General features: G+C 75.1%; 8 protein-coding genes (1 of these 8 running past the window's edge). All 8 read right to left on the bottom strand.

Annotation, left to right across the window (positions count from 1 at the left end; translation table 11 throughout):
* On the bottom strand, positions 1-251 hold the beginning of the coding sequence (locus tag ACFV88_RS14320) for an acyl-CoA dehydrogenase family protein (protein ID WP_385490241.1). 874 nt of this gene lie to the left of the window's left edge; only the first 251 of its 1,125 coding nucleotides appear in the window; the start codon lies at positions 249-251; the stop codon falls past the left edge of the window.
* Positions 244-540, bottom strand: a complete 297-nt coding sequence (locus tag ACFV88_RS14315; protein WP_385490238.1) for an acyl carrier protein — start codon at positions 538-540, stop codon at positions 244-246. The genes ACFV88_RS14320 and ACFV88_RS14315 overlap by 8 nt, the downstream gene beginning before the upstream one ends.
* Before the next feature lie 38 nt (positions 541-578).
* Positions 579-1,436 (bottom strand): 3-hydroxyacyl-CoA dehydrogenase family protein, encoded by an 858-nt coding sequence (locus ACFV88_RS14310; RefSeq protein ID WP_385490235.1) that lies wholly within the window; start codon positions 1,434-1,436, stop codon positions 579-581.
* Positions 1,437-1,482: 46 nt separating this feature from the next.
* Positions 1,483-7,704, bottom strand: coding sequence for a type I polyketide synthase (locus ACFV88_RS14305; RefSeq protein ID WP_385490232.1), 6,222 nt, complete (start codon positions 7,702-7,704; stop codon positions 1,483-1,485).
* Positions 7,697-17,842, bottom strand: a complete 10,146-nt coding sequence (locus tag ACFV88_RS14300; protein ID WP_385490230.1) for a type I polyketide synthase — start codon at positions 17,840-17,842, stop codon at positions 7,697-7,699. The genes ACFV88_RS14305 and ACFV88_RS14300 overlap by 8 nt, the downstream gene beginning before the upstream one ends.
* Positions 17,843-17,897: 55 nt before the next feature.
* On the bottom strand, positions 17,898-29,567 hold the full coding sequence (locus ACFV88_RS14295; RefSeq protein ID WP_385490227.1) for an SDR family NAD(P)-dependent oxidoreductase: 11,670 nt from the start codon (positions 29,565-29,567) through the stop codon (positions 17,898-17,900).
* A gap of 49 nt (positions 29,568-29,616) precedes the next feature.
* Positions 29,617-44,433 carry a type I polyketide synthase gene (locus ACFV88_RS14290; protein ID WP_385490224.1) on the bottom strand — a complete coding sequence of 4,939 codons (14,817 nt, stop codon included), beginning with the start codon at positions 44,431-44,433 and terminating at the stop codon, positions 29,617-29,619.
* A gap of 13 nt (positions 44,434-44,446) precedes the next feature.
* The coding region (locus ACFV88_RS14285; protein ID WP_385490221.1) for a type I polyketide synthase at positions 44,447-57,671 on the bottom strand (13,225 nt) is incomplete at its 5' end.

Raw genomic sequence — 57,671 nt, 5'->3', positions numbered from 1 at the left:
ATGCCCTGGGAGGTCATGATGCTGCGCAGCGAGGAGCAGAGGCTGCCGACGTGCGCGGTGAACTCGCCGTCCTGGGCGCTGCTCCAGCCCAGTCCGCCGTCCTCGGCGGGCACGACCGGGCAAAGCCAGCCGCCGGCGCTGAGCTTGCGGAGCGTCTGGCGGGGCAGTTCGCCCGTGCGGTCCCACTCCTCGGCCTGGTCCCCGACGAGGCCGGTGACCACGTCCCGTGCCGCGTCCAGCGCCTCACTCACCGCCGGTCCCCGTTTCCGTGCCGCGCAGTCGGTGCACCAGCGCCACCATGGTGTCGACGGTGCGGAAGTTGTCCAGGCGCAGGTCCGCGCCGCGGATCGAGATGTCGTACGTCTTCTCCAGGTGCAGGACCAGTTGCATGGCGAACAGGGAGGACAACCCGCCCGTGGCGAACAGGTCCACGTCCGGCTCCCAACTCCGCTTGGTCTGCGCCGTCAGGAAGCCGATGACCTCCTTGCGCACCGCGCCGCCGTCCGTGCTCTGGTCGGGTGCGTTGTCGGTGGTGTCCATCGGGGTGTCTCCTCGCATCGGATGGTGGTGGTGCGTGTTCAGTGGGTGTAGGTGTAGAAGCCGCGGCCCGACTTGCGGCCGTGGTGGCCCTGGCGGACCTTCTCCAGGAGCAGGTCACAGGGGCGGCAGCCCTCGTCGCCGGTGCGCTCGAAGAGCACCTGGAGCGAGTCGACGAGGTTGTCGATGCCGATCAGGTCGGCGGTGCGCAGCGGGCCGGTCCGGTGGCCCAGGCAGTTCTCCATGAGTGTGTCGACGGCTTCGACGTCCGCGGTCCCCTCCTGCACGATCCGCGCCGCGTCGTTGATCATCGGGTGCAGCACCCGGCTGGTGACGAAGCCCGGCGCGTCCCTGACGACGATCGGCTCCTGGCCCAGGGCGGCGAGCGTGCCCGCCAGCGACTCCATGGTGGCCTCGGCGGTCCGCACGCCGCGGATCACCTCCACCGTCCTGATCAGGTACGGCGGGTTCATGAAGTGGGTGCCCACCACCTCGCCGGGCCGCTGGGCGACACCCGCGAGTTCGTCGATCGGGATGGACGAGGTGTTGGAGACCAGCGGGGTGCCGGGGCGGGTCAGTGCGGACACCTCGGCGAGGACCTTCGTCTTGACGCCGAGGTCCTCGGTGGTGGCCTCGATGACGAGGGTCGCGTCGGCGGCGCCGGCGAGGGTCGTCGCGGTGGTGAGCGGGCCGGTCGCCGTGTCGGCGGCGAGCCGACCCATCAGCTGCGCCATCCGCAGTTCGCCGGCGATCTGGTCCCGGGCGCGCTCCAGCACCGGTTCGTCGACGTCGACGAGCAGCACGGGCAGGCCGCGGAGCAGGGCCAGCGTGGTGATGCCGACGCCCATGACGCCCGCGCCGAGCACGGCGAGGCGGTGCTCGGCGGTTTCTGTGTCCATGAGGGGACGGGGTCCTTCCGTTGAGGGGTGCTCAGGAGGGGGGTGGTCAGGAGAGGAGGGCGGCGAGCCAGTCGGAGACGGTGGCGGCGGTCGTGTCCGCGTGCTGTTCCATCATCGAGAAGTGGTCGCCGGGGACGTCGAGGACGGTGTGGGCGCCCGGCCAGCTCGACCGCCAGTCGCCGACGGTGGGCGCCGACTCGCCGAGCGGGTTGGAGGCGCGCACCAGCAGGACGGGGGCGGCCACCTCCGGGGGCGTGTAGTCGTCGAGGATGCGGAAGTACTTGCCCATCGCGGTGAGTCGGGTGCCGTCCATCGGTACCGCTTGGTCCTCGCGGTCGAACATGCCGCTCAGCAGCACGTCGTTGAACTGCGTCATGGCCTTGTTGCTCGACAGGTACGTGTCGAGCAGGACCACCGCGGCCGGCTGCACCCCGCGGGCTTCGAGTTCGGCGGCGACGCCGTGGGCGACGGTGCCGCCGGAGGAGGAGCCCAGCAGGACCAGGCGACGGTCCCGGCCGAGGCGTTCGATGATCTCCTCCGCCTGGTAGGCCAGCATCGGCGCCATGGACGACGGGAGCCGTTGGCCGGGCAGGAACCCGGGGGCGGACAGGGTGCTGGAACCGTAGGTGCCCCGGAACCGGTTGACGAACCGGGCGTACTGGTGGCCGCCGCCGAGTGCGACGACGGAGCCGAAGCACACCAACTCGGGCGCCTCGTCGTGGGTGTTGATCCGCAACAGCGACGGGGGTTCCTCGCTGGAGCGCAGCTCAGCGGGAGTGTGGAACTCCGGGCGCAGCGCGGAGGTGTTCTTGAGCAGGTCGATCGCCTCGTCGGACTTGCCGCGGCGGCACAGCTGCCGGAACAGGGTGCTGACGGGGTCGTCGTCGGAGCGGGCCGCGACCGGTGCCGGGGGCGGTCCGGGGGTGCCCGGCTCGGCGGTGGGCGCGGGCGGTGCGGCCGCCGCCGCGGTGGCCCATTCGGTGCGGACCAGTTCGGCGAGCTTGGCGGGCGTGCCGCTGGAGAACACCACGGTCGGCAGCAGGTTCAGGCCGGTGGCCGCGGCGAGCCGGTGGCGAAGTTCCAGCGCGGTCAGCGAGTCGAACCCGACGGAGAGGAAGGCGTCCTCGGCGTCGAGTCCGGCGCTCTCGGCGTCGGCGTGGCCGAGGACCTGTGCGGAGTGGACCCGTACGGCTTCCAGGAGGAGGTCGTACTGCTCGTCGGGGTTCGCGGCGAGCAGCCGGTCCCGCAACTGCGGGTCCGCTGCGGGGCGTTCCGGGCCGGTGCTGCGGACCAGGGCGCGCAGCAGGTGCGGCACCGGGCCGTCGCGGAACGCGCTGACGTCCAGGGCGACGGGCGCCAGCACCGGGTCGGGCACGGTCAGCGCCGCGTCGAACAGGTCGGTGCCCGCCGTCGCCGACAGGGCGCGCACACCGCTGCGGCCCATGCGGTTCAGATCGGCGTCCGACAGGTCGGCGGTGAGGCCGCTGCGCTGCTCCCACAGGCCCCAGGCGAGCGACTTGGCGGGCAGTCCGGCGCGGTGCCGCAGGGTCACGATCGCGTCGGCGGCGACGTTCGCGGCGGTGTAGGCGGCTTGTCCCGGGCCGCCGAACAGGCCGGCCACCGAGGTGTACACCACGAACGCGCGCAGCGGCAGTGCGGCGGTCGCTTCGTGCAGGTGCCAGGTCCCGTCGACCTTGGGCCCGAGGACGCCCGCGAGGCGTTCGGCCGTGAGGTCGGCGAGCAGCCCGTCGTCGATGACTCCGGCGGTGTGCACGACGCCGGTCACCGGGTGTTCGGCCGGGACCGTGGCCAGGGCCAGGTCCAGGGCGGCCCGATCGGTGACGTCGCAGGTCGCGGCGGTGACCAGGGCCCCGGACGCGGCCAGTTCGGCGATCAGTTCGTCCACGCCGGGGGCCGCGGGGCCGCGCCGGCTGAGCAGCAGCAGACGGCGTACGCCGTGCCGGGTGACGAGGTGCCGGGCCAGGATGCCGCCGAGTTCGCCGCCGCCGGTCAGCACCACGGTTCCGGTGCCGTCGAAGGCGTCGGTCGGTGTGTCGCCGGCCGGGGTGCGGCGCAGCCGGGGCACGTGCAGCCGGCCGGCCCGCAGCGCCACTTCGGGCTCGCCGCTGGCCAGCACCGCGGACAGCGAGTCGGCCGTGGTGCGCGGGTCGTCGGTGTCCAGCAGCACGATCCGGCCCGGGTGCTCCTGCTGGGCGGAGCGCACCAGTCCGTGTACGGCCGCGCCGGCCACGTCGAGGGGTTCGTTCGCCAGGTCGACCGCGCCGCGGGTGAGCACCACCAGGGGCGGGCAGCCGGTCGGGGGACGTCGCAGCCAGGTGTTCAGCTGTTCCAGGACGGCGGTGGTGGCCGTGTGCACGGCCTCGGGGCCGGCCGGTCCGTCGGGTGGGCAGGGCAACAGCACCGCGTCGAGGCCGGCGAAGTCGTCGCCGGACGCTTCGGTGGCGGCGCCGGGCGGCACCAGTCGTTCGTCGGGCGGGCCGAGTAGCGACCAGCGCACGATCGGGCCGGCGGCGGCGGTGGCGGTGGTCGACGTGGTCCATTCCACTCGGTGGAGGGCGTCGGTGGCGGGGCTCAGTACGTCGAACGAGGTGGTGCGCATGGCGAGGGTGGCGACGGTGGCGACCGGGCGGCCGTCCTCGTCACTCACGTGCAGCGCGACGTCCTCGGGGCCGGTGGGGCTGAGGGTGACGCGCAGGGTCTGCCCGGCACGGGCCCCGGACCACAGGCGCACCTGTTGCCAGGAGAAGGGCAGGGGTACGCCGGTGGCTCCGGGTTGTTGCTCCGCGTCGCGGCCCACGCCGGCCTGGCGCAGGCTGACGGTGTGGAGGCAGGCGTCCAGCAGCGCCGGGTGCAGTGGGAAGTCGCCGGCGGCTCCGTCCGGCAGCGTCACCTCGGCGAAGACCTCGTCTCCGCGGGACCAGGCGGTGCGCAGGCCGCGGAAGGCGGGGCCGTACTCGACGCCCCGGTCCTGGAGGATGCCGTACAGGGCGCCGATGCGCATCTGTTCGGCGCCGGGCGGCGGCCAGGCGGCGGCGGTCGGCATCGGGGGCAGCGCCCCGGAGGGAGCCAGCAGGCCGCTGCCGTGGTTCGTCCACTCGACGGCGCTCGCGGGCCGTGAGTGGATCTCCACGGTGCGCTTGCCGGCGTGGTCGGGTGCCCCGGCGGTCAGCCGCAGTTGCACGCCGGCGTCGTCGTCGGGCAGCACCAGCGGTGCGGAGAGGGTGAGTTCCTCGATGAGGTCGCAGCCGAGTCGGGCGCCCACGTGGGCCGTCATCTCGACGTAGGCGACGCCGGGCAGCAGGGCGGCCCCGCGCACGGCGTGGTCGGCGAGCCACGGGTGGTCCGCGAGCGAGAGTCGGCCGGTGAAGACGGTGCTGCCGCTGCCGGGCAGTTCCACTGCGGCGCTCAGCAGCGGGTGGCCGGGGTCGGCCTGTCCCATGGAGGCGGGGTCGCCGCCGGCGCGGGTGGCGTCCAGCCAGTACCGCTGGCGTTGGAAGGCGTAGGTGGGCAGGTCGACGCGGCGGGCGCCGGTGCCCTCGAACGCGGGTGCCCAGTCCACCCGCATCCCGGCGACGTGGGCGTGGGCGAGGGAGGTCAGCAACCGCTCGGGACCGGCGTCGTCGCGGCGCAGCGTCTCCACCACGGTGAAGTCGGCCAACTCCGCGTCGGCGGCGGCGTCCTGGAGGTTGAACGTGAGCACCGGGTGCGGGCTGACCTCGACGAAGGTGCGGTGCCCGGCGTCGAAGAGTTGTTGGGTCGCCTCGTGGAAGCGCACGGTGTGCCGCAGGTTGCGGAACCAGTAGTGGGTGTCGAGCGCGGTGGGCTCGGCCCATTCGGCGTCCACGGTGGACATCAGGGGGACGGTGCCGGGCCGTGGGCGCACATGGGCGAGCCCCGTCAACAGGTCCTGGCGCACCCGGTCCACGGCGGCGGAGTGCGGGGCGTAGTCGACGGGGGTGCGGAACACCATCAGGTCGTCGGCGCGGGTGAACTCGTCCATCGCGGTGGCCTCGCCCGCCAGCACGACCACGCGGGGGCCGTTGACCGCGGCGATCGACAGCCGACCGTCGTACGGGGCGATCATCTCCTCGGCCTCCGGGGCGGACAGCAGCACGGTGGCCATGGCGCCGCCCCGGGTCACGGCCGCGAGGGCGCGGCTGCGGTGCACGGCGATCGAGGCCGCGTCCTCCAGGGTGAGGATGCCGGCGACGCAGGCCGCGGCGACCTCGCCCTGGCTGTGTCCGACGACGGCAGCGGGGGTGACCCCGTGGGCCTGCCAGACCGCCGCCAGGGACACCAGGACGGAGAAGAGCACCGGTTGCAGGGTCTCGACGTCGTCGATCGACGGGGCGCCGGGCTCCTGGCGCACCACGGCGATCGGGGACCAGTCGAGGTGGGCGGCGAGGGCGCGCTCGCAGTCGGCCATGCGGGCGGCGAACGCCGGTGAGGTGTCGAGCAGTTCGCGGGCCATGCCGGGCCACTCGGCGCCGAGGCCGGGGAAGACGAACACGGGCTTGGCCGCCTTCGCCGGGGCGGTCCCGGTGATGACGGAGGGTACGGGCTCCTCGCGGGAGAGGGCGGCGAGTCCGTCGAGCAGCGGGGTGCGGCCGGTGCCGACGACGACGGCGCGCTCGGCGAACCGGGACCGTCCGAGGGCCAGGGACAGGCCGATGTCCGCCGGGTGCGTCCCGGGTGAGGCGAGCACCCGGGCGTGCAACCGGGCGGCCTGGGCGCGCAGCGCCGTCGGGGTGCGCGCGGACAGCGTCCAGGCGACCGGGGTGTCCTGCCGGGGTCCGGTCGGCTCCGCGGGCGGCTCCTCGGGGGCCGCTTCCAGGATCAGATGGGCGTTGGTGCCGCTGGCGCCGAAGGAGGAGACCGCGGCCCGGCGGGGGCGGTCCGACGCGGGCCAGGTGGTGGCCTCGGTGAGCAGGGAGACCTGGCCCTGGCTCCAGTCGACCTGGCTCGTCGGGCGGTCGATGTGCAGGGACCGGGGCAGCAGGTCGTGGCGCAGGGCGAGCACCGTCTTGATGACGCCGCCGACGCCGGCCGCCGCCTGGGTGTGCGTGAGGTTGGACTTGAGCGAGCCCATGAGCAGGGGCCGGTCGGCGGGGCGGTCCTTCCCGTACACGTCCAGCACGGCCTGCGCCTCGATGGGGTCGCCGAGTACGGTGCCGGTGCCGTGCGCTTCCAGGGCGTCGATGTCGGCGGGGCGCAGTCCCGCGCTCTTCAGTGCCTTGCGGATGACCTTGCGCTGCGCGGGGCCGTTGGGGGCGGTGAGCCCGTTGCTGGCGCCGTCCTGATTGACCGCGGAGCCCTTGATGACGGCGAGGACCGGGTGTCCGTGGCGGCGGGCGTCGCTGAGTCGTTCCAGCAGCACCACGCCGACGCCCTCGCCGAAGGCGGCTCCGTCGGCGCTCGCGGAGAACGACTTGCAGCGGCCGTCGCCGGCGAGCCCGCCCTGCCGTCGGGAGCCGCCGAACAGGCCGGGCGCGGACATGACGGTGACGCCGCCGGCCAGGGCCAGCGAGGTGTCGCCCTCGCGCAGCGCCTGGCAGGCCAGGTGGATGGCGACCAGGGAGGAGGAGCAGGCGGTGTCCAGGCTGACGGCGGGTCCCTCCAGGCCGAGGGCGTACGAGACGCGGCCGGTCAGCACGCTCGGGATGCTCCCGGTGCCGAGGAAGCCCGCCAGGTCCTCGGGGGTGTGTCCCAGGCGGGTGCTGTACTCGCTGTTGATGATTCCGGCGTAGACGGCCGTATCGCTGCCGCGCAGGCCCGTCGGGTCGATGCCGGCGCGTTCGACGGCCTCCCAGCAGACCTCCAGCAGCAGCCGCTGCTGGGGGTCCATGGCGAGCGCTTCGCGCGGGGAGATGCCGAAGAACGCGGCGTCGAAGTCCAGTGCGTCCTGGAGGAAGCCGCCCATCAGGGCGGGTGCGGCATCGGGGTCGGCGGAGTCGGCGGGGTCGACCGGAGTCGTGGGTTCCGTCGGCAGTTCCCAGCCGCGGTCGTCGGGGACGCGGGTCACCGCGTCGCGTTCGGCGACCAGGAGGTCCCAGAGTTCTTCGGGGGTCTGCACTCCGCCGGGGAACCGGCAGCCCATGGCCACGATCGCCACGGGTTCCTGGGCGCGTTCGGTGAGCCGCTGGTTGTCCTGCCGCAGCTTGGCGTTGTCGAGCAGGGACGCGCGGAGGGCCTCGACGACCTGTTCCGCCGGCGCCGTGCCCGACGCCTTGTCGGTCCGGTCAGCCATGGTCGCCCCCCATCGCCAGGCGCACGAGGTCGTCCACGTTCATCTCCTTGATCGATGCGGTGTCGTCCGGGCCGGACGGGTGGGGTGCGGGGGGTGCGGCGTCCGTCGCCGGCTCCCCGAGGTTCAGCAGGGCGTCCAACAGGCCGGCGGCCCGCAGCCGTTGCGGGGAGATCGTTGCCAGCAGTCGGCGCACCTGGTCGTCGTCGGGCGGTGCCGGCACTCCGAAGGCGCCGGGCACCAGTCGTTCGGCCAGCAGGGCCGCGACGGACTCGGACGTCGGGTGGTCGAACACCAGGGTGGCGGGCAACCTCAGCCCGGTGGCGCCGGCCAGCCGGTTGCGCAGCTCCACCGAGGTCAGCGAGTCGAAGCCGAGGTCCTTGAAGGCCCGTTGGGGGTCCACGGTGCCGACTCCGGAGTGCTGGAGCACCTCCGCTGCGGTGCCGCTGACCAGGTCCTCCAGGAGCTCCAGGCGTCCGTCCGGGTCCAGCGCGGCCAGTCGGCGACGCAGTGCGGCGGCGGCACCGGGGTCGGCCGCCGTGGCGTGGGCGCTGCGGCGCACCACGCCCCGGACGAGGCCGCGCATCAGTGCGGGCACGTCCGCGGCGCCGGTGGGGCGTCCGCGGCCGAGGCCGAGGCGGACCGGCACCAGTACGGGGGCGTCGGTCCGCAGTGCCGCGTCGAACAGTTCGAGACCTTCGGCGTCGGAGAACGCCGCCACGCCCCCGGTCGTCATCCGCCGCAGGGCACCGGCTTCGAGGCCGCCGGTCATTTCGCTGCGCTGTTCCCACAGTCCCCAGGCGAGTGCCTGGGCCGGTAGGCCCTGTGCGCGGCGGGCGGCGGCGAGGGCGTCGAGGTAGGTGTTGCCGGCCGCGTAGTTGGCCTGGCCGGCGTTGCCCACGATCCCCGCTGCGGAGGAGAACAGCACGAACGCGGCGAGCGGCAGCTCACGGGTCAGTTCGTGCAGATGGGCGGCTCCGTCGATCTTGGGCCGGAGCACCGTGTCCAGGCGTTGCCGGTCCAGTGCTTCGAGCACGCCGTCGTCGAGCACGCCCGCCGCGTGCACCACGGCGGTCAGCGGGTGCGCGTCCGGCACCGTGGCCAGCAGGTCCGCCAGTGCCGCGCGGTCACCGATGTCGCAGGCGGCGAACCGGGCGGCGGTCCCCAACTCCGCCAGCAGTTCGGCCGCCCCGGGGGACTGGGCGCCCCGCCGGGAGACCAACAGCAGGCGGCGCAGGCCGTGGTGGTCGGCGAGGTGGCGGGCCACGAGTGAGCCCAGGACGCCGCCGGCGCCGGTGATCAGCACCGTGCCGTCCGGGTTCAGCGGCAGCGTGACCGGTTCGACGGGCGCCGGCACCCGCGCCAGCCGCGCGGCCAACAACTGTCCCTTGCGTACGGCCAGTTGGGGTTCCTCGGCGGCCATGCCGGTGGGCAGCAGCGTCACGAGTTCCGTCGGGTCGGCCGCGTCGACCAGCACGAAGCGGTCCGGGTGTTCCGACTGCGCCGAGCGGATCAGCCCGCGCACCGCGGCGGACGCGAGGTCGTGGACCCCTTCGCCGGGCAACGCCTCCACCGCGCCGTCGGTCACGAACACCAGCCGGGCATCGGCGTACCGGTCGTCGGCGAGCCACTGCTGCACCAGTTCCAGGGCGGCGGCCGTGGCGGCGCGTGCCGCTTCGGGTCCGTCGTCCGGGTGGCGGCACTCGGCGAGCACCACGTCCGGCACCGGGGTCCCCGTGTCGAGCGCGGCGGTGAGGGCGGCCAGGTCCGGGTACGTCTCCGGCAGCCGGTCGGAGGTGCCGAGCCCCACCCAGCGTCCGGTGGGGGGCACCAGGGCGCCGGTGGCGAGCGGCGTCCACTCCACCCGGAACAGCGAGTCGTGCGCGGGGGCCACGGGCGCCCGCAGCGAGTCCGTCGGGACGGGACGGACCACCAGAGCGCCGACGGAGGCGACGGGCCGCCCGTACCCGTCGGCGGCGTCGATGCGCACCTGTCCGCCGGGATCGCGGGTGAGCCGGACGCGCAGTTCGGTGGCGCCGGAGGCGTGCAGGCCGACGGCGGTCCACGAGAACGGCAGCCGGACGGCGTCGGCCTGTTCCGCGGTGTCCTCCTGCGCCACGGGCGCGGCCGGGTCGGCGTCGATCCGCAGGCCGTGCAGGGTCGCGTCGAGCAGCGCGGGGTGGATGCCGAAGGCCGGGGTCGTCGGGTCGTCGCCGGGGAGCCTGACCTCCGTGAAGATCTCGTCGCCGCGCTGCCAGGCAGCGTGGAGGCCCCGGAACGACGGGCCGTAGCCGTAACCGGACGCGGCGAACCGTGCGTAGAGGTCCTCGACGGCGACGGGGGTCGCGCCCGGTGGCGGCCAGGTCTCCAGGGCGGCGGGCGGGGCAACGGCCGCCCGGGCGAGGCTGCCGGTGGCGTGCCGGGTCCACCCGGGGTCGAGGGCGTCCTCGCGGCGGGCGTGCACGTCCACGGTGCGCCCGCCCCGCTCGTCGGGTGCGCCGACGCAGACTTGGATGCGGACCTCTTCGGTGCCGGGCAGCAGCAGCGGCGCCTCCAGGGTCAGTTCCTCCACCAGCGCACAGCCCGCCTCGTCGGCGGCGCGCAGGGCCAGTTCGACGAAGGCGGCACCGGGCAGCAGGACCGTCCCGGACACCGTGTGATCGGCCAGCCAGGGGTGGGTGCGCACCGAGATGCGCCCGCTGAGCAACAGTTCCCCGGTGTCGGCGACCTCGGTCGCCGCGCTCAACAGCGGGTGCTCGGTGGCGTCCAGGCCGGCGGCGGTCACGTCCTGGCCGCCGCCGGGTGCCGGCAGCGCCCAGTGGTGCCGGTGTTGGAACGCGTAGGTGGGCAGTTCGATCCGTCGGGCGCCGGTGCCGGCCAGCAGGCCGGTCCAGTCCACGGGCAGTCCGTTCGCCCAGGCGTCACCGAGGGCGAGCAGCAGGCGTCGTCGGTCGCCCTCGTCACGGCGCAGGGTGCCCAGGGCGGTGCCCTCGTGGCCGGCGTCCTCGACGGTGTCGGCGACGGCGGTGGTCAGCACCGGGTGCGGGCTGATCTCCAGGAAGGTGGTGCGGCCCCGGGCCGCCAGGGCGCGGACGGTCGACTCGAAGGCGACGGTGCGGCGCAGGTTCTCGTACCAGTAGTCGGCGGTCATCGTCGTGGTGTCGATCCGGTCACCGGTGACCGTGGAGTACAGCGGCACCGCGGCGGGTCCGGGCTCGATCGGGGCGAGGGCGGCGAGCAGTTCCGCGCGCACCGGCTCCACCCGGGCCGAGTGCGAGGCGTAGTCCACGTCGATGCGGCGGGCCCGGACGCCGTCGCGGTCGCAGTCGGCCGACAATGCGACGAGGGCGGCGGGTTCCCCGGCGACGACCACGGCGGACGGCCCGTTGACGGCGGCCACGGACAGCCGTTCCCCGTACGGTGCGAGCAGGCTCTCCACCCGGGCGAGCGGCAGGGCGACGGACATCATGCCGCCGGTGCCGGCGAGGGCGGCGAGAGCGCCGGAGCGCAGGGCGACGACGCGGGCGCCGTCCGCGAGCGACAGGCCGCCGGCGACCACGGCCGCGGCGATCTCCCCCTGCGAGTGGCCGATCACGGCGTCGGGGACGACCCCGTGCGCCCGCCAGAGCTCGGCGAGCGACACCATCACGGCGAACAGGACCGGCTGGACGAGGTCGACCCGCTCCAGCGGCTCCCCGGAGCGCAGCACGTCCAGCAGCGACCAGGACACGTGCGGGGCCAGGGCCGCGGCGCACTCCTCCATGCGGGCCGCGAACTCGGGTGACTCGTCGAGCAGTTCGCGGGCCATGCCGGGCCATTGCCCGCCCTGGCCGGGGAAGACGAACACCGTGCGGCCGTCCGGGTCGGCGGCGGGCACCTCGGCGTCGGCGGCCAGCGCCCGCAGTCCGGCCTCCAGGGCGGCGCGGTCGCCGACCAGAACCTTGCGGTACGCGAACGGGGTGCGTCCGGCGAGCGAGTGCGCGATGTCGGCGGTGTCCGCTGCGGCGGGGCCGGCCTGCTCCAACTGGGCTGCGAGACGGCCTGCTTGGGCGGCGAGCGCCGTGGGGGTGCGTGCCGAAAGGACCCACGGCAGCGGGCCGTGATCGTGCCCCGCGCGGGTCGGGGCGGGGTCCGTCGCGGGGGCCTGCTCCAGGATCACGTGGACGTTGGTACCGCTGAGGCCGAAGGAGGAGACGCCCGCGCGGCGCTCCCGCCCGGTCTCGGGCCACGGCACCAGGTCACGGACCAGTTCGACGCTGCCCCGCTCCCAGTCGACCTGGCCCGTGGGCCGGTCCACGTGGAGGGTCGGCGGGACCTGGGCGTGCTGGAGCGCGAGCACGGTCTTCAGCACGCCCGCGACACCGGAAGCGGCCTGGGTGTGACCGAGGTTGGACTTGAGCGAGCCGATCAACAGCGGCCGGTCCGGTGCGCGGCCCTGCCCGTAGGTCGCGAGCAGTGCCTGGGCCTCGATCGGGTCGCCGAGGGTGGTGCCGGTGCCGTGCGCCTCGACCGCGTCGACGTCGACGGGCCCCAGGCCCGCATCGGCCAGCGCCGCCCGGATGACCCGCTGTTGCGCGGGCCCGTTCGGGGCGGAGAGCCCGTTGCTCGCCCCGTCCTGGTTGATCGCCGAGCCGCGCAGCACCGCCAGGACGGGGTGCCCGTGGCGGCGGGCGTCGGACAGGCGCTCGGCGACCAGTACGGCGATGCCCTCGCCCATGCCCATGCCGTCCGCGGCGTCGGCGAACGCCTTGCACCGGCCGTCCGGGGCGAGGCCCCGCTGTCGGGAGAAGCTGACGAGCGCACCGGGCGTGGACATGATGGCGACGCCGCCGACCAGGGCGAGCGTGCAGTCCCCGGCGCGCAGGGCCTGGGCTGCGGTGTGCAGGGCGACCAGCGAGGACGAGCAGGCGGTGTCCACCGTGATGGCGGGCCCCTCCAGGCCGAGGGTGTACGCGACCCGGCCGGAGACGATGCTGGCGGCGCTGCCGGTGAGCAGGTGTCCGTCGCCGTGCCCGGACCGGGCCACGGCATTGCCGTAGTCGCCGTAGTTCACGCCGACGTAGACGCCGGTGCGGGAGCCGCGCAGGGCCGCCGGGTCCAGCCCGGTGCGTTCCAGGGCCTCCCAGGCGGTCTCCAGCAGCAGTCGTTGCTGCGGGTCCATGGCGACTGCCTCGCGCGGTGAGATGCCGAAGAACTCGGCGTCGAACTCCCCCGCGTCGTGCAGGAAGCCGCCGTGGCGGGTGGTGGACGTACCGGGGTGGTCCGGGTCGGGGTGGTACAGCTCGTCGCCCGGCCATCCCCGGTCGGTGGGCAGTTCGCTGACGGTGTCACCGCCGTCGACGAGCAGCTGCCACAGCTTCGCGGGGGTGTCGATCCCCCCGGGCAGGCGGCAGCCCAGGGCGACGATCGCGACGGGGTCCCGGTCGCCCGTCGGGTCGGACGCCGTCGGGGCCGTGGCTGCCGGGTCCTCGGCCGTGGAGCTCTCGACGAGCAGTTCGGACAACAGGTGGCCGGCGAGTGCGTGCGCCGTGGGGTAGTCGAAGACCAGCGAGGACGGCAACCGCAGTCCGGTGGCGGTGGCGAGCCGGTTGCGCAGTTCGACGGCGGTGAGCGAGGCGAAGCCCAGCTCCTGGAACGCCTTCCCGGGGAGCACGTCCCCGGCCGAGTCGTGGCCCAGCACCGCGGCGGCCTCGGCCCGTACGAGGTCGAGGACCGTACGGGTGCGGTCGGCCGCCGACAGCGGGGCCAGGGTCCGGCGCAGTCCGGTGGCTGCCACAGAGGCGTCTTCATCATCGCTGCCGCTGGCGCCGAGGGCGCGGGCCGCGGCCGGGACGGTGCTCAGCAGCGGGCTGGGGCGGGACGAGGCGAAGACGGGGGCGAACCGGTCCCAGTCGACGTCGGCGACCGCGATGACGGTCTCGTCGTCGTCGAGGGCCTGTTGGAGGGCGTCGACCGCGGTGACCGGGTCCATCCGGCGCAGGCCGTGTTCGTCCAGGTTGAACAGGTCGGTGCCGTCGTCGGAGCCGGGTCGGCCGTCCCCGGTGCGCCACACGCCCCAGTCGACGGTGGTGGCGCTGAGGCCGCGCCCCCGGCGGTGCTGGGCCAGTGCGTGCAGGTAGGCGTTGGCGGCGGCGTACGCGCCGTGGTCGCCGCTGCCCCACACCCCGGCGATCGAGGAGACCAGGACGAAGGCGTCCAACTCCCGGTCGAGCAGGGCGTCCAGGTGTTCGGCGCCGGCGGCCTTGGCCGCCGTGACCCCGGCGAACGCGGTCAGCGGGGTGGTCGCCAGCGGAGCCAGGGCGATGTGCGCGGCGGCGTGCACCACCGCGGTGACGGGGGTGCCCCGGCGTTCCAGGTCGGCAAGCAGCTGCGCCACCTCCTCGCGGTCGGCGAGGTTGCAGACGGGCAGGCTCAGTCGGGCGCCGTGTGCGGCCAGGTCCGCGGCCAGCTCGTCCGCGCCGGGCGCTTCGGTGCCGCGGCGGCCGGGCAGGACGAGGTGGTCGGCGCCGCCCCGGGCGAGCCAGCGGGCGAGGATCGGGCCGACGGCGCCGGTGCCGCCGGTGACGAGGACGGTCCCCCGGGGGCGCCAGGGGCGGGCGGGGGTGCGCGGGGGCCGCGGTGCGTGCACCAGTCGGCGTGCGTACAGCCGGCCGGAACGCAGGGCGAGTTGGTCCTCGCCTGCGAGGTCGCCCGGGCCGGCGAGCACCGCGCCCAGCAGGTCGCGGTCCCGGTCGTCGGGGTGCGGCGGCAGGTCGACCAGTCCGCCCCAGCGCTGCGGCTGCTCCAGGGCGGCCACCAGGCCGGTGCCCCAGACCATCGCCTGTCGGGGCGCGGTCAGCGGGTCGTCGTGGCCGGTGGTCACCGCCGCGCTGGTCACGCTCCACACGGGTGCGGTGGAGTCGAGGGCGGTGAGCGCCTGGACGAGGGCGACGGTGAGCGCGGTGCCGGCGGGCAGCACCGGATGGTCGGGGTGGGCGTGTTCGGCGAGGGCCAGCAGCGACAGGACGCCCGTGGGTGCGGGGCCGGTGTCGAGCGCGGCGGCCAGCCGGGCGCTGTCGACGAGTTCGTCACCGATCACGACCGTGCGCACCTCGGCCCCGAGGTCCGTGAGGGCCCGGACGGTCCAGCGGGTGAGCGGGTGGTGCTGGTCGTCGGCGGGCACCGCGAGCAGCCAGCTGCCGGTGAGCGGTCCCGTGACCGGGTCGGTGAGCCGGTGCCAGGCGATGCGGTAGCGCAAGGGGTCGACGGTGTCGGCCGCGCGGCGCCGCCGGCGCCAGGTGCCGAGCGCGGGCAGCACCTCGGCCAGCGGCGAGGCGTCGACGTCGAGCGCATCGGCCAGCGGGGCCGGGTCGCCGCGCTCGACCAGCTCCCAGAAATCGCCGTCGGCGGTGGGCGGTTCGCCGCCGGTCCCGTCGCCTGCGGTGGGCTCCAACCAGTAGCGGCGCTCCTGGAAGGGGTACGTCGGCAGCTCCGCACGGGGCGCCCCGTCGAAGGCGGTCTCCCAGGCGACGGGGACGCCACCGGACCAGAGTGCGGCTGCGGAGGCGACGGCCCGGCGCAGGCCGCCCTCGTCGCGGCGCAGGGTGCCGGTGACCACGGCACCGGTGAGGCCGGCGTCCTCGCACACGTCCTGGACCGCCATGGCGAGGACCGGGTGCGGCGACACCTCCACGAACGCGTGGTGCCCGGTCTGCGCCAGGCTCCGGATCGCGTCGTCGAACCGTACGGTGCCCCGCAGGTTGCGGTACCAGTAGTCGGCGTCCATGCCGCTCGTGTCGAGCCAGTCCCCGGTGAGCGTGGAGAACAGCGGCACCCGGGCCGCGGTGGGCGCCAGTCCGGCGAGGTCCTTCAGGATCTCCTCGCGGATCGACTCGACGTGCGCCGAGTGGGAGGCGTAGTCGACGGGTAGGCGCCGCGCCCGCACGTCCTGTTCGACGCAGCGCGCCAGCAGGTCCGTCAACGCGTCGGGGTCACCGGAGACCACGACCGCGGCCGGACCGTTGACGGCCGCCACCGAGATCCGGCCCGGCCACGCCGCGATCGTCGCCTCGGCCCGGGCGAGCGGCAGGGCCAGGGAGACCATGCCGCCCCGGCCGGCGAGGGCGCCGATGGCCCGGCTGCGCAGCGCCACGACCTGCGCGCCGTCGGCCAGTGTGAGGGCGCCCGCGACGACCGCCGCGGCGATCTCGCCCTGGCTGTGGCCCACGACCGCGTCGGGTTCCACGCCCCAGGAACGCCAGAGCGCGGCGAGGGACACCATCGTCGCGAACAGGGCGGGCTGCACGACGTCCACGCGGTCCAGTGACGGCGCGTCCGGTGCGCCCCGCAGCACCTCGGTCAGCGACCAGTCCACCACCGTGGACAGTGCCTGCTCGCACTCGGCGATCGCGGCGGCGAACACGGGTGATTCGGTGAGCAGGTCCCGGGCCATGCCCTCCCACTGCGCGCCCTGGCCGGGGAAGACCATCACGGTCCGGCCGGTGTCAGGTTCCGCAGTGCCGGTGGTCACCGTCGGGGCGGCGACGCCCCGGCCCAGTGCGTCCAGCCCGGCGAGGAGTTCGTCCCGGTCGGCGGCGATCACCACCGCACGGTGTTCGAACGCGGTCCGGGTCGTGGCCAGCGCGTGGCCGATGCCGGCCAGGTCCGCCGTGGGGTCCGCGGCGAGTCGGGCGGTGAGCCGCAGCGCCTGTGCGCAGCGCGCGTCCTCGGTGCGCCCGGCGAGCACGTACCCGGCGACCGGCGGTCGGGGCGGTCCGGGTGCAGGGTCGACCGGTTCCGCATCGGGTGCCTGTTCGAGGATCAGATGGGCGTTGGTGCCGCTCATGCCGAAGGCGGAGACGCCGGCGAGTCGGGCGCGACCGGTCCGGGGCCACGGCCGGTTCTCCGTCAGCAGTTCCACCGCGCCCGCGGACCAGTCGGCGTGCCCGGTCGGCTCGGTGACATGCAGGGTGCGGGGCAGCACGCCGTGACGCAGGGCCAGCACCGTCTTGATGACCCCAGCCACGCCGGCCGCCGCCTGGGTGTGCCCGATGTTGGACTTCAGCGAACCCAGCAGCAGCGGCCGGTCCGCGGGGCGGTCCCGGCCGTAGGTCGCGAGCAGGGCGTCCGCCTCGATGGGGTCGCCGAGGGTCGTGCCGGTGCCGTGCGCCTCGACGGCGTCCACGTCGGCGGGACCGACCCCCGCATCGGCGAGGGCCGCCCGGATGAGCCGCTGCTGCGAGGGACCGTTCGGGGCGGTCAGGCCGTTGCTGGCGCCGTCCTGGTTGAGGGCGGAGCCGCGGATCACGGCCAGCACGGGGTGTCCGTTGCGGCGGGCGTCGGTCAGCCGCTCCAACAGGAGCATGCCGACCCCTTCGCCCCAGCCAGTGCCGTCGGCGGTCGCCGAGAACGCCTTGCAGCGGCCGTCGAAGGACATCGCTCCCTGGCGGCTGAACTCGGAGAAGACCAGCGGCAGCGCCATCACGGTCACCCCGCCGGCCAGGGCGAGCGTGCACTCCCCGGCGCGCAGCGCCCGGGCGGCCAGGTGCAGCGCGACCAGCGAGGACGAACACGCCGTGTCGACGGTGAGGGCCGGGCCCTCCAGACCGAGCGCGTACGACACCCGGCCGGACAGCACGCTCATCGAGTTGCCGGTGGTGACGAAGCTGCGCACCATGCCCGGAGCGGTGCCGCTGAGCTGGGAGTAGCCCTGGTCGACGGCGGCGGCGTAGACCCCGGTGGCGCTGCCGCGCAGCGCGGCGGGGTCGATGCCGCCCCGTTCGATGGCCTCCCACGCGGTGGTGAGCAGCAGCCGTTGCTGGGGGTCCATCGCCATCGCCTCGTGCGGCGATACGGCGAAGAAGCCCGGGTCGAAGTCGGCCGCCCCGTCGAGGAAGGCGCCCTGGCAGGGCACGTTTCCGGCCGAGAGCTGCGCGACGTCCCACCCCCGGTCGCCGGGGACCGGGGTCACCGCGTCGCGGCCGGCCGCCACCAGGTCCCACAGGTGCTCCGGGGTGCGGACCCCGCCCGGGAAGCGGCAGGCCATCGAGACCACGGCGATCGGTTCCTGCGCGGCGGCCCGGGCCTCGGCCAACTGCCGCTTGGTGCGCTGGAGGTCGATCGTGACGCGGTTGAGGTAATCGCGGAGCTTCTGCTCGCTCACCGTGCTCCCCTGCTGTCGTCTTGGACCGTGCGGGTCCGCGGTGCCGTCCTGGACCTCATGAGATGCCCAGTTCCTTGTCGATGAGGTCGAAGAGTTCGTCGTTGGTGGCGGACTCGACGTGCTGGCCGGGCTCCTCGGCCGCGGTCAGCGACTCGACCTTGGCGAGGGCGCGGCGCAGCCGCTGCGCCACTTCCCCGGGCAGGGCCCGGTCCGTCGTGGTGTCGGCCGTCAGGGCGTCGACCAGCGTCTCCATCCGGCTCAGCTCGGTGAGCAGCGGTGCGGTGGCCGGCGGTGGTTCCTCGGCGACCAGGGTGAGGACGTGGCGGGTCAGCGCCTGGGGGGTCGGGTGGTCGAAGATCAGGGCCGCGGGCAGCCGCACCCCCGTGCCGGCGGAGAGCCGGTTGCGCAGTTCGACGCCGGTGAGCGAGTCGAAGCCGAGGTCCTTGAACGGCAGGGTGGGGTGGATCGCGCCGCTCGACTCGTGGCCGAGCACCGCTGCCACCTCGCCGCGGACCAGCTCCAGCAGTTCCCGTTCGGCCTCGGCGGGCGGCAGGTGCGCGAGCCGTCCGGCGCGGGCCGGTCCCGCCGCGTCGGCGGCGCTGCGGGCGCGGCGCAGTACGGACCGGGGGCGGGTCACCAGGCCGCTGAGCAGTGCGGGCACCGGGGCGTTCGGTGCGCCGGCCCCCGTCCGGAGTTTCGCCGCGAGCACGTACGGCTGTGCGCCCTGCCAGGCCGCGTCGAACAGGGCCAGGCCCTCGGCGGTGCTCAGTGCGCCGACTCCGCCCCGGGCCATCCGGCGGGCGTCGAGGTCGCTGAGCGCGGCGGTCAGTTCGCTGCGCTCCTCCCACAGGCCCCAGCCGATGGCGACGGCGGGCAGGCCCCGGGAGCGTCGCTCGGCGGCCAGGGCGTCGAGTGCGGCGTTGGCAGCCGCGTAGTTGGCCTGGCCCGCGCCGCCGAGCAGGGCCGCTCCGGAGGAGAACAGGACGAAGGCCGCCAGGTCGAGGCCGGCGGTCAGCTCGTGGAGGTGGAGTGCGGCGTCCACCTTGGGGCGCAGCACCCGCTCCACCTGCTCCGCGGTCATCGACTCCACGACCGCGTCGGCCAGGGCACCGGCGGCGTGCACGACGCCCGTCAGGGGGTGCGCGGCGGGGACGGCGGCCAGCAGTGCTTCGACGGCGGACCGGTCGGCCATGTCGCAGGCGACGACGTGGGCTTGCGCGCCCAGGGCGGCGAGCTCCGCGACCAGTTCCGGCGCCCCGGGGGCGTCGGGCCCGCGGCGGCCGGTCAGCAGCAGGTGCCGCACCCCGTGGGCGGCGGCCAGGTGTCGGGCGACGATCCGGCCCAGGGTGCCGGTGCCGCCGGTGACCAGCACGGTGCCGGCGGGGTCGGGCGGCGCGGGCACCGTGAGCACGTTCTTGCCGATGTGCCGGGCCTGGGCGAGGTGTCGGAACGCCTCCGGCGCCCGGCGCACGTCCCAGCAGGTCAGGGGCAGCGGGGTGAGCACGCCCCGTTCGAACAGGTCCAGCACCTCGGTGAGGAGTTCCCCGAGGCGGGCGGGACCGGCCTCCACCAGGTCGAACGCCCGGTACCGGACGCCGGGCCAGCGGTGGGCGACCTCCGTCGCGTCCCGTACGTCGGTCTTGCCCATCTCGATGAACCGGCCGCCGCGGGGCAGCAGGTCGAGCGAGGCGTCCACGAACTCGCGGGCGAGGCAGTCGAGCACCACGTCGACGCCGCGTCCGTCCGTGGCGGCACGGAACCGGTCGGCGAACTCCAGGGTGCGGGTCGAGGCGAGGTGCGCCTCGTCGAAGCCGGCGCGACGCAACAGGTGCTGCTTCGCGGGGCTCGCGGTGGCGTAGACCTCGGCGCCGAGGTGGCGGGCGAGTTGGACCGCCGCCATCCCCACGCCTCCGGTCGCGGCGTGCACCAGCACGGCTTCGCCGCGGCGCAGACCGGCGAGGTCGCCGAGTCCGTAGGCGGCGGTGAGGAACGCGATGGGCACCGCCGCGGCCTGGGCGAACGTCCAGCCGGCGGGGATCTTCGCGAGGGTGGTGCGGTCGGCGACGGCGATCGGGCCGAAGGAACCGCCGAAGACGCCCATCACCCGGTCGCCGGGGGCCAGTCCCCGCACTGCGGGGCCGGTCTCCAGGACGATGCCGGCGCCCTCGCTGCCCACCGTGGGCTGCTCCTGGTCCAGGCCGAGCGAGACCACCACGTCGTGGAAGTTGAGGCCGCTGGCGCGCACCGCGACCCGGACCTCGTGGTCGGCCAGCGGCGCCAGTGCGTCGGGCGCGGGCACCAGGGCCAGCCCGTCCACGGCGGACTCGCCGTCGACGGCGAGCCGCCAGGCCTCCGTGTCCGGGGCGGTGAGCACGTCCCGGTCGGCCGCTGCCAGCCGCGGTACCAACAACGCGCCGGCGCGGGCCGCCCATTGGGTCTCCCCCGTCCGGGTGGACGGCAGGGCCGTGACGAGGGCCCGCACGGAAGCGGGATCCTCGTCGACGTCGGCCAGCACGAACCGCCCGGGGTGTTCGGTCTGCGCGGTGCGCAGCAGGCCCCACACGCCCGCCTGGGCCCAGTCGGCGCCCCGGTCGCCGGGACCGGTGCGCACCGCGCCCCGGGTGACCACCACCAGCGTCGCGTCCGCCGAGCGCTCGTCGGCCAGCCACTCCTGGACCAGGGTCAGGGCGTCCAGGGTGGCCGAGCGGAAGCGCTGCGCGGGCTCGTCCCCGGTGGCGGTGACCGTCGCGAGCACGTACGGGGGGACGTCTGCGGCGGGTGCCTCGGCCCGGGTGGGCCAGACCGGTGCGGTGGGCAGGGCCGGCCGCAGTGCGTCGCCGAGCAGGGCGATGCCTTCCGCGGCCGGTGCGTCGCCGGGCTCGGCCGGCACCCAGTCCAGCCGCAGCAGCCGGTTGCCGGGGGCCGTGGCGGCCAGACCGCCGGGCGGCAGCGGGCGCAGCAGCAGCGAGTCGACGGTGAGCACGGGCCGGCCGGTCAGGTCGCGTGCCTCCAGCGCCAGTTCCTCGGCGCCGGCGGGGGTGATGCGCACCCGCAGGGCGTCGGCGCCGGCCGCGTGGGCGGTGATCCTGGACCAGGAGAAGGGCAGCCGCTGGACCGCGTCGCCGCGGGCCGGGAGGAGCGCCGACGCTTGCAGGGCGCCGTCGAGGAGTGCCGGGTGCAGCAGGTAGTCGCCGGCGTCCCGCTGGTCCGGGAGGACGATCTCGGCGTACAGGTCGTCACCGTGCTGCCAGGCGGCGCGCACCCCGCGAAACGCCGGGCCGTAGTGGTAGCCGGCGGTGGCGAAGCGGTCGTACAGGCCCTCGGTGTCGAGCGGTTCGGCGCCGGGCGGGGGCCAGCTGACGGTGGAGTCGGCCGGTTCCTGCGAGTGGGGTGCGAGGGTGCCGGTGGCGTACTCCGTCCAGTCGGCTCCGTCGCCCTCCGGCCGGCCCCGTACCGCCAGGGGGCGGTGGCCTTCGGGGTCCGCCGGGCCGATCCGTACCTGGAGTTGCACGGTGTCGGTCCCGGTCAGGGTCAGCGGGGAGTGGAGGGTGAGCTCTTCGACCAGTGCGCAACCCACCTCGCTGCCGGCCCGCAGCGCCAGTTCCAGGAACGCCGTGCCGGGCAGCAGGGTCACTCCGGTGACGGCGTGGTCGGCGAGCCAGGGCGTGGTGTGCGTCGACAGCCGCCCGGTGAGCAGCAGCTCCCCCGTACCGGCGAGTTCGACGGTCGCGGCGACCAGCGGGTGTCCGGTGCCGTCCAGCCCGGTGGAGGCCAGGTCGGCCGTCCGCAGGGTCGCGTCGAGCCAGTGGCGGGTGCGCTCGAACGGGTAGGTGGGCAGGTCGACGACGGTGGCTCCGGTGCCGGCGTACACGGCGGTCCAGTCCACCTCGACGCCCCCGGTGTGGGCCTCGCCCAGCGAGGTCAGGAAGCGGGCCGGGCCGCCCTCGCCCCGGCGCAGCGACCCGGTGACGACGACGGCCGCGGCCAGGTCCTCGACCGTCTCGCTGATTCCGGCGGTGAGCACCGGGTGCGGGCTGACCTCGATGAACGTCGTGTGTCCCGAGCCCGCGAGGTGGTGCACGGCGGGGGCGAAGGCGACGGTGCCGCGGAGGTTGCGGAACCAGTAGTCGGCATCGAGTTCGGTGCCGGCCAGCCAGGCCGACTCCAGGGTGGAGTACATCGGCACGTCGCCGGTGCGGGGGGCCAGGCCGGACAGCGCCTCGATCAGTTCCTCGCGGATCGCGTCCACGTGCGGGGAGTGCGAGGCGTAGTCGACGTCGATCCGGCGGGCCCGTACGCCGTCGGCCTCGCACTGGGCGAGCAGTTCCGCTGCCGCCCCGGGGTCCCCGGCGACGACGGTGGCGCGCGGACCGTTCAGGGCGGCGATCGAGAGGGCGCCGTCGAAGCGTTCCACCAGGGTGTCCACCTCGGCGGCGGGCAGGGCGACCGACGCCATCGCGCCCTGCCCGGCGATGGCGCGCAGCAGACGGCTGCGCAGGGCCACCACCTTGGCCCCGTCGTCGAGCGACAGGGCGCCGGCGACGACGGCCGCGGCGATCTCGCCCTGGGAGTGGCCGAGGACGGCGTCCGGTTCCACTCCGTACGCGCGCCAGGTCGCCGCGAGCGACACCATGACGGCGAACAGCGCGGGCTGTACCCGGTCCACCCGTTCCAGGGCGGCCGGGTCTCCCAGGACCTGCGGCAGCGACCAGTCGCCGTGGCGGGCGAGCGCCTGTTCGCAGGCGGCCATCGACGCGGCGAACACCGGGTTGGTGTCGAGCAGGTCCATCGCCATGCCGGCCCACTGGGTGCCCTGGCCCGGGAAGACGAACACGGTGCGGCCGGCGCTCGCCGCGACGCCCTGCACCGCCGTGGCGGCCGGTTTACCGGCGGCCAACGCCTCCAACGCCTCGGCCAGTTGCTCCGGGGAACCGGTCAGGACGGCGCGGTGTGCGTGCCGGGCGCGGGTGGTGGCCAGCGAGAGGCCGATGTCCACCGGCCGCAGCGACGGTCGGGCGGCGAGGTGCGCGGCGAGCCGTTCGGCCTGGGCGCGCAGTGCCTCGGGGGTACGGGCCGACAGCGTCCACACGGTCGGCGACTCGCCCGGTGCTGCGGGGGGTTCGGTGGGGGCGGTGGGTTCGGGTGCCTGTTCCAGGACGACGTGCGCATTGGTGCCGCTCATGCCGAACGAGGAGACACCGGCCCGGCGTGGCCGCGTCGACTCCCAGTCGCGTGCCTCGGTGAGGAGTTGGACCCGGCCGGCGGACCAGTCGACCTGGGGGGTGGGTTCGTCCACGTGCAGCGTGGCCGGCATCACCCCGTGCCGCAGCGCCTCCACCATCTTGATCACACCGCCCACACCGGCCGCGGCCGAGGTGTGACCGACGTTCGACTTCAACGACCCCAACCACAACGGCCGCTCCACCGCACGGCCTTGACCGTACGTCGCCAACAACGCCTGCGCCTCGATCGGATCACCCAACGTCGTCCCGGTGCCGTGCCCCTCCACCACATCGACGTCCGCCGTCGACAACCGCGCATCCGCCAACGCCGCCCGGATCACCCGCTGCTGCGCAGGACCGTTCGGCGCCGTCAGACCGTTCGACGCACCGTCCTGGTTCACCGCCGAACCACGCACCACCGCGAGCACCGGATGACCGTTCGCCACCGCGTCCGACAGGCGCTCCACCAGCAGCACGCCGGCGCCCTCGCCGAAGCCGGTGCCGTCGGCGGCGCCCGCGAAGGACTTGCAGCGGCCGTCGGACGCCAAGCCCCGTTGGCGGCTGAAGACGACGAACAGCTCCGGGCTGTTCATCACGGTCACGCCGCCGGCCAGCGCGAGGTCGCAGTCACCGGAGCGCAGTGCGCGGACGGCGAGGTGCAGGGCGACCAGCGAGGAGGAACAGGCGGTGTCCACCGTCACCGCGGGGCCCTCAAGCCCGTACACGTAGGCGAGTCGGCCGGAGACGACGCTGGCCGAGTTCCCCGATCCGAGGAAGCCCTCGACCTCCTCGGGCACGTTGCCGACCAGACGGACCGCGTAGTCGTGGTGCATGACGCCGGCGAACACGCCGGTGCGGCTGCCGCGCAGGGTGCCCGGGTCGATCCCGGCGCGCTCGAAGACCTCCCAGGAGGTCTCCAGCAGCAGTCGCTGTTGCGGGTCCATGGCGAGCGCCTCGCGCGGGGAGATCCCGAAGAACGCCGCGTCGAAGTCGGCGGCGTCGTGGAGGAAGCCGCCCTCCTTCACGTACGAGGTGCCGGGGGTGCCCGCATCGGGGTCGGGGTCGTAGAGGTCACCGACGTTCCACCCCCGGTCCTCGGGGAACCCGCCGATGGCGTCCACGCCGCCGGCGACCACGTCCCACAGCCGCTCGGGCGAGTCGGCGCCGCCGGGGAAACGGCATCCCATGGCGACGATCGCGATGGGCTCGACGGCGCCGGCCGTGGTGCGCGGCGCGGGGGTGCGCACGGGTGCGGCAGCGGCGTCGCCGGTCAGTTCGGTGTCGAGGAACGCGGTCAGCGCCTCCGGGCTCGGGTGGTCGAACACGAGGGTCGCACTGAGCCGCAGTCCGGTGACGGTGGTGAGCCGGTTGCGCAAGTCCACGGCGGCGAGCGAGTCGAAGCCGAGGTCGCGGAAGGCCCGGGTGAGTTCCACCGCATCGGCGGAGGCGTGACCGAGCACCGCGGCGACCTGGGTGCGGACCAGGAGGGAGAGTTCGCGCCGCCGTTCGGCCGCCGGCAAGGCGGCGAGCCGGTCGCCCGGCGTCCCTGACGGGGCGCCGCCGGGCACCGGCTGCGCGGCGGCCCGCCGCAGCGGCGGACGGACCAGGGCGTGCAACAGGCGCGGAACCGGTTCCGTTTCGGCGCGGAACCGCAGGGTCGGGAGGTCCAACCGCAAGGCGACCGGAGCGGGTTCGCTGCCGAGGAGCGCCGCGTCGAAGAGGGCGAGTCCCTGCTGGTCCGTGAGGGCGGGCATCCCGGAGCGGGCGATCCGCCGGGACTCGTCGGCGTCCAGGTGGCCGGTGAGGGCGCTGCGCTGCTCCCACAGGGTCCAGGCGATCGACAGTCCGGGCAGGCCGTTGGCGCGGCGGTGCCGGGCGAGGGCGTCCAGGAACGCGTTGGCTGCGGCGTAGTTGCCCTGGCCGGGGCCGCCGAAGACGCCTGCGGCGGAGGAGAACAGCACGAACGCGCGCAGGTCGAGACCGGCGGTGAGCTCGTGCAGGTGCAGGGCGCCGTCGACCTTGGGCCGCAGCACGGCGGACAGGCGCTCGGGGGTGAGCGAGGTGAGGACCCCGTCGTCGAGGGCGCCGGCCGCGTGCACCACGGCGGTCAGCGGCCGGTCGGCAGGTATGCCGCTCAGGAGCTCCGCCAGTGCCGGCCGATCGGCGGTGTCGCAGGCGACGACGGTGGTCTGCGCGCCCAGTTGGGCGAGTTCCGCGACCAGTTCGGTCACGCCGGGGGCCTCGGCGCCACTACGGCTGGTGAGCAGCAGGTGGCGGGCGCCGGCCTCGGCGAGGTGCCGGGCCACCCGGGAACCGAGCAGGCCGGTGCCGCCGGTGATCAGCACCGTGCCCTCGGGGTCGGGTGCGGCCGGGGACGGTTCCCCGGTGGCCGTCGGCCGGGCCAGGCGCGGGGCGTGCAGCACGCCCGCGCGGACGGCGAGTTGGTCCTCTCCGGTGGTGGCCAGTGCGGTGACGACGGCGTCCAGGTCACCGATGTCGTCCACGTCGGCCAGGACGAACCGGCCGGGGTGTTCCGACTGGGCCGAGCGCACCAGGCCCCAGACGGCGGCCCGCGGCAGGTCGGTGACGTCGGCGTCCGGGGTGGTGGCGACGGCGCCGCGGGTGAGGACGACCAGTCGGGAGTCGGCGAACCGCTCCTGGTTCAACCACTCCTGGAGCAGGGGCAGGGCGTCGTGCACGGCCCGGTGCGTCGCCTCGGGGGTGCCGGGCAGCGGCTCGTCCAGGCGGGCGACGATCAGGGCGGGCGCGGGTGCCTCGCAGGTCAGGAGTTCCGCGGCGGTCCCGCCGAGCACCAGCGGCCGGGGTCGGGGCGTACTCGGGTCGGTGGTCCGGACGGGCGACCAGGCCAGTCGGAACAGCGAGTCCGGGGAGCCCGCGGCGGGTGTCGGGGCGGCGGCCGGGCGCAGCAGCAGAGCGTCCACGGTGGCGACGGGCAGTCCCGAGGCGTCCCACAGCTGGAGCGACACGGCGTTGTCGCCGGCCGGCGCGATGCGGGCCCGGACCGCGGCGGCGCCGCGGGAGTGCAGGGTGGCGCCGGTCCAGGCGAAGGGCATCCGGCCGGTCTCGTCGCCGGAGAGGCCGGTGACGTGGAGCACCGCGTCGAGCAGGGCCGGGTGCAGCCCGAACAGGTCGGCGTCCGTGCGTTGTCCGGCCGGCAGCGCCGCTTCGGCGTAGTGGTCGTCGCCGTCGCGCCAGACGGCGTCCAGTCCCTGGAAGAGCGGTCCGTACACGAAGCCGCCCGAGGCGAACCGCTCGTACAGGCCCGTGAGGTCGACCGGTTCGGCGCCGGGCGGCGGCCAGGCGAGGGTGGCGGCGGGCTCGGGGGCGGCGCTCGGGGCGAGGGTGCCGCCGGCGTGCCGGACCCACGGGTCGTCCGGTGCGGCGTCCGCGGACCGTGCGTGCAGGGTGATCGGGCGCCGGCCCGTGCGGTCCGGTCCGCCGACGCTCAGCTGCACGTCGACGGCGCCGGTCGCGGGCACCACGAGGGGCGCCTCCAGCGTCAGTTCCTCGACCCGGGGGCAGCCGGTCTGTTCGCCGGCGCGGACGGCGAGTTCGAGGAAGGCGGTGCCCGGTACCAGGGCCGAGCCCTGCACCACGTGCTCGGCGAGCCAGGGGTGGGTGCGTACGGAGAGTCGGCCGGTCAGTACCAGGGCGTCGCCGTCGGCGAGGGTGACGACCGCGCCGAGCAGGGGGTGCCCGGCGGCGGTCAGTCCGGCGCCGGGCACGTCCACTGCGTGTTGCGCGCCGTCGTCCAGCCAGTAGCGCTGACGTTGGAAGGGGTACGTGGGCAGGTCGACGTGGCGGTCCGGGAGGTGCGCGTGGGCGGGGCCCCAGTCGACGTCGGCGCCGTACGCGTAGCGCTCGGCGAGGGCGGTGTGGAAGCGAGTGAGGCCGCCTTCGCCGCGGCGCAGGGTGCCGAGGGCCGGGACCTCGTGTCCGAGGGCGGCGGCGGTCTCCTCGACGGCGACGGTCAGCACCGGGTGCGGGCTGATCTCGACGAAGGCGCGGGGCCCGTCGGCGAGGACGGCTTCGACCGCGCGTTCCAGCTCCACGGTGCTGCGCAGGTTGCGGTACCAGTAGTCGGCGTCGAGGTCCCGGGTGTCCAGGCGTGCTCCGGTCACCGTCGAGTAGAACGGGACCTCCGTGTCGCGGGGGCTGATCCCGGCGAGCAGTTCCCGGAGTTCCGTGCGGATGCGTTCGACGTGGGCGCAGTGGGAGGCGTAGTCGACGTCGATGCGGCGGGCGCGCGCGCCGCTGCTCTCGGCGTGGGTGAGGAAGTCCTCGACGGCCTCCACGTCACCGGCGACGACGGTGGAGGCGGGGCTGTTGACGGCGGCGACGGAGAGGCGTTCGCCCCAGGTCGCGATCTCCGCGCGGACCCGTTCGGCGCCCCACTGCACGGAGGCCATGGCGCCTTGGCCGGCGAGGGCCCGCAGCGCACGACTGCGCAACGCCACCACCCGCGCCCCGTCCTCCAACGACAAACCACCCGCCACCACCGCAGCCGCAATCTCCCCCTGCGAATGCCCCACCACCGCATCCGGCACCACACCGAACGAACCCCACAACTCCGCCAACGACACCATCACCGAAAACAGAACCGGCTGCACCACATCCACCCGATCCCACTGACCACCCCCACGCACCACCTCACCCAACGACCACCCCACGAACGGCCCCAAAGCCGCCTCACACTCCACCATCCGCGCCGCAAACACCGGCGACTCCTCCCACAACTCCCGCGCCATACCCACCCACTGCGAACCCTGACCCGGAAACACGAACACCGTCCGACCGGTGGCGACCGCGGTGCCGCGCACCAGGGTGGGCGAGGGCAGGTCGTCGGCGAGCGCCGCCAGGTCGGCCAGGAGGGCGGTGCGGTCGCCGGCGAGGGTGACGGCGCGCCGGGGGAACGTGGCCCGGGTGGTCGCCAGGGCCCGTCCGACGGCGTCGAGGTCGAGGTCCGGGTGGGCGGCGAGGTGGTCGTGCAGGTGCCTGGCCCGCTGCCGCAGGGCGTCGCGGTCGCGGCCCGACAGCAGCCAGGGCACGGGGACGGTCCGCGGTCCGGGCTGCTCGGGCTCGGCCCCCTCCGCAGCCTCGGCGTCGGCGTGTTCCAGGATGACGTGCCCGTTGGTTCCGCTGATGCCGAAGGAGGAGACGGCGGCCCGTCGGGGCCGTCCGTTGTCCGGCCAGTCCTCGGGCCGGGTGACCAGGCGCACGGCGCCGCTGGTCCAGTCGACCTGGCTGGTCGGGTGGGCGGCGTGCAGGGTGGGCGGCACCGTGCCGTGCTGCATCGCCATGACCATCTTGATCAGGCCGCCGACGCCGGCGGCGGCCTGGGTGTGTCCGATGTTGGACTTGAGCGAGCCCAGCAGCAGCGGCCGGTCCGCGTCCCGGTCGCTGCCGTACGTCGCCAGCAGGGCCTGGGCCTCGATGGGGTCGCCGAGGGCAGTCCCGGTGCCGTGCGCCTCGACCACGTCCACGTCCGTCGGGTCCAGCCGGGCATCGGCCAGGGCGCGGCGGATGACCCGTTGCTGCGCAGGCCCGTTGGGCGCGGTCAGCCGGCTGCTCGCACCGTCCTGGTTGACGGCGCTGCCGCGCACCACCGCGAGCACGGGGTGGCCGTTGCGGCGGGCGTCGGAGAGGCGTTCCAGCAGCACCATGCCGACGCCTTCGCCCCAGCCGGTGCCGTCGGCCTCGTTCGCGAACGACTTGCAGCGGCCGTCACCGGCGAGTCCGCCCTGCCGGCTCATCTCCAGGAAGGGCGCCGGTGTCGACATGACCATCGCACCGCCGGCCAGGGCCAGGGAGCACTCCTGGCGGCGCAGCGCGTGCGCGGCCAGGTGCACGGCGATCAGCGAGGACGAGCAGGCCGTGTCGACGGTGACCGCCGGCCCTTCCAGACCGAAGGTGTACGAGATGCGTCCCGAGGCCACGCTGTCGGACATGCCGTTGCCGATGTAGCCCTGCACGTCCTCGGGGACGCTGTTCAGGCGCAACGCGTAGTCCTGGTACATCACTCCGGCGAACACGCCGGTGTCGCTGCCGCGCACGGTCGCCGGGTCGATGCCGGCCCGTTCGAACGCCTCCCAGGTGGTCTCCAGGAGCAGCCGCTGCTGCGGGTCCATGGCCAGGGCCTCGCGCGGGGAGATCCCGAAGAAGCCCGGGTCGAAGTCGCCGACGCCGTCGAGGAACCCGCCCTCGGCCGCGTAGGTGGTGTTCGGCCGCTCGCGGTCGGGGTCGTACAGCGTCCCGATGTCCCAGCCGCGGTCGGTCGGGAACCCGGTGATCGCGTCGGTGCCCGTGACGACCATCCGCCACAGGTCCTCGGGGGTCTGCACCCCGCCCGGGTAGCGGCAGCTCATGCCGATGACGGCGACGGGCTCCCGGTGCCGGGACTCCACTTCGGCGAGGCGCTTGCGGGTGTGGTGCAGGTCCGTCGCGACCCGCTTGAGGTAGTCGCGGAGCTTGTCATCGTTCACGTGATCGTCTGCCTTCAGCCAGCCGGGGTGGGGACGGGTCGGTGCGCACTCACGACGTGCCGAGTTCGTTGTCGATGAAGTCGAAGAGGTCGTCGTCGCTCGTCCCGTCCAGGCGTTCTTCGAACAGGTCGCTGTCGGGTGCCGCGCCGGCGCGCAGCTTGGCGAACAGGGCCTGGAGCCGGTCCAGGACCTCGGGCGCGGCGGGCGCGAGGGAGAGCGCCTGCTCCAGCCGGTCGATCTCGGCTAGCCCGCTGACCGCCGTCGGATCGTCGGCCGGGGCCAGCTCGCCGAGCAGGTGCCGGGCCACGGCCTGCGGGGTGGGGTAGTCGAACAGCAGGGTCGCCGGGAGCCGTAGTCCCGTCGCGGCGTTGAGGCGGTTGCGCAGTTCGACCGCGGTGAGCGAGTCGAAGCCGAGTTCCAGCAGGCCCCGTCCGGCTTCGACGGCGGCCGGGTCGGCGAAGCCCAGCACAGTGGCGGCCTGGACGCGGACGAGGTCGAGCAGGGTGCGCTCGCGGACGGCCGGGGACTGTCCGGCGAGGCGCTGCACCAGGGTTTCGGCGCCGCCGGTGCCGGCTTCGCGGCGGGCCGGCGGGCGGACCAGGCCGCGCAGGAGGGGCGGGTAGCCGCTCTCCGCCATCGCCGTCAGGTCCAGCCTGACCGGCAGGACCGCCGGTTGGTCGGCGGCCACCGCGAGGTCGAACAGGGCCGTGCCGTCCTGCGGGGAGAAGGCGAGGATGCCGCCGCGGGCGATGCGCCGCAGGTCGGCCTCGTCCAGGGCGCCGCTCATCCCGCCGGTGGTGGCCCACAGGCCCCAGTCGAGGGTGGCCGCTGGCAGCCCCCGGGCCCGGCGGCGGTGGGCCAGGGCGTCGAGGAAGGCGTTGGCCGCCGCGTAGTTGCCCTGGCCCATGCCGCCGAGGACGCCGGCGATCGAGGAGAACAGGACGAACGCCGACAGCTCCCGGTCGCGGGTGAGTTCGTCCAGATGCACGGCGGCGTCCACCTTCGGGCGCAGCACCCGGTGCAGGCGCTCGGGCGTCATCGCGCCGAGCACGCCGTCGTCGAGCAGTCCGGCGACGTGCACCACCCCGGTGAGCGGGTGTTGGGCGGGCAGGTCGGCGAGGAGGGCCGCCAGTTGTTCGCGTTCCGCGGCGTCGCAGGCGACGAGGTCGAGGTGGGCGCCGAGGCCGGCCAGTTCGGCCCGCAGTTCCGCGGCGCCCTCGGCTTCGGGGCCCCGGCGGCTGGTGAGCACCAGGCGTCGCACCCCGTGCGCGGCCACCAGGTGGCGGGCGATGTGCCGGCCGATCGCTCCGGTGCCGCCGGTGATCAGGACGGTGCCGCCGCGTTCCCAGACCGTTTCGACGGGTTCGGTGCGCGGGACCCGGGCCAGGCGGGCGCGGTGGGCCGTTCCGTCGCGCAGGGCCAGTTGGGGTTCGCCGGCCGCCAGGGCTCCCGGTAGGGCCGCCAGGGAGGCGGTGCTGTCGTCCAGGTCGACGACGGCGAAGCGGCCGGGGTGTTCGGTCTGGGCGGTGCGCAGCAGGCCCCACACCGCGGCGTGGGCCAGGTCCGGAACGTCCTGTTCCGGGGTGACGGCGACTCCGCCGCGGGTCACGAACAGCAGCAGGGAGCCGTTGAACCGGTCCTCGGCCAGCCACTGTTGGACGAGGCCGAGGGCGTACTCGGTGGCCTCGCGGACGGCGGTCGGTTCGTCCCGTCCGGTGGTCGCGGTGGTCACGGCGGTCGGGATCTGCGCCAGCACCACGGGCGGCGGCGTCGGTGTGGAGTCGGCGAGTTCGGTGAGGTCGGCGGCGGTGCGGGTGATGCCGGCGGCGGACCACCCTGCGCCGTCGCCGAGCACCACCCAGTCGGGGGCGGTCTCGGTCCGGGCGGGCCCGGCGGGCCATTCGACGCGGAACAGGTCCTCGTACGTGCCCCGGGACCGTTCGGCGCCGACCTGCTGCGCGGAGACGGGCCGCAGTTCCAGCGAGCGGATCGACGCCACCGGGTTGCCGAGCGGATCGGCGGCCAGCACCTCCACGGCGGACCGGCCGACGGGACGCAGCCGGATGCGCAGGGAGGTGGCGCCGGCGGCGTGCAGGCGCAGGCCGTTGAAGGAGAACGGCAGCCAGCTCTCGGTCGAGCCGGCGAGCACGCCGAAGGTCAGTGCGTGCAGGGCGCTGTCCAGCAGGGCCGGGTGCAGGGCGTAGCGGTGGGCGTCGGTGTGCTGGGCCTGCGGCAGGGAGGCTTCGGCGTACACCTCGTCGCCGCACCGCCAGGCGGCGTGCAACCCCTGGAACGCGGGGCCGTAGGCGAAACCGCCCTGGGCGAAGCGTTCGTAGAGGCCGTCGACGTCCAGCGGCTCGGCGTCCGCCGGCGGCCAGACCGTGAGGTCCTGGGCGCCTTGCGGGTCCCCGGTGGTGAGCAGGCCGCTGACGTGCCGGGTCCACGGCTGGTCGGGTACGTTCCTGGGCTGCGAGTGCACGGTGAAGGTGCGCGCCCCGTCGTCGCCGGGTGCGCCGACCGCGATCTGCACCTGCACCACGTCCTGCGGGGCGAGGGCGAGCGGTGCTTCGAGGAGCAGTTCCTCGATGCGGTCGCAGCCGGCCCGGTCGCCGGCGTGGACGGCGAGTTCGACGAACGCGGTCGCCGGGAACAGTGCGGTGCCGAGGATCGCGTGGTCGGCGAGCCAGGGGTGGCTACGGGTCGACAGCCGGGTGGTGAACAGGAACCCTTCGCCGTCCGGGAGTTCCACGGTGGTGCCCACCAGCGGGCGCCCCGATCCGGACGGGTCGGCGCCCGCCGGGTCCGCGGGTGCGGCGCTCGCCTCCAGCCAGTAGCTCTCGCGCTGGAAGGCGTACGTCGGCAGCGCCACATGGCCGCCGTCGGCGGCGGCCGGGAAGAAGTCCGCCCAGCGGACGTCGACGCCGAGGGTGTGCAGTTGGGCCAGGGCCGTCGCCACCGAGGTGGTCTCGTCGCGGTCCTTGCGCAGCAGCGGCACCAGAGCGCCCGGGTCGAGCTCGACGTCGTCCAGGCAGTCGCGGCCCATCGCGGTCAGCGACTGGTCGGGGCCCAGCTCGACGAAGCGGGTGGCGCCTTCTTCCGCCAGGGTACGCATGCCGTCGTGGAAGCGGACCGCCTCGCGCACCTGGGCGACCCAGTGGCCGGGGTCGGTCAGTTCCTCGGCGGTCGCGACCCGCCCGGTCAGGTTCGACACGACCGGGATGCGCGGAGCCCGGTAGTCGATGCCCTCCGCGACCCGGCGGAACTCGTCGAGCAGGCCGTCCATGTGCGGCGAGTGGAACGCGTGGCTGACGGTGAGCCGGCGGGTCTTGCCGCCGAGGTCCCGCCAGCGTGCGGCGACGTCGAGCACGGCCGGCTCGTCGCCCGACACCACGGTGGACGCCGGCCCGTTGACGGCGGCGACGGCGACCCGTCCCGGCACCCCGTCCAGCAGGGACCGGGTCTGTTCCGGCGAGGCGTTCAGGGCGACCATCGCCCCGCCCTGCGGCGCGCTCTGCATGAGGCGGCCACGGGCGGCCACCAGCCGCGCCGCGTCGGGCAGCGACAGCACGCCGGCGACGTGCGCGGCGGTGAGCTCGCCCACGGAGTGGCCGAGGAGCAGGCCCGGGGTGACGCCCCAGTGCTCCAACAGCCGGAACAGCGCCACTTCGAGGGCGAACAGCGCCGGTTGGGTGTACTCGGTGGTGTCCAGCAGTGCGGCGGCGGGGGAACCCTCGGCGGCGAACACCACCGCGTGGACGGGGTGGTCGAGCAGGACGTCGAGGTGCGCGCACACGGTGTCGAACGCGTCGGCGAAGACGGGGTGGGCGTCGTGGAGTTCACGGCCCATCCCCAGCCGCTGGCTGCCCTGCCCGGCGAAGAGGAAGGCCGTCCTGCCCTGCGTCGGCCGGCCCTGGACGACGCCCGGTGCGGTGCCGCCGGTGGCGATCGCCCGGAGCCCCGCGACCAGCGCGTCCCGGTCCTCGGGGTGCGGGGGCACCACGGCCGCCCGGTACTCGAAGGCGCTGCGGGTCGTCGCGAGGGCCCGCCCGGTGTCGGTGAGGGCCGGGGCGGGTTCCCGGGTGGCGTGGTCGATCAGTTGCTCGGCCTGGGCGCGCAGGGCCCGGTCGCTGCGCGCGGAGATCAGCCACGGGGCCGTCCGGTGCGTGCCCCGGTCCGGGGTCGGCGTCTCGTCGGGGACGTGCTCGATGACGGTGTGGGCGTTGGTGCCGCTGACGCCGAAGGAGGACACCGCGGCGCGGCGGGGACGGCCGGTCTCGGGCCAGGCGGTGTTCTCGGTCACCAGGTGCAAGGAGCCGGACGACCAGTCGACCAGCGGGGTGGGCCGGTCCACGTGCAGGGTGCGGGGCAGCGTGCCGTGCCGCATGGCCTCGACCATCTTGATGACGCCGCCGATGCCGGCGGCGGCCTGGGCGTGGCCGATGTTGGACTTCAGCGAGCCCAGCAGCAGCGGCCGGTCCGCGGGCCGGTCCGGCCCGTACACCGCGAGCAGCGCCTGCGCTTCGATCGGGTCGCCGAGCCGGGTGCCCGTGCCGTGCGCTTCGACGGCGTCGATGTCCGCCGGGGTCAGACCCGCGTTGGTGAGCGCCTGCCCGATGACGCGCTGCTGTGAGGGGCCGTTCGGGGCGGTGAGTCCGTTGCTGGCGCCGTCCTGGTTGACCGCGGAACCGCGGACCAGGGCGAGCACGGGGTGGCCGTGACGCCGTGCGTCCGACAGCCGTTCGAGCACCACCACGCCGGCTCCCTCGGCCCAGGCGGTGCCGTCCGCGGCGGCGGCGAACGGCTTGCACCGGCCGTCGGTGCTCAGTCCGCGTTGGCGGCTGAACTCGACGAACGAGCCGGGGGTGGACATCACGGCGACCCCGCCGGCGACCGCGATGGTGCACTCGCCGCCGCGCAGCGCCTGCGCCGCGAGGTGGATGGCGACCAGCGACGAGGAGCACGCGGTGTCCACGGTGATCGCCGGGCCCTCCATCCCCAGCGTGTAGGCGATCCGACCGGAAGCGACGCTGCCGGCGCTGCCGAGGCCGAGGTAGCCCTCCAGTTCTTCGGAGGGCTGCTGCACCCTGGCTCCGTAGTCGTGGTAGCTGGAGCCGACGAAGACGCCGCCCCGGCCGCCCTTGAGGGACAGCGGGTCGATCCCGGCCCGCTCGAACGCCTCCCAGGTGATTTCGAGTAGCAGCCGCTGCTGCGGGTCGATCGCCAGTGCTTCGCGCGGGGCGATGCCGAAGAACGCCGGGTCGAACTCGTCGGCGCGGTGCAGGAAGCCGCCCTCGCGGGTGTACGAGGTGCCCAGTTGCTCCGGGTCGGCGGAGTACAGCAGATCGAGGTCCCAGCCGCGGCCCCCGGGGAACGGCGAGATCGCGTCGGTGCCGTCGGCGACCAGTCGCCACAGGTCCTCGGGCGACTCCACGTCTCCGGGGTAGCGGCAGCTCATGGCGACGATGGCGATCGGGTCGTCCACCGGGGCGGTCGGGGCGGGTGTCGGCCGTGCCGCTTCGGTGCCCGCGGGAGCCGTGCCCAGCAGTTCGTTGAGGTGTCCGACCAGGGCGGTGACGGTGGGGTGGTCGAACGCCAGGGTCACCGACAGCCGGAGCCCGGTGGCGGAGGCGATCCGGTTGCGCAGGTCGACGGCGGTCAGCGAGTCGAAGCCGAGGCTCTGGAACGCGCGCCCGGGTTCGACGGCGGACGGGTCGTCGTGACCCAGCGTCTGGGCGACCTGGGTGCGCACCAGGGCGTGCAGTTCCTCGTCGCGTTCCGCGGCGGAGAGCCCGGTGAGGCGCCCGACGAACGAGGCGCCGCCGTCGCCGTCGCCGAGTCCGGAGTTCAGGAACGGCACGGCCTCGGGCAGGTCCCGCAGGGTGGTGTTGGGCCGCAGGGTGACGGAGGCCCGGGTGAACTGTTCCCAGTCGAAGCCGGAGACGACGAGTCGGGTCTCCCCCGCGGTCAGGGCGTCCTGGAGGGCGGTGAGCGCCAGTTCGGGTTCCATGGCCCGCAGGCCCGCGCCGACCAGCCGGTCCCGGGAGGAGGCGGCTGCGCTGTCGCCGGCCCACAGGCCCCAGGCGACGGAGGTGGCGGGCAGACCGAGCGCGCGCCGCTGCTCGGCCAGGGCGTCCAGGTAGGCGTTGGCCGCGGCGTAGCTGCCCTGACCGGTGCCCGGCAGGGTCGCGGCGAGGGAGGAGAACAGGACGAACGCACTCAGGTCGGCGTCGCGGGTGAGGGCGTCGAGGTGGGTGGCGGCCCGGGCCTTCGGGTCGAGGACCCGTACGGCCCGTTCGGGGGTGAGGTTGTCGAGGACTCCGTCGTCGAGCACACCGGCGGCGTGCACCACGGCCCGCAGCGGACGGTCGGCGGGCACGGCGTCGAGCAGTTCGGCCAGCGACGACCGGTCGGTGACGTCGCAGGCGGCGGCCACCGCCTCGGTGCCCAGCGCCGTCAGTTCGGCGATCAGGTCGGCCACGCCTGGGGCGTCCGGGCCCTTGCGGCTGGCGAGCACGATCCGGGGGGCGCCGGCCCGGGCGAGCCAGCGGGCGACGTGCGCGCCGAGCGCGCCGGTGCCGCCGGTGATCAGGGTGGTGCCCTCCGGGGTCCAGCCCGGTGCGCTGTCCGGGGCGGTCTGGGGGGTGGTGTGCGGGGCGGCGTGCACCAGACGGCGGGCGAAGACGCCGCTGGAGCGGACCGCCACCTGGTCCTCCCCGTCGAGGCCGGCGAGCACGCTCACCAGCCGGGCCAGGGCCCGGTCGTCGGGGTGCGCGGGCAGGTCGACTAGGCCGGCCCAGCGCTGCGGGTACTCCATGCCCGCGACCGCGCCGAGGCCCCAGACCATCGCCTGGTCGGCGCCGGTCACGGGGTCACCGCGGTGCACGGCCACCGCTTCGGTGGTGAGCGCCCACATCGGGGCGGTGACGCCGGCGTCGCCGAGTGCCTGCACCAGGGCGGTGGTCAGGGCCAGGGACGCGGGCAGGGCGGAGTCCGCGGAGTGCGGCGCGGTGGGGGCGAGCAGGGACAGCACCCCGTCGGGGGCGCCCGCGGCGGTGTATGCGGACAACCCGGCGGCGAGGGCCGCCCGGTCGTCGGTGCCGTCGGCGTCTGCGTCGACGGGGACGGTGACGGTGCGGGCGCCGTGCCGGGCCAGGGCGGCGGCGCAGGCGGTGACGAACGGTTCGGCGGCGGCAGCGGCGGGGACGACCAGCCACCAGGTGCCGGACAGCTCCGGGGGCCCGGCGGGGGCCTGGACCGGCGCCCAGGTGACCCGGTAGCGCCAGGTGTCGACGGTGCCCCGGTCACGGCGGTCGCGGTGCCACGAGGAGAGCGCCGGCAGCACGGCCTCCAGCGATTGCCGGGCCTGCTCGTCGGCGAGTTGCAGGGTGGTGGCGACGGTGGCGAGGTCCCCGTCCTCGACCGCCGTCCAGAAGCCGCGGTCCACGCTGCCGCTGTCGGACGGGCCGGCCTCTGCCTCGGCGGCCGGCGGCTGGATCCAGTAGCGGCCGTGTTCGAACGCGTACGTGGGCAGTTCGGTGCGCCGGCCGCCCGTGCCGTTGAGGGCGGCGTTCCAGTCCACCGGTACGCCGTGCGCGTGCAGGGTGCCCAGCGAGGTGAGCATCCGGGCGAGGCCGCCGTCCCCGGTGCGCAGGGTGCCGGTGACGCAGCCTTCGACGTCGGCGGCTTCCAGGGCCTGTTGCAGCCAGACGCCGAGGGCCTGATCGGGGCTGATCTCGACGAACACGGTGTGCCCGGTGTCGAGCAGCGAGGTGAGGGCCGCGCCGAAGGCCACCGGTTCGCGCAGGTTGCGGTACCAGTACGCGGCGTCGAGGGTGGTGGCGTCGACGGGGGCGCCGGCGACGGTGGAGCAGAACGCGATGTCCGCCGGGCGCGGCACGACCTCGGCGAACGCGGCGCGCAGTTCGTCCTGGAGGGCGTCGACCTGCGGCGAGTGGCCGGCGAAGTCGACGCCGGGCAGCGGCCAGCACATGATCCCCTCGTCCGCGAGGCGGTCACCGAGCTCCCGCAGCGCGGCCCGGTCGCCGGAGACGCTGACGGAGCCGGGGGCGTTGACCGCGGCGACGGAGAGCCGGTCGGCCCAGGGTGCGAGGTGTGCGCTGACCCGGTCGACGGACGCGGCGGCGAACAGCATCCCGCCGTGGCCGACCAGGGGCAGCAGGGCCTTGCTGCGCAGGGCGATGAGCCGTGCGCCGTCCTGGAGGGACAGCGCGCCGGCGACGACCGCCGCCGCCACCTCGCCCTGGGAGTGCCCGATGACGGCGTCCGGGCGCACGCCGTAGGACTGCCACACGGCGGCCAGTGACACCATCACCGAGAACAGCACGGGTTGGATCACGTCGACGCGGTCCCACTCGGCGCCCGCGCGCACCTCGTCCAGCAGCGACCAGTCGACGTGCGGGGACAGTGCCGCCTCGCACTGGGCCATCCGCTCCGCGAACACCGGGGACTCGTCCAGCAGTTCGCGGGCCATCCCGGCCCACTGCGGGCCCTGCCCGGGGAAGACGAACACGGTCCGGCCGGGCACGCCGACGAGGCCCTGGGCGAGGTGGTCGGCGGCCCGGTCCTGGGCGAGCGCGGTCAGGCCGGTGAGCAGGGCGGCGCGGTCGTGGCCGGCGACGACGGCGCGGTGTTCGAACGTGGTCCGGTCGTGCAGCAGGGAGTGGGCGACGTCCGCCGGGCGCAGCTCGGGGTGGTGCGTCAGGTGCGCGGCGAGCCGGTGGGCCTGGCCGCGCAGGGCCCCCGCGGTCCGCGCGGACAGCGGCCAGGCCACGGCCCGCTCGGGTCCGGCGGCGGGGTCTGGTTCGGCGGCCGGGTCCGGGTCCGGTTCGTCGGTCGGGGGCGCCTGTTCGATGATGACGTGGGCGTTGGTGCCGCTGAGGCCGAAGGAGGAGGCGCCCGCGCGGCGGGGACGGTCCTCGGCCGTCCACGGCCGGGCCTCGGTCAGCAGGGCGACGGCGCCGGAGGACCAGTCGACGTCCGGGGTCGGCTCCGCGCAGTGCAGGCTCTGCGGTAGCAGGTCGTGACGGAGCGCCTGGACGAGTTTGATGATCCCGGCGACGCCGGAGGCGGCCTGGGTGTGCCCGATATTCGACTTGACGGAGCCCAGGAGCAGCGGTCCGTCCGCGGGCCGGTCCTGTCCGTAGGTGGCCAGCAGCGCCTGCACTTCGATCGGGTCGCCGAGTCGGGTGCCGGTGCCGTGCGCCTCCACCACGTCGACCTCGGCGGCGGCGAGACCGGCGGCGGCGAGGGCGCTGCGGATGACCCGTTGCTGGGCGAGGCCGTTGGGGGCGGTGAGGCCGTTGCTGGCGCCGTCCTGGTTGACCGCGGAGCCGCGGATGACGGCCAGTACGGGGTGGCCGTGGCGGCGGGCGTCGGAGAGTCGTTCCAGGATCAGCACGCCGGCGCCCTCGGCGATGCCGAAGCCGTCGGCTCCGGCGCCGAAGGACTTGCAGCGGCCGTCGCGGGCCAGTCCGCGCTGGCGGCTGAAGCCGGTCAGCGACAGCGGCGCGCCGAGCACGGTGACACCGCCGGCCAGGGCCAGGTCGCATTCGCCGCTGCGCAGCGACTGGGCGGCCAGGTGCAGGGCGACCAGGGAGGAGGAGCAGGCCGTGTCGACGGTGACGGCGGGCCCTTCCAGACCGAGGCTGTAGGCGACCCGGCCGGACAGGACGCTGGTGGACACCCCGGCGATCAGGTGGCCCTCGATCTCCTCGGGCACCGCATGGCCGCCGTAGCCCTGGTAGGCGCCGCCGGCGAAGACTCCGGTGCGGGTGCCGCGGAGTGCCGCGGGGCTGATCCCGGCGCGCTCGACCGCCTCCCAGGAGATCTCCAGGAGCAGCCGTTGCTGGGGGTCCATGGCGAGCGCTTCGCGTGGGGAGATGCCGAAGAACGCGGCGTCGAACGCGGCGGCGTCGTGCAGGAAGCCGCCCTCCACGGTGTACGTGGTGCCGGGCCGGTCCGGGTCGGCGTCGTAGGCGAGGTCCCAGCCGCGGTCGGCGGGCAGTGCGGTGACGGCGTCGCCGCCCGCGACGAGCAGGTCCCACAGTTCGTCCGGGCTGGTGACGCCACCGGGGTAGCGGCAGGCCATGGCGACGAGGACGACCGGGTCGTCGTCGGTCGCGACGGTGACGGGCACCGGTGCGGCGGCGCTGGTCGAACCCAGCAGCAGTTCACCGACGTGGCGCCCGAGTGCGGTCGCCGAGGGGTAGTCGAAGATGACCGTGACCGGTAGCCGTAGTCCGGTCGCGGAGTTGAGCCGGTTGCGCATGTCGACGGCGGTCAGCGAGTCGAAGCCGAGGTCGCGGAAGGCCCGGTCGGGGTCGACCGCGGCGGCCGAGTCATGGCTGAGGACGTCCGCGGCGTGAGAGCGGACGAGGTCGGTCAGCATCCGGTCGCGGTCGGTCGGCGGGGCGTCGAGCAGACGGTTGCGCAGGACCGCGGCGGTGCCCTGTTCGTCGGCGTCGTTCGTCTCCTGGGCGGCGTCCAGGACCCGGCGCACCTCGGGCAGGTCGCCGATGAGGGGGCTGGGCCGCACCGAGGTGAAGACCGGGGCGAAGCGCGCCCAGTCGACGGCGGCGACGGCGGTGACGGTCTCGTCGTGGTCGAGTACGCCCTGGAACGCGGTGAGCGCCACGGCGGGCGACATGAACGGGACGCCGCGGCTGCGCAGTTGTTCCTCGGCGAGGTTCTCCGCCATGCCGCCGCCGTCGGCGGGGTCCCAGATGCCCCACACGACGGAGGTGGCGGGCAGACCGCGGCTGCGGCGCTGCTCGGCCAGGCCGTCCAGGTAGGCGTTGGCCGCCGCGTAGGCGCCGTGTTCGCCGCTGCCCCAGATCGCGGAGATGGAGGAGAACAGGACGAAGGCGTCCGGCGCCTGTTCGGTGAAGACGGCGTCGAGGTTGTCGGCGCCGGTGACCTTGGCGTGCAGGGTTTCGGCGAAGTGGTCGGGGTTCGTCTGCGCCAACGGCAGCAGTACCCCGGTGCCGGCGGCGTGGATGACGGTACGGATGTCGGCGCCGTCGCGGCGCACCCCGGCGACCAGTGCGGCGAGGGCTTCGCGGTCGGTGACGTCGCAGGGGGCGAGGTCGACCCGGGTGCCGCGCTCGGCGAGCTCGGTGACCAACTCGGCGGCTCCGGCGGCGGTGTCGGCGCGCCGGCTGACCAGGACGAGGTGGCGGGCGCCGCGCTCGGCGAGCCAGCGGGCGACCTGGAGGCCGACGCCGCCGGTGCCGCCGGTGATGAGGGTGGTGCCGTCGGGGCTCCAGGGGCGTGCGTCGGAGTCGTCGGCGTGCTCGGACCGCACCAGCCGACGCCCGTGGGTACCAGTGCTGCGGACGGCGACCTGGTCCTCGTCGTCGAGTCCGGCGAGGACCTGCCGCAGGCGGTCGGCGGTGCGCTCGTCGAGCGTGGCGGGCAGGTCGACGAGCCCGCCCCAGCGCTCGGGGTGTTCCAGTGCGGCGACCCGGCCGAGCCCCCAGATCAGGCTCTGGGCGGGGCTGGTGAGCGGGTCGGCGCCGGCGTCGACGGCCCCGGAGGTGGCCCACCACAGGCGGGCGGTGCACCCGGCGTCACCGAGGGCCTGCAGCAGCACCAGGCTGAGCGCGGTGCCGTCGGTCATCTGCGCGGCGCGCCGGTGCGGCGTCTCGTCCAGGGCGAGCAGCGACAGCACTCCGGTCACGGGTGCGGGTTGCTCGGCGAGCAGGTCGCTGAGGTGCGCGGTGAGCTTCGCCCGGTCGTCGTCGGTCGCGGTGAGCGGCACGGGGACGACGGTGACGCCGGCGGCGGTCAGCAGGTGCGCGCAGGCCGCGGGCAGCGGGTCGTCCTCGGTGGCCGCGGAGGTCACGAGCAGCCAGGTGCCGGTGGGGGCCGCACCGGGGCGCCCGGTGAGCGGTGTCCAGTCGGTGCGGTAGCGCCAGGAGTCTGCGGTGGCCCGTGCCTCGTGCTGGCGGCGCCAGGCGGCGAGCGCGGGCAGGACGGCGTCGACGGTGTCACCGGCGTCCAGGCCGAGGGCTGCGGTGAAGGCGGGCAGGTCCTTGTCGCCGACGATCTGCCAGAACGCGGCGTCGGCGGGGTGCTCGGCGGGGGCGTCGGCGGTTTCGCCGGGCGGGCGCTGGAGCCAGTACCAGCGGCGTTGGAAGGCGTAGGTGGGCAGTGCGGGCGCCCCGGTGGCCGCGTCGGGGAACAGGGCCCGCCAGTCGGGGGCCAGTCCGCGGGCGTACGCCTCGCCGAAGGAGGTCAGGAAGGTGGCGAGGCCGCCGCGGTCCCGACGGAGCGTGCCGACGGCGGCGGCGTCGATCCCGGCGGCGTCGGCGGTCTCCGCGATGCCGTAGGTGAGCACCGGGTGGGGGCTGGTCTCGACGAAGAACCCGTAGCCCTCGTCGAGCAGTGCGCGGGTGGCGTCGGCGAAGCGGACGGTGCTGCGCAGGTTGCGGTACCAGTAGTCGGCGTCCAGTTCCGCGGTGTCCGTGAAGGACACGTCCACGGTGGAGAAGAACGGCACCTCGCCGCTGCGCGGACGGATGTCGGCCAGCACGTCCAGCAGTTCGGCCCGGATCTGCTCCACGTGCGCGCAGTGGGAGGCGTAGTCGACGTCGATGCGGCGGACGCGGACGTCCTCGGCCTCGTAGTGGGCGATCAGTGCGTCGAGGGCGGTGTCGTCCCCGGCCACGACCGTGGCGGCGGCGCCGTTGACGGCGGCGACCGACAGCTGTCCCGGGCGGTCGGCGAGCGCCTGCTCGACCTGTTCACGCGGCAGCGCCACGGAGGCCATGCCGCCCTGGCCGGCGAGGGCCCGCAGCGCACGACTGCGCAACGCCACCACCCGCGCCCCGTCCTCCAACGACAAACCACCCGCCACCACCGCAGCCGCAATCTCCCCCTGCGAATGCCCCACCACCGCATCCGGCACCACACCGAACGAACCCCACAACTCCGCCAACGACACCATCACCGAAAACAGAACCGGCTGCACCACATCCACCCGATCCCACTGACCACCCCCACGCACCACCTCACCCAACGACCACCCCACGAACGGCCCCAAAGCCGCCTCACACTCCACCATCCGCGCCGCAAACACCGGCGACTCCTCCCACAACTCCCGCGCCATACCCACCCACTGCGAACCCTGACCCGGAAACACGAACACCGTCCGACCGGTGGCGACCGCGGTGCCGCGCACCAGGTGGGCGGCCTGTTGGTCGGCGGCGAGGGCGCGCAGCCCTTCCATGAGTCCGCCGGGTCCGTCACGGTCGGCGGCCACCACGACGGCGCGGTGTTCGAAGGCGGTGCGGGTGGTGGCGAGGGCCCGGGCCACCGCGCCGAGGTCCTGGGCCGGGGTGCCGTCCAGGTGGGCGAGCAGGGCGCGCGCCTGGGCGCTCAGGGCTTCCTCGGTGCGCGCGGAGACGACGTACGGCAGGGCTCCCGTCACCGGTGCGGCCGGTTCCCCGGTCGGGGTTTCGGGTTCGGGTGCCTGTTCCAGGACGACGTGCGCATTGGTGCCGCTGACGCCGAACGCGGAGACCGCCGCCCGGCGCGCCCGGTTCACCGGTGTCCAATCGCGCTGTTCGGTCAGCACCCGTACCGCGCCGGAGGCCCAGTCGACCTGGGGGGTGGGCTCGTCCACGTGCAGCGTGGCCGGCATCACCCCGTGCCGCAACGCCTCCACCATCTTGATCACACCGCCCACACCGGCGGCGGCCGAGGTGTGCCCGACGTTCGACTTCAACGACCCCAGCCACAACGGCCGCTCCGCCGCACGGCCTTGGCCGTACGTCGCCAACAACGCCTGCGCCTCGATCGGGTCACCCAACGAGGTTCCGGTGCCGTGGCCCTCCACCAGGTCCACGTCCGCCGTCGACAACCGCGCGTCCGCCAACGCCGCCCGGATCACCCGCTGCTGCGCCGGACCGTTCGGCGCCGTCAGACCGTTCGACGCACCGTCCTGGTTCACCGCCGAACCACGGATCACGGCCAACACCTGATGGCCGTTGGCCTCCGCGTCGGAGAGCCGTTCGAGGAGGATCATGCCGATGCCCTCGGACCAGATGGTGCCGTCGGCGGCGCCCGCGTACGCCTTGCAGCGCCCGTCGGGGGCGAGGGCCCGCTGCCGGCTGAACGACACGTACGCATCGGGGTCCGCGGTGATGGTGGCACCGCCGGTCAGCGCGAGGGAGCACTCCCCCGCCCGCAGCGACCGGACCGCCAGGTGCAGGGCGACCAGCGAGGAGGAGCAGGCGGTGTCCACGGTCAGCGCCGGCCCGGACAGGCCGAGCACGTAGGACAGCCGGCCGGAGATGACACTGCTGGTGGTGCCGGTGTGGAGCAGGCCCTCCACCTCGGGGACCCGGGCGCAGCCGGCGCCGTAGCCGCTCATCATCGAGCCGACGAAGACGCCCGTGGCGCTGCCCCGCAGTGCGGCCGGGACGATTCCGGCGCGCTCCAGCGTCTCCCATGCGGTCTCCAGGACCAGCCGCTGCTGCGGGTCCATGGCGAGCGCTTCGCGCGGCGAGATGCCGAAGAACGCCGGGTCGAACTCGCCCGCGTCGTCGAGGAATCCACCGCCCCGCGTGTACGAGGTCCCCGGGTGGTCCGGGTCGGGGTGGTAGAGCCCGTCGACGTCCCAGCCGCGGTTGCGCGGCCATTCGGTGATCGCGTCGATGCCGTCGTGCACCAGGTCCCAGAGCCGCTCGGGCGAATCGGCGCCGCCGGGGAAGCGGCAGCTCATCGCCACCACGGCGATGGGCTCGTGGCGGGTGTCCTGCTCCTCGCGCAGCCGGCGGCGGGCCTGGCCGAGGTCCGCGGTCGCACGGCGCAGGTACTCAAGGAGCTTGTCCTCGTTCGGCATCTGTCGTTGCTCCTCAGGCCATGCCGTAGTTGTTGTCGAGAAGGTCGAAGAGCTCGTCCGCGGTGGCGCCGTCGATCCGGTCGCCGTCGTCGGCGGAATCGCTCGGTGCGGTGAAGCGGTGGACGAGGTTCGTCAGGCGCACGCCGATCTCCCGGCCGCCCGGCAGGTCCGGGTCGAGCCCTTCGAGGAGGGCTTCCAGCCGCTGGAGCTCGGCCAGCGCCTGGGCGCTCGCGGCAGTCCCGGAGAACAGTTCGTCGTACAGGACGTCCACCAGCGCCTCGGGGGTGGGGTGGTCGAAGACGACCGTGGCGCTGAGCGGGACGCCGGTGCTGGTCCGCAGTTGGTTGCGGAACTGGACGGCGAACATCGAGTCGAAGCCGCTGTCCGAGAAGGCCCGGTCGGGGCGCACGGCCTTGCGGTCGCTGTGTCCGAGGACCGCGGCGGCGTGAGCGAGGACCAGGTCCAGCAGTTCCCGGCGCCGCGCCGGCTGGTCAAGCGGTGCGAGCCGGGCGGCCAGTTCCGCGGCGGGGGCGCCGTCGTCGGCCGGGGTCTCGCGCAGGGCCCGGGCGATCTCCGGGAGTTCCCGCATCAGGCCGAGGGCCCGGGTGCTGGGGATGGACGCGATGATGCGGGTCAGGTCGACGTCCGCGATCACCTCGCCGGTCGCCTCGTGGTCCAACAGGTGTTGGAGCCGCGCGGTGACGGTGTCCGGGGCCAGCGGCCGGTCGGCGGCGGCGGCCCCCGGTTCCTGTCCGCCGACGGCGACCACGAGGGTGGGCAGCCCGCGTGCGCGGCGCTGCCCGGCGAGGGCCTCGAGGGTGGTGAGGGCGGCGGAGGCCGCGCCCCGGCGGGCTGCGCCCCACACCGCGTGCAGCGGGGTGAGGACCACCACGGTGGCGTCCGGGGCGGCCAGCGAGTCCAGGTGGTGGACCGGGGCCACCGTGGTGCGGACGGCGGCGTCGAGTTCGTCCGGGGTCAGCGCGGCGAGGGCGGCGCCCGGCTCCCCCGCGGCGACCAGGTGCACCAGGGTCCCGGGGGCCTGCCCGTTCAGGGCGTCGAGCACGGCGGGGTCGGCGGCGTCGCGGTCGGTGACGGTGAGGTGCGCCCCCAGGTCGGCCAGTTCCCGGCGCAGTTCCCGGACCTCGGTGTCGTCGCTGCCGGTGGCCTCCGTGAGCAGGACGTGGGTGGCGCCGCCGCCGGCCAGCCACCGGGCGAGCCCCGCGGTGAGGGGGGTGAGCCCGCCCGTCACCAGTGCGGGTCGGCCCGCGGGTGTCCAGGTCTGCGGCGCCGGGGCCACCGGTTCGTCGGCGCGCACCAGGCGCCGGACGAACCGGCCCCCGTCCCGGAGGGCGATCTGGTCCTCGTCGTGTCCGCCGGCGAGCAGCGACGCGATCCGCTGGGCGAGGTCGTCGCCGGGTGCGACGGGCAGGTCGAGCAGACCGCCGAAGCGGGCCTCCTGTTCCAGCAGCAGGACCTGACCGAGGCCCCACAGGCCGGCTTGGCCGGGGTGGGACGGGGGTTCGTCACCGACGGCCACGGCCGAGGTGGTCACGCACCACAGCGGCGCGGTGCTGTCGACGGAGTCCAGCGCGCGCACCAAGGCCACGGTGGACACCAGTGCGGCGGGGGCCGTCGACGGCTGCGGACCGGTGGTGTCCCCGGCCAGGGCGAGCAGCGACACGATCCCGGTCGGCTGCCCCGCCCCGGCGAGGAGTTCGGCTCCGGTCCGGTCCGTCCAGTCGAGGACGGTCGGCTGCGCACCGCCGAGCAGCAGCGCCCGTTCGCAGGCCGCTACCGCCGGGTGGTCCCGGGGCACGCCTTCGGGGACGAGGAGCAGCCAGTTCCCGTCGAGCGGCGCTCCAGTGGTCTCCGGAGCCGGCTGCCAGTGGGTGCGGTAGGCGAGCCCGGGGCCGTCGGTCGACGCCGCCGGATCGCGCCGGCCGGGTGTGGGCAGCCAGTGGCGCTCGTGTTGGAAGGCGTAGGTCGGCAGCGGTACGGCCGTTCCGGGGGCGGCGACGGTGGGCACCCGCTCCCAGGACACGGCGGCGCCGTCGGCCCAGGCGGCGCCGAGGGCCGTCAGCAGCCGGGGCCAGCCGCCGTCGTCGCGGCGCAGGGTGCCCAGGGCGGTCACCGGGCGGCCCTGTTCCTCGGCGCACCCGTCGACGCCCGCGGTGAGCACGGGGTGCGGGCTCACCTCGATGAAGCGGGTGAAGCCGTCGTCCAGCAGTCGTGCGGTGCTGCGGGCGAACTCGACCGTCTCGCGCAGGTTGCGGTACCAGTAGGCGGCGTCGAGCGTCTCGCCGTCGACGTACTCGCCGGTGACCGTCGAGTGGAGGGGCACCTCCGCGGGCCGGGGTCGCAGGTCGGCGAGCTCGGCCAGCAGTTCTTCGCGCACGGCGGCCACGTGGGGCGAGTGGGACGCGTAGTCGACGGGGAGCCGTCGGGTACGCACGCCTTCGCGTTCGGCGGCGTCCGCCAGGGCCGTCAGCGACTCGGGGTCGCCGGCGACGGTCACTGCCGCCGGGCCGTTGACCGCGGCCACGCACACCCGTTCGCCGTAGGGCGCGAGGAGGTCCTCGACGCGGTCCCGGGGGGCGGCCAGCGACAGCATGGAGCCGGTGCCGTGCAGGGTGCGCAGCGCCCGGCTGCGCAGGGCCACGGTCGCCGCCGCGTCGTCGAGGGACAGGGCTCCGGCGACGCAGGCCGCGGCGATCTCGCCCTGGCTGTGGCCGATGACGGCGTCGGGTTCCACGCCGAGGGCGCGCCACTGTGCGGCGAGCGCCACCATCACGGCGAACAGGGCCGGTTGCACGACGTCCACCCGGTCCAGCGAGGCGGCGCCCGGCGCGACGCGCAGCACGTCCGTCAGCGACCAGTCCACGTGCGGGGCGAGGGCCCGCTCGCAGTCGGCGATGCGCGCGGCGAACTCCGGTGCGGTGTCCAGCAGGTCGGCGGCCATCTTGGGCCATTGCGAGCCCTGGCCGGGGAAGACGAAGACGGTGCGGCCGGGTGAGGCGCTGCCGCGGGCGACTCCGGCGGCCAGTTGCCCGTCGGCGACGGCGGTGAGCGCCGCCCGGAGCTCGTCGTCCGCGGCGCCCAGCAGGGCGGCGCGGACGGGGAACGCCGTCCGGGTGCGGGCCAGGTCCCGGGCCACGACAGCGGCCGTGAGCTCGGGGTGCAGTGCCAGGTGGGTGCGCAGCCGGGCGGCCTGGGCCCGTAGCGCGGGTTCGGTGCGCGCCGACAGCACCCACGGCACGGCGCCCGCGGACGGTGCCCCGGTGGTCGTGGACGTCTCGGCGGTCGCTGCCTCTTCGAGGATGACGTGGGCGTTGGTGCCGCTCATGCCGAAGGCGGAGACCGCGGCGCGACGCGGTCGGCCCTCGCTGGTCCAGGGCAGGGCCTCGGCGAGGAGGACGACCTCGCCGGCGGACCAGTCGACGCGGCTGCTGGGCTCGTCCACGTGCAGGGTGCGGGGCAGCACCCCGTGCCGCAGGGCCTGGACCGTCTTGATGATGCCGGCGACACCGGCCGCGGCCTGGGTGTGCCCGATGTTGGACTTCAACGAGCCGAGCCGCAGCGGTCGGCCCTGCGGACGGTCCTGTCCGTACGTCGCCAACAGGGCCTGGGCCTCGATCGGGTCGCCCAGGACGGTGCCCGTTCCGTGGGCCTCGACCAGGTCCACTTCGGCGGCCTCGACGCCCGCGTTGGCCAGCGCCTGCCGGATCACCCGTTGCTGCGCGGGGCCGTTGGGCGCGGTGAGGCCGTTCGACGCGCCGTCCTGGTTGACGGCCGAGCCGCGGACCACGGCGAGCACCGGGTGTCCGTGGCGGCGGGCTTCGGACAGCCGCTCGACGACGAGCATGCCGACGCCCTCGCCCCAGCCGGTGCCGTCGGCGGTGTCGCCGAAGGCGCGGCAGCGGCCGTCGGGGGACAGTCCCCGCTGCCGGCTGAACTCGACGAAGACGTCGGGTCCTGCCATCACGGCGGCGCCGCCGACCAGGGCGAAGGTGCACTCCCCGCTGCGCAGTGCCTGTCCGGCGAGGTGCAGGGCGACCAGCGAGGAGGAGCAGGCGGTGTCCAGGGTGACGGCGGGTCCTTCGATCCCCAGGTGGTAGGCGATCCGTCCGGAGGCGACGCTGGAGACGTTGCCGGTGAGGAGGTGTCCCTCGACGTCGGTGCCCGCGGGGCCGGAGCCGTAGCCCTGTCCGGCGACGCCGACGAACACGCCGCCCGCGGTGCCCTTGACCCGGGTCGGGTCGATGCCCGCGCCTTCGAGTGCTTCCCAGGCGGCCTCCAGCAGCAACCGGTGCTGGGGGTCCATGGCCAGGGCCTCGCGCGGGGAGATGCCGAAGAACTCCGCGTCGAAGTCGCCGGCCGTGTCGAGGAACCCGCCGCCGGTGGTGGAGAAGGTGCCGGGGTGCTCGGGGTCGGGGTCGTAGAGCGCGGCGAGGTCCCAGCCGCGGTCGGCCGGCATCGGGGCGATCGCGTCGGTCCCGTCGGTGACGAGTCGCCAGAGGTCGTCGGGTGAGCGGACCCCGCCCGGGAAGCGGCAGGCCATGGCGACGACGGCCAGGGGTTCCGCGCTGCCGCCGAGGTGCGCGACCGGTGCGTCGGGGGTCTCGTCCGCGCCGGTGAGCAGGGTGTGCAGGTAGTGGGCGAGGGCATCGACGGTGGGGTGGTCGAAGACCAGGGTGGCGGGCAGCGACAGGCCGGTGGCCGCGACGAGCCGGTTGCGCAGGTCCACCGTGGTCAGCGAGTCGAAGCCGAGTTCGCGCAGCGGCCGGTCGGGGTCGATGGGGTGGCCGCTGTCGTGGCCGAGGGCGCGGGCGGCTTCGGCGACCACCGTGGTGTGCAGCAGGTCGAGCCGCGCGGTCCGCGACAGTGCGGTGAAGCGGCGCCGCCACCCGGTGGTGGTGTCGTTCGCGGCGGGGGCCTCGGTGGTGGTCGCCTCCGGTATGCCGCGCAGCAGGGCGCTGGGGCGGGCCGCGGTGAACGGCGGTACGAAGCGTTCCCAGGTGACGTCGGCGAGCACCACGCAGGTGTCGCCGCGGTCGACGGTGCGGCGCAGTGCGTCGAGGGCGGCGGCGGGTTCCAGTCCGCCCAGACCGTGGGCCCGCAGGCTGGTCCCGGCGTCGCCGGCGGCCATGCCGGTGCCCGCCCAGGGCCCCCAGGCGACGGAGGTGGCGGACAGGCCCCGGGCGCGGCGCCGGGCGGCGAGCGCGTCGAGGTGGGCGTTGGCGGCTGCGTAGCCGCTCTGCCCGCCGCTGCCCCAGACGCCGGCGATCGACGAGAACAGCACGAACGCGTCGAGCGGTTCGTCGGCGAACAGTGCGTCGAGGTGGGACGCGCCGACCGCCTTCGCGGCGAGTTCGTCGTGCCACTGGTGCGGGGTGCAGTGTGCGATGCGGGTGGCGGTGACGGTGCCGGCGGCGTGGAACACGGCCCGCGGCAGGTCGTCGGCCGCGCGCAACCGGTCCAGCAGCGAGCCGAGCGCGGCCCGGTCGGCGACGTCGCACGCTTCGACGGTGACCCGGGCTCCGAGCCGCCCGAGCTCCGCGACGAGTTCCCCGGCGCCGGGGGCCTCGGGCCCGCGCCGGCTGGTGAGGACGAGGTGTTCGGCGCCGTCCGCGGCCAGGGCCCGGGCCAGGTGCACGCCGATGCCGCCGGTGCCGCCGGTGATCAGGACGGTGCCCTTGGTGGTCCACCGGCTCGGGGAGGGCTCCGGGGCGGGGACGTCGCGCACCAGGCGACGGCCGTGGGCACCGTCGGGGCGCAGCGCGATCTGGTCCTCGGTGCCGAAGGTGCCGGCCAGCGCGGCGGCGAGCTGCCGGGCGAGGCCGTCGTCGGGTACGCCCGGGACGTCGACCAACCCGCCCCACCGCTCGGGCAGTTCCAGGGCCGCCACCCGGCCGAAGCCCCACACCTGGGCCTGTTCCGGGACGGGCGGGCCGTCCTGGGCGACGCCCGAGGTCAGACACCACAGGGGGGCGGTGATCCGGGCCCGGCCGGTCTCCTGGACGAGGCGCAGGGTGGCGGTGAGCGGATCGTCGCCCAGGGCGAGCAGCGACAGCACGCCCGCCACGGTCGCGTCCCCGCCGAGTTCGTCGAGACGGTCGGCGAGCGTCGTGGACCGTGCGGAACCGCTGCTCACCACGGTGACCTCGGCGCCGTACGCGGTCAGCGCCTCCCGGGCCGTCTCCACGAGGGCGTCGGCACCCGCGTCGGGGACGACGAGCAGCCACGGCCCGCCGAGCCGGGGCCGCAGCGCGGCGGTGAGGGGCTCCCAGCTGACGCGGTAGCGCCAGGCGTCGGCGGGATCGGCCGTGGTGCCGGGGGCCGCCCTCAGTTCGCGGGGCCAGAACCGCTGGTGCTCGAACGGGTACGTGGGCAGGTCGGTGGGCTGCCCGGTGGGGTGCCAGGCGACGGGTGCGCCGCGGACCCACAGTGCGGCCAGCGCGGCGGTGACCGCCTGCGGCTCCGGTGCGTCCTGCGGGCCGAGCAGCGGCACGGCCGCGGGGGCGTCGGCCAGTGCGCCGGCGAGCAGGGTCGACAGCACCCGGCCCGGCCCCACCTCGACGAAGGTGGCGGCGCCCGCGGCGTGCAGGCTCCGGGCACCGTCGAGGAACCGCACGGTGCCGCTGACGTGGCGCACCCAGTAGTCCGCGGTCCGCAGGTCGTCACCGGTGGCGAGTTCACCGGTCAGGTTGCTGACGACGGGCAGCCGGGGCGCGGCGTAGGTGACGGAGGCCGCGACCCTGCGGAAGGCGTCCAGCATCGGTGCCATCCGCGTGGAGTGGAACGCGTGGCTGACGTCCAGGCGCCGCACGCGGCGTCCCCGCCCGCGCAGTTGCCCGGCGACCGCCTCGACCGCCTCGGCCTCGCCGCTGAGCACCACGGCGGTGGGCCCGTTGACCGCGGCGACGGAGACGGTGTCCTCGGTGAGCAGGGCGCGGACCTCGTCCTCGCCGGCCTCCACCGCGACCATGACGCCGCCGTCGGGCAGTTCGTCCATCAGCCGGCCGCGCGCCGCGACCAGGGCGCAGGCGTCGGCGAGGGAGAGCACCCCGGCGAGGTGCGCGGCGGTCAACTCGCCGACGGAGTGGCCGATGAGCAGGTCCGGCCGGACTCCGTGGTGGGCGAGGAGCCGGTGCAGGGCGACCCCGAGGGCGAACAGGGCGGGCTGGGTGTAGCGGGTGCGGTGCAGCAGCCCGGCGTACGGGCCGTCCCCGGTCGCGAACATGACGTCCCGCAGCGGCACGTCGACGTGCGGGGCGAAGTGGGCGAGCACCTCGTCGAGGGCGTCGGCGAAGACGGGGTGGCACCGGTGGAGTTCGGCGCCCGCCGAGGCGATCTGGCTGCCCTGGCCGGGGAAGAGAAACGCGGTCGCGCCCGTGGCGGCGGCCGTACCGGTGATCAGGTGGTCGTCGGTTCCGGCGGCGGCGAGCGCGGCGAGGGCCCGGCGCATCGGCTCGTCGCCGGGCCGTAGCACCGCGGCCCGGTGCCGGAGTCCGGCGCGGGCGGTGGCCAGGGTACGGGCCATGTCCACCGCGGCCGTGGCGGGGTGCTCCTGTACGTGGGCGTCGAGCCGGTCGGCCTGGGCCGCCAGGGCGGGCCCGGTGGCGGCGGACAGGAGCAGCGGGGTCGGCAGCACCTCGTCGGCGGGCGGCCCGGTACGGGCGGCGGGGGCTTCTTGGAGGACGACATGGGCGTTGGTGCCGCTGATGCCGAACGAGGACACCGCCGACCGGCGCGGGCGTCCGGTCTGGGGCCACTCCCGTGCCCCGGTCGACAGCCGCGTGCCGCCCGCGGACCAGTCCACGTGCGGGGAGGGCTCGTCGGCGTGCAGCGTCCGGGGCAGCATGCCGTGCTGCATCGCCAGGACGAGCTTGATGACCCCGGCGACGCCCGCCGCGGCCTGGGTGTGACCGATGTTCGACTTGACCGAGCCGAACCACAGGGGGTGTTCGGGGTGCCGCCCCGAGCCGTAGACGGCCTGGAGCGCCTGCGCCTCGATGGGGTCGCCGAGGCTGGTGCCGGTGCCGTGGGCCTCCACGGCGTCGATGTCGGCGGGGGTGAGCGCGGCATCGGCGAGCGCGGCACGGATCACCTGCTGTTGGGCGGTTCCGTTCGGGGCGGTCAGCCCGTTGCTGGCGCCGTCCTGGTTGACGGCCGTGCCGCCGACCAGGGCGAGCACGCGGTGTCCCAGGCGGCGGGCTTCGGAGAGTCGCTCCAGCAGCAGGACACCGGCCCCCTCGCCCCAGACGGTGCCGTCGGCGCCCGCCCCGAAGGCCTTGCAACGCCCGTCGGGTGCGAGGCCGTTCTGTCGGCTGAACTCCACGAACAGGGTGGGGGTGCTCATGATGGTGACGCCGCCGGCGAGCGCCTGTGCGCACTCGCCGCGGCGCAGCGACTGGACCGCGAGGTGCAGGCTCACCAGGGAGGCCGAGCAGGCGGTGTCCACGGTCAGCGCGGGGCCCTCGACGCCGAGGGTGTAGGAGACGCGGCCGGAGAGCACGCTGGCGGTGTTGCCGGTCAGGAAGTGCCCTTCGGTCTCCTCGGTCACCCCGGCGAGGCGGGCGGTGTAGTCCTGGCCGTTGGTGCCGACGAACACACCGAGCGAACTGCCGCGCAGCGAGGCGGGATCGATGCCGGCGTGTTCGATCGCCTCCCAGGTGGTCTCCAGGAGCAGCCGCTGTTGCGGGTCCATGGCCAGGGCTTCGCGCGGCGAGATGCCGAAGAAGGCGGCGTCGAATCCGGCGACGTCGCGGAGGAATCCACCGCGGCGGCTGTAGGTCGTCCCGGGGCGCTTCCGGTCGGGGTCGTGGAGCCGGGCGGTGTCCCAGCCGCGGTCCTCGGGCCAGTCGGTCACCGCGTCGCGGCCCTCGCTGAGCAGCTGCCAGAGCGCGTCGGGCCCGTGCGCGCCGCCGGGGAAGCGGCAGCCGATGCCGACGATCGCGATCGGGTCGTCCGCGGCACCGGACGCCGTCAGGGGCGTCGGGGTTGCGGGTTCCGCCGCCGGGAGGTCGGCGTCGACGAGCAGGGTCACCAGGTGGGCGGCCAACGCCTGCGGGGTGGCGTGGTCGAAGAGCAGGGTAGTGGGCAGCCGCAGACCGGTGGCCTTGCCGATCCGGTTGCGCAGCTGAACCGCGTTGAGCGAGTCGAATCCCAGCTCGGTGAACGCACGGGTCTCCCGCACCTCGCTGTCCGGGGCGCGCCCCAGGACCCGACGGGCCAGGTCGCTCACCAGGGCGGTGATCGACCGGAGCCGTTCGGGCGGGGACAGCGGGGCCAGCCGGCTCCGTAGGGAGGTGGTGTCCTGCCCGGGGTCACCGGGGGCGTTGACCCCGGGCAGCACGCTCAGCAGCGCGGTGCTGCGCACCCCGCTGACCTCGGCGAAGCGCGGCCAGTCCACATCGGCGACGACGGCGTCCGCGGGGGCGCCGGCCAACACCCGCCCCAGGGCGCGCAGCGCGGCTTCGGGAGCCATGGCGCGCACCCCGACGTCACCGAGGCGGTCCGCGTCGCGGCGGCTGACCATGCCGTCGCCGGCCCAGACGCCCCAGGCGAGGGAGGTCGCCGGCAGCCCCGCGGCGCGGCGTCGCCCGGCGAGTGCGTCGAGCGCGGCGTTGGCGGCGGCGTAGTTGGCCTGGCCGGCGGCGCCGATGGTGCCGGTGAGCGAGGAGAAGAGGACGAACGCGGTGAGGTCGTGGCCGAGCGTCGCCTCGTGCAGGGCGTGCGCGGCGGTGTGCTTGACCCGGTACACGGAGGCGAGGCGGTCCGGGGTCAGCGCGTCGACGGTGCCGTCGTCGAGCACGCCCGCCGCGTGGAACACCGCGGTGAGCGGCTGCTCGGCCGGGACGGTGGCGAGCAGGGCGGCGATCTGGTCGCGGTCGCCGACGTCGCAGCGGGCCAGGGTGACCGCGGCGCCGGTGGCGGTGAGTTCCGCGCACAGTTCGGTGGCGCCGGGGGCGTCGGGGCCGCGGCGGCTGACGAGCAGCAGATGGGGCACGCCCTCGGCGGCGAGGCGACGGGCGAGGTGCGCGCCGAGACCGCCGGTGCCTCCGGTGATCAGGACCGTGCCGGTGGTGGGCCACTGCTCGCGTCGGGGGTCCGGCGGCGCGATCCGCAGCCGCCGCCCGTAGGTGCCGGTGGGGCGAACGGCGACGTGGTCCTCGTCGCGGACCGTGGCCAGCACCGTTCTGACCCGTGCGGCGGCCCGGTCGTCCAACTCGGCGGGCAGGTCGAGCAGGCCGCCCCAACGGTCGGGGTGCTCCAGCGCGACGGTGCGGCCGAGTCCGGCGACGGCGGCATGGACGGCCGGGCCGGGCTGCTCGCCGTACCCGACCGTGGCGACCTCGCGGGTGACGCACCACAGCGGCGCGGTGATCTCGGCGTCGCCGAGGGCCTGGACGAGGGCGAGCGTCAGGGGTAGGGCGGCGGGCAGGCCGGGGTGCGCGGGGTGGTCGCGCTGCTCTTCGGCCAGCAACGAGATCACTCCGGCGACGGGACGCTCCCCGACCGCCCGGCGCACCAGGTCGGTGAGGACCGTCCGGTCGTGGCCGGGATCGGTGACGTGGACGCGGATCAGGTCGAGGCCCACCGCGGTCAGCGGCCCGGCGATCGCGTCGCCGGTGCCTTCGGTCGTCACCAGCAACCAGGCGCCGGCCGCCGGTGCCTTCGGCTCCAGGGTCAGCGGCGACCACGCGATCTCGTGGCGCCAGGTCGCGGAGCGGTCGCTGCGCCAGGACGCCAGCGCCGGCAGCACCCGGCCGAGCACCTCGGCGTCGACGTCGAGCAGTTCGGCGAGTTCGGGGAGCGGGCGGGCCTCCAGTTCGCGCCACAGCTCGTCCGACGCGCCTCCGCCCACCGCGGCGGGTGCGGGGGCCTCGGAGGGCTCGGGCCAGTAGCGGCGGCGTTGGAACGGGTAGGTCGGCAGGGCGACATGGCGCGTTCCGGGCCCGGCGGTCAAGGCGGTCCAGTCGACGGGCAGGCCGTGGGCCCATGCCTCGCCGAGGGCGTGCAGCATCCGGCGCAGACCGCCGTCGTCGCGGCGCAGGGTGCCGAGGACGGTGGCCTCGACGTCCGTCGCCCGTACGGTGTCCTCGGTGCTCGCGGTGAGCACGGGATGCGGGCTGATCTCGATGAACGCGGTGTGCCCGGCTTCGGCGAGGGCGCGGACGGCCGGGGCGAAGGCGACGGTGCCGCGCAGGTTGCGGTACCAGTAGTCGGCGTCGAGCCCCGCGGTGTCGGTGAACGCCCCGTCCACCGTGGAGAAGAACGGCACCGCACCGCTGCGAGGGGTGATCCGGGCCAGCAGGTCCAGGAGTTCGGTCCGGATGCGCTCCACGTGCACCGAGTGCGAGGCGTAGTCCACCGGTACCAGCCGGGTGCGGACGCCGTCGGCGACGAGATCCGCCACGAACGCGTCCAGGGCTTCCCGGTCGCCGGCCACCACGGTCGCTCCCGGTCCGTTGACGGCCGCCACGGACAGTCGCCCCGACCGGTCGCCGAGGAGTTCTTCGACCCGGTCCGCCGGCAGGGCGACCGAGGCCATGCCGCCCTCGCCGGCGATCGCCCGCAGCGCCCGGCTGCGCAACGCGACCACCTGCGCACCATCCTGGAGGGACAGGCCGCCCGCGACGACCGCGGCGGCGATCTCCCCCTGGGAGTGGCCGACCACTGCGGCGGGCTCGACGCCGCAGGAGCGCCACACCGCGGCCAGGGACACCATCACCGAGAAGAGGGCGGGCTGCACCACGTCGACGCGTTCCCAGTCGTCGCCCCGGCGCACCAGGTCCACCAACGACCAGTCCACGAACGGTGCCAGTGCCGTTTCGCACTCGGCCATCCGCTCCGCGAACACCGGTGATTCCGCCAGCAGTTCGCGAGCCATGCCCATCCACTGGGAGCCCTGACCGGGGAAGACGAAGACGGCCGGACCGGTGCGGACGACGCCTTCGGCGGTCTCCGGCCCTTCGGTGCCGCCGGCGAACGCGGTGAGGGCGGCCTCCAGTTCCTCGCCGACACCGGTGACGACGGCACGGTGCTCCAGGGCGGCGCGGGTGGTGACCAGTGCCCGGGCGAGGTCGTGGTGGGCGACCGACCCGTCCCGCAGCAGCGGCAGCAGTTGACGGGCTTGGTCGCGCAGGGCCTGCGGGGTGTGCGCGGACAGCAGCAGGGGCAGCGGCCCGTCCTGCGCCGGGGGTTGCGCGACGGGTGCTTCGACCGCGGGTTCCTCGATGATGACGTGGGCGTTGGTGCCGCTGATCCCGAACGACGAGATGCCGGCCCGTCGGGGACGTTCGCCGCGCGGCCAGTCGACCGGTTCGGTCGCCAGCCGGACCGCTCCGGAGTCCCAGTCCACGAACGGCGAGGGCTCGTCCACGTGCAGGGTCTTCGGGACCGTGCCGTGCCGCATCGCCTCGACGAGCTTGATGATGCTGGCCGCCCCGGCGGCGCCCTGGGTGTGACCGAGGTTGGACTTCACCGAACCGAGCCACAGCGGCCGGCCCTCCGGACGGTCCTGCCCGTACGTCGCCAACAACGCCTGCGCCTCGATCGGGTCACCCAACTTGGTGCCCGTTCCGTGCCCCTCCACCACGTCCACCTCGGCCGCCGACAGCCCGGCATCCGCCAACGCCGCCCGGATCACCCGCTGCTGCGCCGGACCGTTCGGCGCCGTCAGACCGTTCGACGCACCGTCCTGGTTCACCGCCGAACCACGCAGCACGGCGAGCACCGGATGCCCGTTCGCCAGCGCGTCCGACAGCTTCTCCACCACCAGCAGGCCGATGCCCTCCGACCAGCCGGTGCCGTCGGCTCCCGAGGCGTACGCCTTGCAGCGGCCGTCGGGGGCCAGACCGCGCTGACGGCTGAAGCCCACGAACGAGACGGGGTTGGACATCACCGTGACACCACCGGCGAGCGCAAGACTGCACTCGCCCTTGCGCAGGGCCTGGGCGGCGAGGTGCAACGCCACCAACGACGAGGAACAGGCGGTGTCCAGGGTGACCGCGGGACCCTCCAGACCGAGGGTGAACGCGACCCGGCCGGACAGGACGCTGGCAGCCCCTCCGACGAGGCGCTGACCGTCGATCCCGGCGAGGCCACCGGGGTGTTCGGGGCCCTGGTCGTGGAACATGGTGCCCGCGTAGACGCCGGTGCGCGACCCCCGCAACGCATGCGGATCGATACCCGCACGCTCCACCGCCTCCCACGCCACCTCCAACATCAACCGC

The sequence above is a fragment of the Streptomyces sp. NPDC059816 genome (assembly GCF_042732055.1).
Classification (GTDB): domain Bacteria; phylum Actinomycetota; class Actinomycetes; order Streptomycetales; family Streptomycetaceae; genus Streptomyces.
This window is presented reverse-complemented; position numbering and strand designations above follow the sequence as displayed.

What these genes read in the sequence shown, in the direction of transcription:
- ACFV88_RS14315 (WP_385490238.1), bottom strand. Translation starts at nt 540, where the DNA reads ATGGACACCACCGACAACGCACCCGACCAGAGCACGGACGGCGGCGCG.
- ACFV88_RS14310 (WP_385490235.1), bottom strand. Translation starts at nt 1,436, where the DNA reads ATGGACACAGAAACCGCCGAGCACCGCCTCGCCGTGCTCGGCGCGGGC.
- ACFV88_RS14305 (WP_385490232.1), bottom strand. Translation starts at nt 7,704, where the DNA reads ATGGCTGACCGGACCGACAAGGCGTCGGGCACGGCGCCGGCGGAACAG.
- ACFV88_RS14290 (WP_385490224.1), bottom strand. Translation starts at nt 44,433, where the DNA reads ATGCCGAACGAGGACAAGCTCCTTGAGTACCTGCGCCGTGCGACCGCG.